The following is a 56,069-nucleotide window of genomic DNA, read 5'->3' as shown; positions in this document are numbered from 1 at the left end:
GGTGTCGGTGTGCAGGTCGTCGGCGTACCGGCCGGTGAGGATCGGCTCGAGGAACACCCGGTTGAAGAAGCCGTCGAGCCGCCGGGCGGCCTCGACGTCGGCCGGGTCGGCCGGGTCGTAGGGGTCGGCGACCGTCATGTTGAGGGTGATCCCCAGGTGTCGGCCGTGGTCCGGGGCCGCGCCGCGGCTACGCAGCTCCCGGACCACGAGTCCGTGGGCGAGCATCAGGTGGTGCGCGGCGACGAGACCGGCGGCGCCCTCCTGACGTCCGGGCGCGTGGTGCCCGCCGGTGTAGCCGAGGAACGCGGAGCACCACGGCTCGTTCAGCGTCGTCCAGTACGGGACGCGGTCGCCGAGCGCGTCGTACATCGTGAGCGCGTACTCGACGAAGCGGTACGCCGTGTCGCGGTTCGTCCAGCCGCCGGCGTCCTCGAGGGTCTGCGGGAGGTCCCAGTGGTACAGGGTCAGCCACGGCACGATGTCGGCCTCGAGCAGCTCGTCGACGAGTCGCGCGTAGAAGTCCACGCCGCGCTGCTCGACCGCGCCACCGTCCGGGCGGACCCGCGGCCACGCGGTGGAGAACCGGTACGACGTCAGGCCCAGCCGCTTCATCAGCGCGACGTCCTCCGGCACGCGGTGGAAGTGGTCGCACGCGACGTCGCCGGTGTCGCCGCCGAGCACGGCGCCGGGGGTCCGGGCGAACGTGTCCCAGATCGACGGGGATCTCCCGTCGACGTCGTGGGCGCCCTCGATCTGGTACGACGCGGTCGCCGCGCCCCAGAGGAACCCGGGCGGGAACGACAGGACGTCCGCTCGGTGCGGTGCAGTCGTGGGCTGGGCGGTGGACGTCATCCCTTCACGGCTCCTTGCATGATCCCGGTGACCAGGTGTCGCCCGGTCGCGATGAACAGCAACAGCAGCGGCACCGTGGCGAGGATCGTGCCCGCCTGCAGCAGTGCCATGTCGGTGAGCGTCTGACCGGGTGCGATCTTCAGCTGGTCGAGTGCTGTCTGCAGCGTCTGAACGTCGGAGCCCTGGAGCACCAGGAGCGGCCACATGAAGTCGGTCCAGACCTGCATGAACGTGAACAGGCCGAGGATCGCCATCGCCGGGCGGGCGGCCGGGACCGCGACGGTCCAGAACGTCCGGATCATCGAGCACCCGTCCACGCGGGCGGCGTCGATGAGCTCGTCGGGGATGGCGTCGACCAGGTACTGCCGCATGAAGAACACGCCGAACGCGGTCACCAGCCACGGCAGCGCGACGGCGAAGTGGGTGCCGGTGAGGCCGAGGTTGCTGAACTCCTTGAGCAGGGGGATCAGCGCGAGCTGCGGCGGGATCGCCATCGTCATGACGACGAACACCATGGCGGCGTTGCTCCCGCGGAACCGCAGCTTGGCGAACGAGTACCCGGCGAGCGTCGAGAACAGCACGACGGAGAGCGCGGAGAACCCGGAGATGAGGATCGAGTTCAGCAGCGCCGACCAGAAGTCGATGCGGTCGAAGACCTGCGACGCGTTGTCGAGGAAGTGGCCGCCGGGCAGCAGCGGGGGCGGGTTCTGCGACGCCCGCTGGCGCGTGACGGAGCCGATGATGAAGGACCAGTAGAGCGGGAACGCCGAGCCGAGCACGAACGCCGCGAGCAGCGCGTAGACCAACGGGCGGGGACGTCGGGTCATGCCAGCGACCTCCTCTGCAGCGCGCGGGTGAGGACGAAGTTGAGCAGGGCGAACCCGATGATCAGCAGGAACAGCAGCCAGGCGGCGGCCGCGGCACGCGGATACGGGTCGACCGCGCTGTTCGCGGTGTTGAACACGTACATCGCAAGGGTCTGGTACTGGTAGTCGGCGCCGCCCTGGTGCTGCAGGTTCGTGTCGAACAGCCGGGGCTCGGTGAAGATCTGCAGACCGCCGATCGTCGACGTGATGATGACGAACATCATCGTCGTGCGGATCGACGGCAGCGTGACGCTGACGAACTGGCGCACGCGGCTCGCGCCGTCCATCGCCGCGGCCTCGTACAGGTCGCGCGGCACGGCCTGCATGGCGGCCAGCAGGATCAGCGCGTTGTAGCCGGTCCAGCGCCAGTTCACCATCGTGGCGATCGCGGTCCAGCTGGCGAACCGGTCGCCGTGCCAGTGGACGGGCGACAGCCCGAGACCGCCGAGCACGTCGTTGACGAGACCGGACTTGTCGGCGAAGAGCGACCCGAAGATCAGGGCTGTCGCGGCCGGGGCGACGACGAACGGCAGCAGCACGCTCATCCGCCACCACGAGCGACCGCGCAGGTTCATGTCGAGGAGCGCGGCGACGAGCGTGGCCACGATGATCTGCGGCACCGACGAGAGCAGGAAGATCCCGATCGTGTTGACCAGGGCCTTGCGGAAGACCGGGTCCTGAAGGACGTGCGCGTAGTTGGCCCAGCCGACGGCGTCGCCGTGCGCGGTGCCGAACCGCGGCCAGGAGAAGAAGGAGAGGTAGCCGGTGTAGAGCATCGGGTAGAGCCCGATGACGGCGAAGACACCGAAGAACGGCAGCACGTAGAGGTACGGCGAGACCTTCAGGTCCCAGCGGCTGAGCCGGTGCCGCCAGCTCGGGGTCGACGCCGGCCCCGGGTCACGGGGCCGGCGTGGGGGACCTCCCCGGTCGAGGACGGCGCTGCCGCCGTGTCCCCGCCCGGGGAGGTCGTGGTGGTCGGTCATCGGTCAGCTGAGTCGTGCGACTGCCTGGGTGAACGTCTTCCAGGAGGAGTCCGCAGACTTGCCCTCGTCGACGCGCTGGATCGCGGTCTGGAGGAGGCCGAGGATGTCGGAGTACTTGTCACCCTTGTAGGGAACACCCGGCGGCACGGCCTTGGCCCGGTTCGCGAGGATCTGCGCGGTCGGCGCGTCGTTGAAGTACGGATCCGGCTTCCCGGTGGTGGTCAGCTGCTCCTCCGCCGCGAGGTTGGCCGGGTACGCGCCGGCCTTCTCGAACGCGCCGATCTGCTGCTCGGTGTCGGTGAGCCAGCTGGCGACCTGCTTGGCCTCCTTCTGGTGCTTCGACGTCTTCGGCACGGCGAGGAACGAGCCGCCCCAGTTGCCGCCGCCACCCGGGAACGCGTCCACGATGTCCCAGCCCTTGACCTTGGGGGCCGAGCTCTTCACGTTGGCGAACATCCAGCCGGGGCACGGCAGCGTGGCGAACCCGTCGTTGGTGAAGTTCGCGGTCCAGTCGTCGCTCCACTGGACGGCGCGGGTCGAGAGCGTCTTCGCGTTGTCGGTGACCGTCTTGTAGACGTTCTTGAGGCCGTCGTTCTCGACGTCGATCTTGTTGTCGGCGGTCTGGAACGGGAACTCGACCTGGTTCAGCATCGCCTGCGCGATCGAGCCGCTCGCGTCGTACCACGCGGTCTTCGGCATGGCCTTCACGAAGTCGCGGCCGGCGGCGAAGTAGCTGTCCCACGTGGCGAAGATCTTCGCCACGTCGTCGCGGTCGCTCGGCAGCCCGGCCTTCTTGAACAGGTCGGCGCGGTAGCAGAACGCCTCGGGCCCGGCGTCGGTCGGATAGCCGATCTGCTTGCCGTCGGCGGTCTGGCCGGCCTTGTACTTGTACTCGACCCAGCGCTTGTCGAGGGAGGAGTCGGTCAGGTCGACGAACTGGTCGGACGCGCCCTCGGAGAGGAACTGCGGCATCGCGTCGCCCTCGATGGCGACGACGTCGGTCAGTCCGTGCCCGGCCTGGAGGTCGGAGGTGAGGGTCTGCTTCCAGGTGTCCCACTCCGCGACGCGGGTCTCCTTGATCTTGAAGGGACGGTCGGGGTCGTCGTTCCACTTCTTGATCACGTCGGCGTACCCGAAGTCGCCGAAGGTCGTGATCGTGAGGGTGTCGTTCTTGCCCAAGGAGCTCGACGAGCCGTCGTCGCTCCCGCAGGCGGAGGCGAGGCCACCGACCAGCGTTGCGGCGGCTCCGAGGGCCAGCGTCCTGCGCCAGCGTCGAGTGGAGTTGTTCTGCACCGTTACTGCTCCTGCCGTGAGTCAAACGGGGCCGCGGCCGTCTCAGTCGCAGCCTGAGAGCGCTTCCACTCTCATTGGCAGGTCACTATGGTCCTGGTCACACTGAGTGTCAAGACCTCAGTCTTTTTCCGCTGGTGAGACGTGAAAGCGCTTTCAGCGGGCGAGGCTCACGCAGCCTTCGCCGCGCGCGCCTCGGCGATCGTCTGGTCGATCACCCGCGTGACCAGCTCCGGGTCGTCGGCGATCGGGACGTGCCCGCAGCGGGGCAGGTCGACGTGGTGCGCCTCGGGCAGCCGCTCGCTCGCGATGAGGGACTGGCTGTGGATGAGGATGCGGTCGTGCGTGCCCCACGCGACGGTCGTGGGCACCGGAGTCGGGCCGTGGAACGCGTAGGTGACGCCGTGCAGAGCGGTGCGCTCGAACCCCTTGCAGCGCTTGAGACCCATCGCGTCGCCGTACGTCGACTCCGCGCTGTGGCGCTGCGGGTGGACGTACAGCGTCGAGCCGGCCAGCCACTTGCCGACCCGGGTGCGCGAGAGCCGACGCAGCAGGAACGCCGGGGTGAGGAACGCCGAGAGCCGCAGGAACAGGAGCACCGCGAGGGCCTGGAAGCGGCTGAACGTGCCGAAGAACCCGGCCGGGCTGAGGGCGGTGACCGACGAGACGAGGTTGCGGGCGCCGAGCTCGAGCGCGATGGCTCCGCCGAGCGAGTTGCCGACGACGTGGGGCTTCTCGATGCCCCACTTCGCGAACTGGTTGCTCAGGTGGTCGCACGCGTTCGACATCGAGTAGGCGTGTCCCTTGGGGAACGGCTCGGACTGGCCGAAGCCCGCGAGGTCGAGCGTGATGACCTCGTAGCGGGTGGCGAGGTCGTCGACGATCGGGTCCCAGATCTGCCGGCGGTGGCCGATCCCGTGGATGAGGACGAGGGGCTCACCGGATCCGCGGCGGTCGTGGACGAGGTCGGGCAGCTCGGGCATGGAGGACCTTTCGGGACGAATGCGCCACTGATGATGTCACATACCGACGGTACGGGCGAGCCCACGTGACGACCCCCACGTGACCCCCGCGCGTGACACCGTGACAGCGTTACTGTCATGATGCTGCGGTGACGAGATCAGGACCCCTGAGCGGAGTGCGCGTCGTCGAGATCGTCGGCATCGGGCCCGGCCCCTTCGCCGCGATGATGCTGGCGGACCTCGGTGCCGACGTGATCCGCATCGACCGAGCCAACGGCCAGGCGATCGCCGTGTCCCAGCCCGACAAGGACGTGCTCGCGCGCGGCCGGCCGAACGTCGCCCTCGACCTGAAGTCCGAGCGCGGTGTCGACGTCGTGCTCCAGCTCGTCGAGAAGGCCGACATCCTCATCGAGGGCTTCCGGCCCGGCGTGATGGAGCGGCTCGGGCTCGGCCCGGAGGTCTGCCTCGCCCGGAACCCGCAGCTGATCTTCGGGCGGATGACCGGCTGGGGCCAGGACGGCCCGCTGGCGCACACCGCCGGGCACGACATCAACTACATCTCCGTGGCCGGCGCGCTCGACGGGCTCGGCCACGCCGGCGACGCCCCCGCGTTCCCGCAGAACCTGCTGGGCGACTTCGGCGGCGGCGCGCTCTACCTCGTGAGCGGCGTGCTCGCGGCGCTCACCCACGCCCGGGCCACCGGCGAGGGCCAGGTCGTCGACTGCGCCATCACCGACGGCGTCGCGCACCTGCTGGCCATGTCGCTCACCATCCAGCAGACCGGCGCGTGGGACGGCTCGCGCGGTACCGGCCTGCTCAGCGGCGGCGCCCCGTTCTACGACGTGTACGAGACGTCGGACGGACGCTGGATGTCCGTCGGTGGTCTCGAGCCGCAGTTCTACGCGGCGATGGAGAAGCTGCTCGACGTCGAGCTGCCCGACCGCAACGACCTCACCCAGTGGCCCGCGCTGCGCGAGACGCTTCGCGCGACGTTCGCGCAGCGGACGCAGGCCGAGTGGACCGAGATCTTCGACGGCAGCGACGCATGCGTCGCCCCCGTCGTGCCACTCACCGAGGCGTACGAGCAGCCGCACAACAAGGCGCGGGGCACGTACGTCGAGCACCACGGGCTCGTGCAGCCCGCGCCCGCTCCCCGGTTCTCCGCCACCCCGGCGGCCCTGACCACCCCGCCGTCTCGCCCCGGCGCCGACACCCGCGAGGCACTCGCTGCCTGGGGCGTCGACGACGTCGAGACGCTGATCGAGGACGGCGTCGCCGTTCAATCTTGACGGCTGCCGCCGTCGGGCCAAGAAAGGACTGACATGGACCGCAACATCTTCGAGGCCGACCACGACGCCTTCCGCGACACCGTCCGCGCGTTCCTCGAGAAGGAGGTCGCGCCGCACCACGAGCAGTGGGAGAAGGACTCGATCGTCCCCCGCGAGGTCTGGACGAAGGCGGGCGAGCTGGGCCTGCTCGGCTTCATGATGCCGGAGGAGCTCGGCGGCGGCGGGATCGACGACTTCCGCTTCAACGTCGTGCTCGGTGAGGAGATCACCAAGATCGGCGCGAGCGGCCTCGGCTTCGTCATCCAGACCGACCTCGTCTCCGGCTACCTGCAGAAGTACGCCACCGACGAGCAGAAGCAGCGCTGGTACCCGACGTTCTGCAGCGGCGAGATGATCACCGCGATCGCGATGACCGAGCCCGGCACCGGCTCCGACCTGCAGGGCATCAAGACCACGGCCAAGCGTGAGGGCGACGAGTACGTCATCAACGGCGCGAAGACGTTCATCACCAACGGCATCAACGCCGACTTCGTCATCGTCGTCTGCCAGACCGACCCCGAGGCCGGCGCGATGGGCTTCTCGCTGATCGTCGTCGAGCGCGGGGCCGAGGGCTTCGAGCGCGGCCGCAACCTGGAGAAGATCGGCTTGAAGGCGCAGGACACGGCCGAGCTGTTCTTCGACAACGTCCACGTCCCCGTCGACAACCTGATCGGCGAGGAGGGCAAGGGATTCATCTACCTGATGGAGAACCTGCCGCAGGAGCGCCTGAGCATCACGTACATCGCCGCCGCTGCGACGCGCCGGATCATCGACATGACGGTCGACTACGTGAAGGAGCGCAAGGCGTTCGGCAAGCCGATCGGCTCGTTCCAGAACTCCCGGTTCGCGCTCGCCGAGCTGGAGACCGAGCAGCAGATCGCCCAGGTGTTCGTCGACCGCTCCATCACCGAGCACAACGCCGGCAACCTGTCCGTCTCCGACGCGGCCATGGGCAAGTGGTGGACGACGGAGCTGCAGAAGCGCGCCGTCGACACCTGCCTCCAGCTGCACGGCGGCTACGGCTACATGAGCGAGTACCCGATCTCCAAGGCGTACCTCGACACCCGCATCCAGACCATCTACGGCGGCACGACCGAGATCATGAAGGAGATCGTCGGCCGCACGATGGGGCTGTAGGCGAAGCGACGTAGGGGGTCAGCCGAAGAGCGGGAAGGCGCGCTTGCGGGCGAGGGCGTCCATGCCGGCCTGGATGCTGTCCTCGACCTCGCGGTACTTCTGCTCGACGTAGTCGTCGTCCTCGGCGCGGTCGGGGTCGTGGTCGAGCTCGACGGCGGGCATGAGCCGGGTGCGGATCTTCGCCGGCAGCGGGAACTGCGGCAGGGCCGCCGGGGCGATGCCCCAGGGCAGCGAGACGGCGATCGGGAAGACCTTGAGCCGGAGCGCCTTGTCGAGGCGCAGGGCCTTCGACAGCTTGTCGCCGCGGATCAGCACCGGCATCGCGTCGGCCCCGCCGACCGTGGCGATGGGGACGATCGGCACGCCGGCGCGGATCGCCATCTTCACGAAGCCGGTGCGGCCGGCGAGCGTCGCCTGGTCGCGCTCGCTCCACGGGCGCAGCGAGTCCACCTCGCCACCCGGCCACAGGGCGACGTCCTTGCCCTCGGCGAGCGCCGTCGCGATCGAGTCCGGCGCCGCGGGCAGCACGCCCATCGCGCGGAAGTACTTCCCGATGAGCGGCGCGGCCATCAGCACGTCGTGCGCGGTGCCGAGCAGCGGGCGCTCCATCCCGTAGTGCCGCCACCACTGCACGCCGACGGTCCAGGCGTCCCAGACGAACGGCGCGCCGGAGTGGATGCCGACGAGCAGGACGGGCGTGTCGGGCACGTTGTCCCAGCCGTCCATCTCCATCCGGAAGTAGTGGTCGACGAGCGTGTTCCAGAGGAACTTCTGGCGCTGCATGACGGTCTCGTCGGGGCCGTCGGTGCTCCACTCGCCGGCACGCTGGGTGATCCATCCGGCCACGCCGTCGTCGGTCTTGGCGCGCCGCTCGTCCATCTTCTGCTGCGCGCGCTCGGCGTGCTCCTCGGCCTGCCGGCGCACCTGGGGGCTCCGCTGGTCGCTCATGCTCGCGACGCTAATCCGGATGCTCGGGCCTCGCGATCCGACGAGCCTCCTATGATCGCCGCGTGACGAACGAGACGACCGGTGCCGACTACCGCGTCAGCCCGGTGCGACGGGTGGCCCAGCGCGTGCTCAGCCCGGAGCTGCGTCGCCGGCTGTGGCTCCGCCTCACCCGCGGCAAGCGGCTCACGGACCTCTACCTGTGGGCCGACCCGCGCTTCCGGCCGCAGCGCCCGACGCGGCACACCGACCTGGTGATCGACGGCATCGCCCGTTCCGCGAACTCCTACTCCTACGTCGCGCTGCTGCACACGCAGCCCGGCCTCTCGATCGCGCACCACCTGCACACGCCGCGGGCCATCGAGCGCGGCGTCGAGCTCGGCCGCCCGACGATCGCCCTGGTGCGCGAGCCGCGCGCCGTGACCGCGTCGGTCATGCAGTACGACGACACCGGCACCGCGGCCGAGTTCCTCGACGCCTACCTCTCCTACTACCGCCGGGTGCTGCCGCTCGTCGACCGGATCGTCCTGGCCGACTTCACCGAGGTGATCTCCGACTTCGGCGCCGTCATCGAGCGGTGCAACGAGAAGTTCGGCACGAGCTTCGTCCGCTACGTGAAGACCGACGCGGACGAGGCGGCGATCGCGGCGAAGATCGACGAGATCATGGCCGCCACCACGCCGGAGGACCAGATCGAGGCGAAGGCCCCGAGGCCGTCGGCGAAGCGGCGCACCGCCGACGAGATGCTCGCCGACCTCGACCCGGAGTCGCAGCAGCTGCTGGCCGAGGCCGAAGAGCTCTACGCGAGGCTCAGCGCCGCCTGATCACGTCGCGCTTGGCCTCGTCGACCGCTTCCTCGTAGGCCGTCACGAGCGCCTGCACCGTCAACGGCTTGAACCGCTCGATCATCGACGTGATGGCCTCGGTGGGGCGGCCGGAGTCCTTGAGCAGCGGCCACACCTGGGTGCGGAAGACCTCGGTGAGCTCGTTCGCGATGGCCTGGCCGTGCTCGGTGAAGATCCGGCGCGCGGCGAGGGCCGCGTCGACGGGGAAGCCGAGCTCGAGGAATGCGATGCCGACGGCGAGGTGCGCCGGCGCGAGCTGGAAGACGTCCTCGGTGGGCGTCGGCTCGACGACGCCGATGGCGACGAGCAGCTCGATGTCGTCGTCGGCGAGCGGCCGGCCGGCGCGGGTCTCGAGCTCGGCACGGGTGATGGTCTCCGGCAGCCCCGGAGCCCAGGGTGCGAGCAGCGTGCGGTGGACGGCGACGTCCTCGGGGGAGGCGTCGGCCGGGATCCGCTCGAGGTATCCCTCGATCGCCGAGAGCGTGAAGCCGTGCCCCTGCAGCTCGCGGACGAGCTCGAGCCGGGCGATGTGGTCCGGCCCGTAGTAGCCGTTGCGGCCCTCGCGCCGCGGCGGCGGGATCAGCCCGCGGCCGGCGTAGAAGCGGACGGTGCGCACGGTCATGCCGACGCGCGACGCCAGTTGCTCGACGCTCAGCGTCTCCACCGGATCGGTGATCGTCATGCCTCGGTTCCCTCTCGATGACCGGGGTGCAGGCGTGATCCATTCCACGGGACCCGACCTACCACTCTGACAGTCATGGTGTCACAATCGTTGGCAACTCTACTTCTGTGAGGACTCATCCATGACCGAGGCATTCGTCTACGACGCCATCCGGACGCCGCGTGGTCGCGGCAAGAAGACCGGCTCCCTCCACGAGGTGAAGCCGATCTCGCTGGTCACCGGCCTGATCGACGAGATCCAGAAGCGCAATCCGTCGCTCGATCCCGCCGGCATCGAGGACCTTGTCCTCGGCTGCGTGTCGCCGGTCGGCGACCAGGGCGCGGACATCGCGAAGACCGCCGCGCTCGCCGCGGGGCTGCCCGACACCGTCGCCGGCGTCCAGCTGAACCGCTTCTGTGCCTCCGGCCTCGAGGCCGTCAACCAGGCCGCGCAGCGCGTCCGCTCCGGCTGGGAGGACCTGATCCTCGCCGGTGGCGTCGAGTCCATGAGCCGCGTGCCCATGGCCTCCGACGGCGGCGCCTGGGCCATGGACCCGCGCACCGCGTTCGACACGGACTTCGTGCCGCAGGGCATCGGCGCCGACCTGATCGCCACGATCGAGGGCTACAGCCGCGAGGACGTCGACACGTTCGCCGCCGAGTCGCAGGCGCGCGCCGCGAAGGCCATCGCCAACGGCTACTTCAGCAAGTCCGTCATCCCGGTCGTCGACGCCAACGGCCTGACGATCCTCGATCACGACGAGTTCGTGCGTGAGGGCACCACCGTGGAGAGCCTGTCCGGCCTCGCCCCGTCCTTCGAGGGCATCGGCGACTTCGGCGGCTTCGACGCCGTCGCGCTGGAGAAGTACCACCAGGTCGAGAAGATCAACCACGTCCACCACGCCGGCAACAGCTCCGGCATCGTCGACGGCGCCGCCCTCGTGCTCGTGGGCTCCGAGGCCGCCGGCGAGCGTCACGGCCTCACCCCGCGCGCCCGGGTCCTCGCCACCGCGGTGAGCGGCTCCGAGCCGACGATCATGCTCACCGGCCCCGCCCCGGCCAGCCGCAAGGCGCTGGAGAAGGCCGGCCTGTCGGTCGAGGACCTCGACCTGATCGAGATCAACGAGGCGTTCGCCGCCGTCGCCATGAAGCTGATGAGCGACCTCGGCGACTACCCGCACGACCAGACCAACGTCAACGGCGGCGCCATCGCCATGGGTCACCCCCTCGGCGCCACCGGCGCGATGATCCTCGGCACGCTGATCGACGAGCTCGAGCGTCGCGACAAGAAGTACGGCCTCGCCACGCTGTGCGTCGGCGGCGGCATGGGCATCGCCACCGTCGTCGAGCGCCTCTGACAGTGCTCGATCTGCCGCCCACGGCCCGGCACCCCCGCCGGGCGCCCTTGCTCTTCACGACCACCAGAAGGAACCACCGTGACTGAATCAGCCGTGCGCTACGAGAAGGCCGACGGGATCGTCAACCTCGTCATCGACGACCCCTCGCAGAGCGCCAACACGATGAACCAGGCGTACCGCGACTCGATGGAGAAGGCCGTCAACCAGCTGGTCGACGAGATCGCGTCCGACGGCGACTCCATCAAGGGCGTCATCGTCTCGTCGGGCAAGAAGATGTTCTTCGCCGGCGGCGACCTCAAGCTGATGACGCAGGCGACGCCCGCCGACGCCGACGACATCTTCGAGAACATCGAGTCGATCAAGGCGACGCTGCGCAAGCTCGAGACGTGTGGCAAGCCGGTCGTGGCGGCCATCAACGGCGCCGCGCTCGGCGGCGGCCTGGAGATCGCGCTGTCCTGCCACCACCGCGTGGCGGCCGAGGGCGGCTACGAGATCGGCCTCCCCGAGGCGACGCTCGGCCTGCTCCCCGGCGGCGGCGGCGTCACCCGCACCGTGCGCATGTTCGGCCTGCAGGACGCCCTGATGGGCATCCTGCTGCAGGGCCCGCGCATGAAGCCGGCCCAGGCGCTGGAGAAGGGCCTGGTCGACGAGGTCGTCGCGCCCGACGCGCTGCTCGACGCCGCCAAGGCGTGGATCGAGTCGGTGCAGGGCGACGAGGAGGCGGCCACGCAGCCGTGGGACCGCAAGGGCTACAAGATCCCCGGCGGCGCGCCGTCGAGCCCGAAGCTCGCGCAGTTCCTGCCGGCGTTCCCGTCCAACCTGCGCAAGCAGGTCAAGGGCGCCGACTTCCGCGCGCCGAAGAACATCATGGCCGCCGCGGTCGAGGGCGCCCAGGTCGACTTCGACACCGCGAGCCGGATCGAGTCGCGCTACCTGGTCGAGCTCGTCGTCGGCCAGCAGTTCAAGAACATGACGCAGGCGTTCTTCTTCGACCTCGGGTCGATCAACGCCGGTGGCTCCCGCCCCGAAGGCATCGAGCCGCGGAAGTTCACCAAGGTCGCCGTGCTCGGCGCCGGCATGATGGGCGCGGGCATCGCCTACGTCTCGGCGAAGGCCGGCATGGAGGTCGTCCTCAAGGACGTCAGCCTCGAGGCCGCCGAGAAGGGCAAGGCGTACAGCGAGAAGCTCCTCGCCAAGCAGCTCGAGAAGGGCCGCACCACGCAGGAGAAGGTCGACGAGTTCCTCGGTCGCATCAAGCCCACCGACGACTACGCCGACCTCGAAGGCTGCGACCTCGTCGTCGAGGCGGTGTTCGAGTCCGTCGAGCTGAAGCACCAGGTCTTCGGCGAGCTGGAGCCGATCGTCAACGCCGACGCGCTCCTCGGCTCCAACACGTCGACGCTGCCGATCACCGAGCTGGCCGAGGGCGTCAAGCGTCCCGAGGACTTCATCGGCATCCACTTCTTCAGCCCGGTCGACAAGATGCCGCTGGTCGAGATCATCGCCGGTGAGAAGACGAACGACGCCACCATCGCCGGCGCGCTCGACTACGTGCAGGCGATCAAGAAGACGCCGATCGTCGTCAACGACAGCCGCGGCTTCTTCACCAGCCGCGTCATCGGCCAGTTCGTCAACGAGGGCCTGTCGATGCTGACCGAGGGCGTCGCCCCCACGTCGATCGACCGCGCCGCCACGCAGGCGGGCTTCCCGACCGGCGTGCTGCAGCTCAGCGACGAGCTCAACCTCGAGCTGATGAAGAAGATCCGCATCGCGTCCAAGACGGCGGTCGAGGCCGAGGGTGGCACCTGGGTGCCCGTCCCGGCCGAGGACGTCATCGACGCGATGATCGACGAGGGCCGCAGCGGCCGTCTCGCCGGCAAGGGCTTCTTCGACTACGACGAGAACGGCAAGCGCGCCGGGCTCTGGGAGGGCCTCGCCGAGAAGTTCCCGGTGGCCGACGAGCAGCCGGACTTCCGTGACCTGAAGGACCGCCTGATCTTCTCGATGTCGCTCGACACCGTGCGCTGCCTCGAGGAGGGCGTCCTGCGCACCGTGCCGGACGCGAACATCGGCTCGATCTTCGGCATCGGCTTCCCGCCCATGCTCGGCGGTGCGATCCAGGCCATCAACGGCTGGGAGACCCCCGACGGCCGCATCGGCGTCGAGGCGTTCACCGAGCGCGCGCAGGAGCTCGCCCAGAAGTACGGCGAGCGGTTCGAGCCCCCGGCGCTCCTGCTGGAGAAGGCCAAGAACGGCGAGAAGTTCGCCTGAGCGGACTCACCCCGCAGCGGCCAGGCCCGGGAGGGCCTGGACGTTGCGGATGAGCCCTTGCGTGGGGATCGTCCCGTCGCACACCAGCACGTTGCAGGACGGCGAGGCCAGGAGGCTCCGGAGCAGGACCTTGGGGCTCAGGAAGTTCATGGGGTTCAGGTCGAGCTGCAAGCGGTCACCCCGGAACGGTCCGGGGTCGGGCACGTCGACGTCCCGGAAGGCCTTGAGGAGGCTGCGGAAGAAGGTGTACTGCATCTCGTCCGACGGGCCTGCGCCGAGCAGCGTCTGCGGGTTGAGGGCGATGTTGCCGAAGTAGCCGGTGGTCACGACGGTGAGACCGAGACTCGGCACCATGATCGCCAGCTGTCCGCCGGTGCCGTTCATCTCGTACGTGTCGACGGGTGCGCTGGGCACCATCCGATGGTCGACGGTCTGCGCGCTCGGGATGTCGGCGCCGGTGCAGGGGGTGCCGCGGTTGGTCCAGAAGAGGAACCCGTAGCACCCGTTCGTCGGCGACGGCTGGCTGACGGCCTTGACGTAGTCCGCCGGCACGACCCGGGTGCCGCGCCACGTGCCGCCGTTGCTCATCAGCAGGGCTAGCCTCGCCAGCTGCTTCGGCTTCATGAACAGGTTGCTGTAGCCGTAGACCAGGCCGGACCGGTCCCGCAGCCAGAAGTAGGACCCGTCCCGGATGCCGATCGGCCCGAACAGCCGACGCTGTGCGTACTCCTGGAGGTCCTCGCCGACGGCCCGCTGCACGACGAACCCGAGCAGCGAGATGTTCAGCTGCGAGTACTGGAACGTCGTGCCCGGCTCGTGCACGAACGGCTGCGCGAGGGCCTGGCGTGGCTGGCTCGGGTCGAGACCGAGGGTGAGGGCCTCGGCGAGGATCGCCTGGTCGAGCCCGCTGCTCTGGGTCAACAGCTGGCGGACGGTGAGGGCGCGATGCTTCGGGGAGCCCCAGGACGGACCCTCGGGGAGGTACCTGCCGATGGGGTCGTCGAGGGAGAGCTTCCCGTCGCCGATCGCGATGCCGGTGAGCAGCGACGTGACCGACTTGGTGACGCTCCACAGGTTGTTCGACACGTTGTCGGTGATCGGCGTCAGGGCCGACTGGGCCACGAGACAGTTGTTGCGGAACACGCGGACCGACAACCGGCTCCGCAGGCTGAGCTGGTTGACCGCACGGCGGAGCTGCGTGACGTCGAGGTCCTGCTGCTCGGGGGTGGCGGTGCGGAAGGGCTCGCCGGCTGCCGGGAGCTCGCACCGCGCTGCGGGCGCTGCGGCGGCCGGGTGGGCGACCAACAGGCTCGCGACGAGGAGCAGCGCAACCACCGCGATGCGCTCGGAACGGCGCAGCTCGACTCGCGTACGGCCCACGGGTGTCATCTTGGCACAGCCGCACCGCGCGTCCGGTGCTCTAGTCTCGGCTCGACCACTACAAGGATGAGGTGATCGGCATGACCTCCACGCGTCGGTTCGAGGGCCAGCGGGTCGTCGTCACGGGGGCGGCCGCCGGTGTCGGGCGTGCCGTGGCGGAGCTGTTCACCGCCGAGGGCGCGTCGGTGGTGGGGCTCGACCTCAATGCCACCGACGGTGTCCTCGCCTGTGACGTCAGCGACGCCGAGTCGGTGAGCTCGGCCGTCACCGAGGCCGCCGAGCGGCTGGGCGGCATCGACGTCGTGGTCAACGTCGCCGGCATCGACCAGTTCCGGAAGTTCGACGAGCTCGACCTCGCGACCTGGCACCGCCATCTCGGCGTGAACCTCACCGGGCCGATGCTCGTCAGCCAGGCCGCGCTGCCGCACCTGCGGGAGAGCCACGGAAATGTCGTCACCATCGCGTCGGTGGCCGGGCTCCGGGCGCAGCCATACCAAGCCGCGTACTGCTCGTCGAAGGCCGGCGTGATCGCGCTGATGAAGTCGCTGGCGCTCGAGCTCGCCGCCGACGGCATCCGGGTCAACACCGTCTGTCCGGGTGGGGTCGAGACCGAGCTGCCGGTCAAGGCCGCGGCCGAGCACGTCGACTCCGACCTCGACTGGGGACTGCTGATGGAGACCGCCGGCGCGCGGTACGGCTCGATGCCGCCGAGCGACGTCGCGGACGTCGTCGCCTACCTGGCCTCCGACGCCGCCGCGTCCGTCACGGGCGCGGTGCTCACGGTCGACCGGGGCTTCAGCGCCTGACGCGCCTCTATTCCTATTCGGAACAGTGGGCTAAAGTGTCCGAGGTGAACGGGAGCATGCAGTCATGACGTCACCTGCGGTCGAGGCGATCGACCTGGTCAAGCGCTTCGGCGAGAACACGGCCGTCGACGGCGTGAGCTTCGTCGTGCCCGAGGGCACGGTGCTCGGCCTGCTCGGACCCAACGGCGCCGGCAAGACCACCACCACCCGCATGCTCACCACGCTGAGCGTCCCCACCAGCGGCACGGCCCGCGTGGCCGGGCACGACGTCGTGAAGGAGGCGGACGCCGTCCGCCGCAGCATGGGCCTGGCCGGTCAGGCCGCCACGGTCGACGAGCTGCTGACCGCTCGCGAGAACCTCAAGCTCATCGGCCGGCTGTACGGGCTCCCCAAGACGTACGTCCGCTCCAGCATCGGCGAGCTGCTCGAGCGGTTCGACCTCGTCCAGGCGGCCGACCGCCCGGTCAAGACGTACTCCGGCGGCATGCGGCGCCGCCTCGATCTCGCCGTCAGCCTGATGGCCGCACCGCCGGTGCTGTTCCTCGACGAGCCCACCACGGGCCTCGACCCGCGCAGCCGCACCGAGCTGTGGGAGGTCCTGCGCGAGCTCGTCCGCGAGGGCACCACGCTCGTGCTCACCACGCAGTACCTGGAGGAGGCCGACCACCTCGCCGACGACATCATCGTCATCGACAAGGGACGCGTCATCGCGGCCGGCACCCCGACGCAGCTGAAGGACCAGGCCGGCGCGGCCAGCGTGGTCGTCACCCTCACGCACGCCGCCGACCTCGAGCGCGCCGAGGGTCTCGTCCGCGACCACTCGCCCGAGGTCCACGTCGACGTCACGGCGCGCCGGATCACCGCCCAGGCCGACGGGCTCGGCGACATGTCCCGCATCGGCGCGGCGTTCCAGGAGGCCGGCATCGAGGTCGACGACCTCGGCCTCAAGCGCCCGAGTCTCGACGACGTGTTCCTGCACCTCACCGGCCACCGTGCTGATCATGATGGGGCCGAGGGCGAGCCGTCCGAGACCGACGAGCTCGAGGAGGCCTTGCGATGACCAGCATGCTCACCGCCCAGCGTCCGCCGATCAACCCGCCGTCGATGCTGCGCGCGTCGGCCACGATCGTCTGGCGCAACCTCATCCACATCAAGCGGATGCCGGAGATGCTGCTCGACGTCACCGTGCAGTCGGTGATGTTCGTGCTGCTGTTCGCGTATGTCTTCGGCGGGTCCATCAACCCGCCCGGTGACGTCTCCTACAAGGAGTTCCTGCTCCCCGGGATCATGGTGCAGACGATGATCTTCACGTCCGCCATCGCGGCCATGGGTCTCACCAACGACCTGCAGAAGGGCATCGTCGACCGGCTCAAGTCGCTGCCGATCTCGCGCTCGTCCGTGCTGGTCGGCCGCAGCATCTCCAGCCTCATCCACTCCAGCATCGGCATCGCCGTCATGGCCGTCACCGGCCTGCTGATCGGCTGGCGCGTCCGGGAGAGCGTCGGCGAGACGGTGCTCGGCTTCGGCCTGATCCTGCTGTTCGGGTTCGCGATGATCTGGCTCGGCATCTACGTCGGGTCGCTGATGCGCACCGTCGAGGCCGTGCAGGGCTTCATGTTCACCGTGATGTTCCCGCTGACGTTCGTGGCCAACACGTTCGCGCCCACCGAGCAGATGCCGTCGTGGCTGGCGGCGGTCGCCGAGTGGAACCCGGTGTCCGCGCTGACGCAGGCCTGCCGCGAGCTGTGGGGCAACGGCGTCACCGCGCCGTCCGACGCCGCGTGGCAGCTCCAGCACCCGGTGCTGATGTCCGTGGCGTGGTCGCTGCTGCTGACGGCGATCTTCGCGCCGCTGGCCCTGGGCGCCTACCGCCGCCGCTCGCGCGACTGATCCGCCTGCTCGGCGGCGCGCGCGATGTTGCGCTGCATCCCGCCGAACACGATCCCGTGGAACGGCAGGATCGCCCACCAGTAGAGGTGGCCGAGGAGGCCGCGCGGGTGGAACAGCGCGCGGTGGTGGAACGTCGTGGTCCCGCCGTCCGTCGAGCCCACCTGGAGCTCGAGCCACGCCAGCCCGGGCAGCTTCATCTCCGCGCGGAGCCGCAGGAACGACCGGTCGTCGGTGGCCTCCACGCGCCAGAAGTCGAGGGCGTCGCCGACGACGAGGTCGCGTGAGTCGCGCCGGCCGCGCCGCAGGCCCGGCCCGCCGACCATGCGGTCGAGCAGGCCGCGGATCGTCCAGGCGAGGTTCCAGGAGTACCAGCCGTTGTGCCCGCCGATGCCCTCGATGACCGACCACAGCGCCTCCGGCGAGGCGTCGACCTCCCGCGTGCGCTCGTCCTTGTAGAGCGAGCCGCCCGACCAGTCCGGGTCCGACGGCAGCGGCTCCGAGGGCGCGCCGGGGGTGGACGCCGACGACCACCGCGTCGGGACGTCGAGGTCCTGGATCTTGGTCAGCGCGAGCTGGACGGAGCGCTCGTAGCCGATCAGTCCGTCGGGCGGGTCGGGGACGTGCTGGGCGATGTCGTGGTCCTGCGCGACGACGGTGTTGCGGAGCGACTCGACGAGCGGCCGCGCCAGTGACGCGGGGACCGGCGTGATCAGTCCGACCCAGTGCGACGACAGCCAGGGCGACAGCACGGGCACGGGCAGCACCCGGCGGCGCGGCAGCCCGGCGACTTTCGCGTAGCGCTGCATCATGTCGAAGTAGGTGAGCACGTCCGGCCCCCCGATGTCGAAGCGCCGGTTCACGTCGGCGGGCATCGAGGCGCTGCCGACGAGGTAGCGGAGCACGTCGCGGATGGCGATCGGCTGGATCCGCGAGCGCACCCAGCGTGGCGTCACCATCACCGGCAGCCGCTCGGTCAGGTAGCGGAGCATCTCGAACGACGCCGACCCCGACCCGATGACGACGCCGGCCTGCAGCACCGTGGCCGGCACCGCCGACTCCAGCAGCACGTCGCCGACCTGAGCGCGTGACTTCAGGTGTTCGGACAGCTCCTCGTCCTGTGGGATCATCCCGCCGAGATAGACGATCCGCGTGACGCCCGCCTTCTCGCTCGCCTCCGCGAAGAGCGCGGCCGTCTCCTGCTCGGTGTCGGCGAACCCGGCGCCCGTCCCGATCGAGTGCAGCAGGTAGTACACGACGTCCACGTCGGCCACGGCCTTGGCGACGTCGTCCGGCTTCCCCGCATCGCCGACGGCGATCTCGACGTCGTCCGCCCAGGCGTGCGCCCGCGCCTTGCCCTCGTCGCGGACGAGGACGCGGACGTCGTGCCCGGCGTCGAGCAGCTCCGGGACGAGCCGCCCGCCGATGTAGCCGGTCGCACCGGTGACGAGGCTGCGGGTCATCCCGACAGTCTGGTTCAGCTCTCGCGAGCGCGCTCCTCGTACGCGGCACGGGCCGCGGAGTCGGCGTTCACGAACACGGAGTCGGCCTTCATGCTCTTGGCGATCGCGAGCTGGAGGCGCTTGGGCAGCATGCCGGTCATCTTCATCATCGACTGGCTGTACCGGGGCACCCACTGCTCGGCCTTGGGCTTGCGGATCGTGGCCTCGACGACCTTGGCGACGTCGTCGGCCGTCACCGGCTTGACGCCGCGCGAGTCCGGAACGCCCGCCGAGAGCTCCGTCTTCACGATGCTCGGGAGCACGAGGCTCACGTCGATGCCCTGCGGAGCCAGCTCGGCCCGCAGCGACTCGCTCAGGCCGACGACGGCGAACTTCGACGCCGTGTACGAGGCGCCGTTCGCCACCGCGTAGCGGCCGACGACCGACGCGATGTTCACGATGTGCCCGCTGCCGCGCTCGATCATGCCGGGCGCGACGGCCTTCGTGCCGTTGATGACGCCGTGCAGGTTGATGTCGACGATGCGGCGGGTGACCTCCTCCGGCTCCTTGAGCAGCGAGCCGATCGGCATGATGCCGGCGTTGTTGACCAGGACGTCGAACGGGCCGACGCTCTCGACCTCGCTCAGGAAGCTCGCCCAGGACGCGGCGTCGGTGACGTCGAGGTGGGCCGCGACGACGCCGTGGCCGATCTCCTCGGCGGTGGCCTTCGCGACCGCGTCGTCGCGGTCGCCGATGGCGACGCGGGCACCCTGAGCGACGAGGCGCTCGACGATCGCGCGGCCGATGCCGCGGGCACCTCCGGTGACGATGACGGACAGGGTCGAGATGTCTCGACGGCTCATGCTCGGACTCCAAGGGGGTAAAGGTCGACGGGAAGTCCGTCGGACGGGAAGGGGAGGGAGTGGTAGTTCATCGGGGCGACGTAGTCAGGGTCGACCGTCCAGGAGAACCGGCGCAAGAGCTGGTGGATGATCATCTTCACCTCGGTCTCGCCGAAGTACATGCCGATGCACTTGTGCACGCCGCCGCCGAACGGCTGCCACGCGAACCGGTGCACCTTGTCCTCGCGACGGTCCTCGGCGAAGCGTTCCGGGTCGAACCGGTGCGGGTCGGGCCAGTACTCCTCGAGGTAGTGCGAGAGGTGCACGCCGACGGACACGTACCGGTTGGCCGGGATGGTCTGGCCGCACACCTCGGTCTCCTTGACCGTGTAGCGGGCCTGGCCGGGGACCGGCGTGACGAGCCGCAGCGACTCCTTCATCACCAGGTCCAAGGAGGTGAGCTTCTCGATCTCGTCGTACGTCGGGAACTCGCCGAGCGCCATGGACTCCTCGCGGCAGCGCTCCTGCCACTCGGGGTTCTGGCCGAGGCGCTGGAGGATCGTCGTGGTGGTGATGGTCGACGTGTCGTGCGCGGCCATCATCAGGAAGATCATGTGGTTGACGACATCGTCGTCGCTGAAGCGGTGGCCGTCGTCGGTCTCGACGTGGCACAGGATCGAGAACATGTCCTTGCCCTCGGACTCCCGGCGCGACGGGATGTGGCGGCGGAAGAACTCCTCGAGGAGCTTGCGGCCCTTGACCCCGCGGTTCCAGCGCGTGCCGGGCACGGGGTAGCGGACGAAGCCCATGGCGGCCTGGACGCAGTCGATGAACGCGTCGTTCACGCGGCGGAGCTCGCCCGATTCAATCCAGCCTTGTCCTGAGCCTGTCGAAGGGTCGGCGCCGCCCATGAAGACCTGGGCGGCGACGTCGAGGGTGAGGTCCTTCAGCGGGCGGTAGACCGGGAACTGCTGCTGCGGCGTCCAGGCGTCGAGGCCCTTCGCGACGGCCGGACCCATCGCCGTCGTGTAGTCGATCAGGCGGTCGCGGGTGAACGCCTCCTGCATGATGCGGCGGTGGTGCAGGTGCTCCTCGAAGTCGAGCAGCATCAGGCCGCGGTCGAAGAACGGGCCGATCAGGTAGCCCCAGCCGGGGCCGTTCGCGAACGCCTTGTCGACGTTGCGGAGCGCGGCCTCGCAGGCGTCGGGTCCGAGCAGCATCGTCCACTTCCGGCCGACGAAGTTCATCTCCGAGACGGGCCCCTGCGTGCGGTACCGGTGCGCCATCGTCGCCAAGGGGTCGTGGAAGTAGGCGAGCGTCGCGCCCACGAACGGGATGAACCGGCGGAGCGGTGCGCGGGGTGCTGGTCGGTCGGCGACAGCCATGGAGCCTCCATCTGACAGGATGCGCTGTCAGTTTGTCGAAGGTCCCTGTGCGCTGTCAAGATGTCGGCGTGAGCAGTCGTGAAGCGGTCACCGCGCGCAGCTATGGCGGTCGCACCGCCGACGAGCGCGTCGCCCAGCGGCGAGCCGCTCTCCTGCGCGCCACCACCGACCTCATGGCCTCCGAGGGCGAGGCCCGCACCACCATGACGGCCATCTGCGCACGAGCCGGGCTCACCGAGCGCTACTTCTACGAGAGCTTCTCCTCGCGCGACGAGGCGATGATGGCGGCGCTCGACGCGGTGTGCGACGAGATCGTCGCGGCCACCCTCCGGGCGATCGCCGAGACCGACGGCGCCCCGGAGCAGCGGGTGCACGCGGCCGTCGAGGCGTTCGTCGACATCGTGGCGGGCGACCAGGCCAAGGGGCGCGTCGTGGTGATCGAGTCCAACGCCAACGAGTCGCTCCGCGCCCGCCGGCACGAGCTGCTCGACGACTTCGCCACCCTTGTGGCCACCGAGGCCCGGCGCGTCTACGGTGACGACGCCTGGCCCGAGCCGCGCGACCACGTCCAGGGTCTGATGTTCATCGCCGGCCTGGCCGAGCTCGTCGCGGCGTGGCTCACCGGTGCGGTCGAGATGACCCGCACCGAGCTGACCGAGGCGGGCAGCGACTCCTTCGCCGCGCTCACCCGACGGCGGTGATCAGCCGCCGACCGGCGGCGCCCAGCCGGGCCGCCTGATCAGGCAGAACGGGTGCCCGGCGGGGTCGGCGTACGTGTCGCCCGCGAGGTGCCGGGCGCCGAGCCGCACCAAGTGGCCCCGAGCGGCCTCGAGGTCGTCGACCATGACGTCGAGGTGCAGCTGCTGCGGGATCTCCGGGTCCGGCCACGTCGACGGGGCGTTGTCCGGCGCGCGCTGGAACGCCAGACCCGACGACGTCGTGCTCGCCGAGACGACCACGAAGTCGCCGTCGTCGAACGTGATCGGCTGCCCCAGCACCTCGGACCAGAACTCGGCGCACGCCTGCGGGTCGCGGGCGTCCACGATCGTGTGGTGCAGTCGGCCGATCGCCATCAGTGCAGCCGCAGGTCCGGGTTGTGCGGGCCCTTGGGCTCGACCCAGAAGTCGAGGGCAAGGTCCTTCTCCTCGCCGCCGTTCAGGTAGACCGAGAAGTCGGTGACGCCGGCCTCCTCGAGCACGTCGTCGTCGATGTAGAAGTTGCCGGTGCACTCGCGCGCCGGACGGGTGAGGATCTCGTAGGCGGCGTCGGCCATGATCTCCGGCGTGCGTGAGTGCGACTCCAGGCCGCTGCCCACGACGTTCCGGACCGCCGCGGTGTCGATGGCGGTGCGCGGCCACAGCGAGTTGGCGGCGATGCCGTCCTCGCGGAGCTCCTCGCTCAGGCCGAGCGTCACGAGGCTCATGCCGAACTTCGCGATCGTGTAGCCGGTGTGCCGGCCGAACCACTTCGGGTCCGTGGAGATCGGCGGCGAGAGCGTGAGGATGTGCGGGTTGCGCGTGGACTGGCGGAGCCACGGGATCGACAGCTTGGCCAGCAGGAACGACCCGCGACAGTTGATGTCGTTCATCAGGTCGTACGCCTTCATCGGCAGCTCGTCGGTGTTCGTCAGGTTGATCGCGCTGGCGTTGTTGACGACGACGTCGATCCCGCCGAACTGGGCGGCGGTCTGCTCGACGGCCGCGGCGGCGAAGTCGTCGTCGCGGATGTCGCCGACGATCGGCAGCGCGTGGCCGCCGGCCTCCTCGATCGCGGCCGCCGCCGTGTAGATGGTGCCGGGAAGCTTCGGGTGGGGCTCGGTGGTCTTGGCGAGCAGGGCCACGTTGGCTCCGTCGCGCGCCGCCTTCACGGCGATGGCCTCTCCGATGCCCCGGCTGCCGCCGGACATGATGATCGTGCTGTCAGCCAGCGACATGGAGTTCTCCTGACGTCCGCCGGGCGATATCGTGCGGAGTGCGCACAAACAGTCAAGGGTGACTGTAACTGGAAGGGCACGGCATGGATACCCCCACGTGGTTCACCGACGCGGTCGACGCGCCCCGCGACGAGGCCGAGGTCGCGGTCGACGGCGCGCGCATCGTCTACCGCGCCTGGGGCAAGCCCGGCCTCCCGCCCGTCGTCCTCGTGCACGGCGGTGCGGCGCACGGCGGCTGGTGGGACCACATCGGCCCGCACCTGGTGGCCGAGAGCCGCGTGCTGTCGATCGACCTGTCCGGGCACGGCGACAGCGACCGCCGCGAGACGTACTCGCTGGAGACCTGGGCGGACGAGGTGCTCGCCGTCGCGCGGGCGGAGTCCGACGTCGAGCCGATCATCTTCGGCCACAGCATGGGCGGGTTCGTCGCGCTCACCGCGGCCCGCGACCACGGTGCGGAGCTCGCCGGCGCGGTCGCCATCGACTCGCCGGTGCGCGAGCTGTCGCCGGAGGTCAAGGAGTGGCTCGCGTCCGGGCGCGACGTCCCGCCGAACAAGATCCACCCCACCCGCGAGGAGACCGAAGCGCGCTTCCGGACCCTGCCGAAGGACGAGTCCTCCCTGGAGTACGTCCGTCGTCACATCGCCGCCGGCTCCGTGCGTAAGGTCGACGGCGGGGGTGCCGGGCCGCGGGCGGCAGGTGAGACCGGCGGGTGGACCTGGAAGTTCGACCCGCACATCTTCCTGCGCTCGCAGATGGAGCCGGAGGACCTTGCGACGACCGCGTGCCCCGTCGCCCTCGTGCGCGGCGAGCGGGGTATGGCCACCACCGACATCACCGAGGTGGTCAAGGGCCGGCTCGGCGGTCACGTGCCGGTGACCGTCGTCCCCGACGCGGGGCACCACATCATGCTCGACCAGCCGATCGCCCTCATCGCCCTGCTGCAGACCCTGCTGGGTCAGTGGCGCGCCTCTTGACCTGAGGAGTCAGCGGGTCACGGACTCCTCGAGGTCGCCGCTCGGCGGGGTGTCCCCGTGCCGGTGGACGACCTTCCAGACGCCGTCCTCGCGGCGGTAGACCTGCGTCGACCGCAGCGTGTACGTCCGCGGCTCGCCCCGGACCGACGCGCTGGTGTGCTCGTAGGTGACGGTGTAGGCGAGGTCGCCGCTGGCACCGGCCGCGACGAGCTCGATGTCGGCGTGCGTGCAGTCGGAGAACTCGTCCTCCAGGTGCCGGAAGACCGCCGACACGTCGTCCCAGCCGCTCGCCGAGAGCGCCGCGCCGAACAGCGTCACCGGGTCGTCGTGCGACCAGAGGTCGAAGCGCGGCGTGGCGTCGCCGTTGTGCAGCGCGACGTCGGCGGCGGACCAGCGCGGCATCACGTCGGCGAGGAAGGCCTCGGTGTCGGTAGTCATGGAACCTCCTGGGTCCAGCGTGAGTCCAGCGTCCACCCGTGCCGTGTCCCGTGGGATGGGTGCACGTTCCCAACCTGACCGGGAGCTCCGGGAACTTGGACCCATCCAAGCGGGCCGGGGCGCCGAACCACCCACATGCAGAGCAAGGGCCGGACCGCACCGTGGTGGACGGGAGTGCTCACGGGCGTCCTGTCGGCCGCCGCGGGAGTGGCTCTCGCGACCGGGCTGGCCGCTCTGCTGACCGGGGTGCCCTCCCCGATCGAGTCCGTGGGGAACCGGGCGATCGACTTGACGCCGCGGTCCCTCAAGGAGCTCGCCATCCGGCAGTTCGGCACGAACGACAAGCCGGTCCTGATCGCCGGCGTGGCCGTGACCCTTCTCGTCGCCGCGGGAGTAGCGGGCTGGATCGGGCTGCGCCGGCCCCGGGTCGCGTACGGCATCTTCGCCGCGCTCGGCCTGTTGGCCCTGACCACCGCGGCCCTCGACCGCACGGCGACCGCGTCCCGTACCCTCACGCTGGTCCCGGCGCTCGTGACGCTCGCCGTCAGCCTCGGTCTGCTCGCCGTCCTGCTGCGGACGCTCGAGCTCGCGCCGAGGGCCGGGGACGACGTCTCCGGCTCGTTCGATCGCCGCGCCTTCCTCCGCGCGGTGCTCGGAGCGAGCGCCGGGATCGTCCTCGGCGGTGTGGTCACGAAGTACCTCGGGAAGAACGCCGCAGCGGACTCCCGTCGTGCCGTCCGGCTGCCGGCCGCTGCCGAGGCGGCGTCGGCGGTGCCGGCCGGCGCCCAGGCCGACGTGGACGGCGTCAGCCGGTTCATCACGTCGAACCGCGACTTCTACCGGATCGACACGGCCCTGCGGGTCCCTCAGGTGCCGGTCGAGGGCTACTCGCTGCGCATCCACGGGATGGTCGACCGCGAGCTGAACCTCAGCTTCCGCGACCTGCTCAAGGAGCGTCTCGTCGAGCGCCGCATCACGCTGACCTGCGTCTCGAACGAGGTCGGCGGCCCCTATGTCGGCAACGCGACCTGGCTGGGCGTGCCCGTACGCGACCTCCTTGCCCGTGCGGGCGTCCAGTCCGGCGCGGACGCGGTCAAGACGACGAGCGCCGACGACATGACCATCGGCACCCCGCTCAGCGCACTCACCGACGAGAACCGGGACGCCCTGATCGCCGTCGGGATGAACGGCGAGCCGCTGCCGCTGGCCCACGGGTTCCCGGTACGCATGGTCGTTCCCGGCCTCTACGGCTACGTGTCCGCGACCAAGTGGCTCGTCGACCTCGAGGTCACCCGGTTCGCCGACTTCAAGGCCTACTGGACGAAGCGCGGCTACGACGCCGAGGCGCCGATCAAGATGTCGTCGCGCATCGACGTGCCGACGTCGTTCCAGACCTTCCCGCGAGACGCCGTCCGTGTCGGCGGCGTCGCCTGGGCGCAGAACACCGGCATCGAGCGCGTCGAGGTGAAGGTCGACGACGGCGCCTGGCAGGACGTGGACCTCGCCGACGAGGACAGCGTCGACACGTGGCGCCAGTGGTCGTGGCAGTGGGACGACGCCACCGAGGGCTCGCACCAGCTCACCGTCCGCGCCACCGACAAGAACGGAACGACCCAGACCTCCGACCGCGCACGCATCGCGCCGGACGGATCGACCGGCTGGCACAGCGTCCAGTTCCGCGTCGCCTGAGCACGACCCAACCGAAGGAGAAATCATGCGCACCACCAGGAGCAAGACCCTCGCCGTCGCGGCGGTGGCCCTCCTGTCGCTCTTCACCGCAGCCTGCGGCTCGGACAGCGACGGCGGCGACGCCAAGGCGTCGGACACCTCGACGACCGACACCGCGGCAGATGCGGGTGCTGACCTCGTCGGACCCGGCTGCGCCGACTACGCCAAGGCGGTTCCGTCCGGCGCCGGCTCGGTCGACGGCATGGCGCAGGACCCGGTCGCCACGGCCGCCAGCAACAACCCGCTGCTGAAGACCCTCGTCGCCGCCGTCAGTGGCCAGCTCAACCCGAAGGTCGATCTCGTCGACACGCTCAACGGCGGGGAGTTCACGGTGTTCGCCCCGGTCGACGACGCGTTCGCCAAGCTGCCGGCCGACACGGTCAAGACGCTCGGCACCGAGGCAGGCGCGAAGACGCTCGAGTCGGTGCTGACGTACCACGTGATCCCGGGCCAGATCGCTCCGGCCGACATCGACGGCACGCACAAGACCGTCAACGGCGCCGAGCTGAAGGTCACGGGCTCCGGCGACGACATCCGCGTCGGCGACCAGGCCGGCGTCATCTGTGGTGGCGTCAAGACGGCCAACGCGACGGTGTACCTCATCGACACCGTCCTGATGCCGCCTAGCTGAAACGGCTCCGAGCTGACCCTCGGAGGTGTTCTCATGGACGCGAGGTCCGGCCCAGTCTCCCGGGCCGGACCTCGTTCCATGTCCCAGTAGGGTGCCCGCGTGGGAGCCATCCATCTGATCCGGCACGGCCAGGCGTCCTGGGGTGCTGACGACTACGACCTCCTGTCCGAGCTCGGCACGAAGCAGGGCACGTGGCTCGGCCAGTCGTGGGAGGCCTCGGGCTTCCGGCCCGACTGGTCGGTGAGCGGGTCGATGCGCCGGCACACCCAGACCGCCGTCGCCGCGCTCGACGCCGTCGACGGCGACCAGTACGACATCGACCCCCGCTGGAACGAGTACGACCACCTCGCGCTCACCGGTCACCTGGAGGCGGCGGGTCGCCCCGCGGACGCCCGCGAGTTCCAGTCCCAGCTCGACGCCGCGCTGGAGGGCTGGGTCGGCGGCTCCGGCAGTGACGGCCACGAGACGTTCGCCGACTTCGGCGCGCGCGTGATCGGCGGGCTCGAGGACGCCGTCGCACACACCGGGTCCGGCCAGAGCGCTGCCGTCTTCACGTCGGGCGGGCCGATCGCACTGGTGACGTCGCACCTGCTCGCCGGTGACGCGTCGCTGTTCATCACCCTCAACCGGGTGATCGTGAACGCGTCGGTCACCACGGTCATTGTCGGCCGCGGCGGCACCCGGCTGCTGAGCTTCAACGAGCACACGCACGTGCCGCGGGACTCCCAGACGTTCCGCTGATGGGACGATGAGCCGGTGATCAGAGAAGCCACCGCCGCCGACGTTCCCGCCCTCGTCGAGGGCTACGAGTGGCTGTTCGCCGCGCCCGGGCGTCGCGTCGCCGACTGGGACGCCGGCACCGCCGCCGAGAGGTTGCACGCACTGCTCGACTCCGACCGCGGGACGGTGTTCGTCGCTGACGTCGACGGCGAGGTCCAGGGGTTCATCACCGTGTACCTCGACATCCTCTCCGTCCGGTACGGCCAGCGGGTATGGGTCGAGGACCTCGCCGTCGCGCCCGACGCCCGGTCCGGCGGCCTCGGCGGAGCGCTGCTCGACGCCGCGAAGGCGTGGGCGCGCGAGCACGGCGCCGCCCACCTCGAGCTCGACTCGGCGTTCACCCGCGTCGACGCCCACCGCTTCTACGAGCGCACCGAGCCGTCCTGGGACGCCCGCAGCTTCGGCTGGGTCCTCTAGGCGCCGGGCCGGACCAGCCCGCACTCGTACGCCAGCACCACCGCCTGCACGCGGTCGCGAAGGTCCAGCTTGGTGAGGATGCTGCCGACGTGCGTCTTGATCGTGGCCTCGCCGAGGAAGAGCTCTGCCGCGATCTCGGAGTTCGACCGGCCGCGGGCGAGCAGGCGGAACACGTCCAGCTCACGCTCGCTGAGCGCGGACACGGCATCCGGGACGCCGGCCGACGGCGGCGGCGTGCTGACGTACTGCTCGATGAGCCGGCTGGTGATCTTCGGGGCGGTGACCGCGTCGCCGCTCGCCACGAGTCGGATGGCCGCGACGAGCTGCTCGCGGGGGACGTCCTTGAGCATGAAGCCGCTCGCCCCCGCGTGCAGCGCCTCGTACACGTACTCGTCGAGGTCGAACGTGGTGAGGACGAGGATCTTCGCCGGCGTCGCGGCCGCCACCAGCCGTCGCGTCGCCTCGACGCCGTCCATCCGTGGCATGCGGATGTCCATCAGCACGACGTCCGGCCGGTGCGCGGCCACCTGCTCGATGCACGCGGCGCCGTCGGCGGCCTCGCCCACGACGTCCATGTCGTCCTCGAGATCGAGGATGAGCCGGAACCCGTCGCGCACGAGCTGCTGGTCGTCGCACAGCAGGACGCTGGTCATCGTTCCTCCTGACGGACCGGGAGGTGCGCGACGAGCTCGAACCCGCCGTCGTCGGTACGCCGGGCCTGAAGATCGCCGCCGGCGGCCTCCGCGCGCTCGCGGGCGCCGTGCAGGCCGTGCCCCGACGTCGGGGGAGGGATGGCCCGCCGACCGGTGGCGTTGCGCACGGTCACCTGGATCCCGTCGCCCGCCGACTCGACGACGAGCCGGGTCGGCACGGTCCCGGCGTGCTTCACGACGTTGGTGAGTCCTTCCTGGGCGATGCGGTAGACCGCCAGCTCGATGCCGGCGGGCACCGGCTCGCGCACCTGCACGTCCGCCTCGAGGGGCAAGCCGGCGTCGCGCAGCCCTGCGACCAAGGGCTCGAGGTCCGCGAGACCGCGGGCCGGGGCGCGCTCCGGGTTGTGCACGTCGCGGAGCACGTGCAGCAGCTGGCGCATGTCGTCGAGCGCCTCGCGCGCGCTGGCCCGGATCGCGTCGAGCGGCGCCGCCGCACGGGACGGGTCTTTCGCGAGCGCGGCCTCCGCGGCGTCGGCCTGCACGGCGATGACGCTGAGCCCGTGCGCCACGACGTCGTGCAGCTCGCGGGCGATGCGGGTGCGCTCGTCGGCGACGGCGAGCCGCGCCAGGTCGCGCTGGTGCTGCTCGGCGAACGTCGCCCGCTCGCGCAGGGTCCGGGTCGCACGACCAACCAGCCAGGCGCCGCCGAGCATGATGACGATGAAGGCGTAGTCCGAGCCGTGGTCCACCCACTCGCCGATGCAGAGGGCGGTGGCCAGGACGCCGATGCCGATCGCCGCCTGCCCCTCGTCGCACTCGGCGCCCACCGAGAACGCGAGCACGAGGACGATCACCAGGGACATGAGCGAGCCCGGTGCCGCGCCCGTGCCGAACGTCTGAACCAGCGTCGCGGCACTCGTGAGCACCACGGCGAGGAGCGGCGCGCGGGAACGACCAAGGACGCCGAGACTGCTGACGACCGCCACGGGGAGCGTCACCGTCAGTGGGGTCTCCTCGACCTCGCCGGTGACCAGGCCGCCGACGGATGCGACCAGGAGGATCGTCGCGAGCGCGACGTCGAGCACCGGCACGCCGCCGATGATTCGCACGCGCAACGATCTCACCGTTCGAGCGTAGGGCTGCGTGACGGCGCCGTGGTCCGCTTTCGGGCGGAGAGGGATCCACCTCCAGGGGGAGCAGGACCGGTGCTCAGGGGGAATCGGCGGACCACGTCGAGCGGCGACGGTGGCGGCATGAACTCCCAGAAGATGACCCGTGTGTGTGCCGTCGGACTCCTCGTCGGCCCGTTGATGTTCACGATCGGCGACGTGCTCCGGCGCGTCGTCGACCAGGACGCCGGTTCCTCCGCGACCGGCATCACCGATGCCGTCGCGGACAAGCCCGGCCTTTGGCTCGCGGCGGCGCTGCTCAGCGCGCTCGCCCCGGTCGCGTTCCTGCCCGGTGTGGCGGCGGTCGTCGCGACGGCTCGCGGCCGTGGCAGCACGACGACGCTCGTCGGCGGCTGCCTGCTCGGCCTCGGTCTGCTCGCGTCCGTCGGCCACGCCGTCGCGTTCTACGCCCCGTACGCGCTGTACGACCGCGCCGGCACGTCGGACGCCGCCCTCAAGGCGCTCGACAGCGAGTCGGAGTCCTACCCGCTGCTCGTCCTCCTCATCGTCCTGTTCATCGCCGGCCTGATCCTCGGCACGATCGTGCTGCTGATCGGCCTGCGCATGGCGGGCCGAGTCCCGGTGTGGGCGGTCGTGGCGGGCGTGGTGTTCGCGGTGGCTGGTGGTTCCGGCGGCGTCGCGCTCGGGATCGTCGGTGTGGCGGCTGCCCTCGTCGCGTTCGTGCCGGCGGCGCGGTCGCTGCGGGTGAGCGAACCCGTCCCCGTGCGGTGACGCGGCGAGGTGGCGGCTTGGCTAGTCTCCGGGGATGCGCAAGAACGTCCTCATCACCGGAGCGAGCTCCGGCCTCGGCGCCGGGATGGCCCGCATCTTCGCCGCCAAGGGCCACCACCTCGCGCTCACCGCGCGTCGCGTCGACCGCCTGGAGGCGCTCCGCGACGAGCTGCTGGCCGCGAACCCCGGCATCGAGGTGGTCGTGCACGCGCTCGACGTGAACGACCACGACCAGGTGTTCGAGGTCTTCAAGAAGGCCGCGGCCGACCTCGGCGGCCTCGACCGCGTGATCGTGAACGCCGGGCTCGGCAAGGGCGGCCGGATCGGCACCGGCAAGTTCTACGCCAACAAGCAGACGGCCGAGACGAACTTCATCGCGGCGCTCGCCCAGTGCGAGGCGGCCATGGAGCACTTCTACGAGCGGAAGTCCGGCCATCTCGTGATGGTGTCGTCGATGTCCGCGATGCGCGGCATGCCGTCGTCGATGACCACGTACGCCGCCACCAAGGCCGCCGTCGCCCACCTGGCGGAGGGCATCCGCTCCGACCTGATCACCCGCAAGGGCCACGACATCAAGGTCACGACGGTCTTCCCCGGCTACATCGCGTCGGAGATGAACGAGGGCGTCCAGCAGGAGGCGAAGATGATGGTCGACACCGAGACCGGCTGCAAGGCCCTGGTCAAGGTGATCGAGCGCGAGGTCGTCGACGCCGCCGTCCCCACCTGGCCCTGGGCCCCCCTCGGCCAGGTCATGAAGCACGCCCCCCTCGCCATCGTCCGTCGGATGGTCTAGCCCCCGGGTCTCCGAGATTTGGCCGGTTGTGCCCCAAAATCTCGGCTCGAGCCGCTCAAAAGGGTTGCCAAGCGGCCATATCTCGAGGACCGGCGGTCACAGCCGACGGGCGCGGAAGACGAGGTCGTGGCGGTGGGCGTCGCCGGCGGGGCGGGGGCGCATCTCGGCGACCTCGATCTCCCAGGTGCCGGTGAGGTATCCGGCCACCTCCTCGGTGGTGAAGTACACCTCCGGGCCCTGGTGACGTCCGGGTCCGTGGTGCACGTCCGCGACGTCGTGGGCGACGAGCAGGAGCGTGCCGCCGGGTCGTACGGCGGCGACGAGGCCGCGGAACATCCGCTCGCGCGGGGTGGGCGGCAGGTGCATGTAGTGCGCCGTGACGAGGTCGAAGGCCTCCGGCTCCGGCGGGTCCTCGACCAGGTCGGCCTGCTGCCAGGTGATCCGGCCGGCCATCTCCGGCGCATGCGACGCCGCGCGGTCCAGCGCCACCTGGGAGACGTCGACGCCGACGACCGTCCACCCGTGCTCGGCGAGCCAGATGGCGTCGGCGCCCTCGCCGCAACCGACGTCGAGCGCGCGGCCGGGCGTGAGGCCGGTGACCTCCTGGACGAGCTGCGGGTTGGGCCGGCCGCTCCAGATCCGGTCGGACGAGCGGTAGCGCTCGTCCCAGGTCTCCGCGGAGGTCATCTCACCCATGCTGGTCTGCAACGCGCGAGCCACGCGTCGTAGTCCCACCCGGCGAGGAACGTCTCGGCCGCGGCCCGCCCGCGGTCGATGAGCTCCTGCTGCTGCTCGGCGTCGATGGTGAAGTCGACGGTGCCGAACCCGTGGGTGTCGACGTAGACGCTCCGGGCGATGTTGCACGGGTCGAGCACGTGCTCGGCCTGGTTGGCCTCGATCGCCGTCTCGACGAGGGCCAGCCCCATCGTCACCACGTTGCGCACGGGCTTCGGGTCGGGCTCGGCAGCGATGCCGAGGGCGTCGAGCCGCACCCCGACCGTGGCCCAGCGCGGCGGCAGCTCGTCGAGCCGGTCGAACGCGGAGATCGGGTAGTTGGAGAGCAGGCCGCCGTCGACGAGGGTGGACGCCCCGTGCGCGCCCTCGAGCGTGACCGGCTCGAAGAAGTACGGGATGGAGGCCGACGCGCGCACCGCGTCGGCGACGTGCTGCTCGTCGGGGTCGAGGCCGTAGTCGGCGTAGTCCCACGGGAGGTACGCCAGCCGCTTGCGGGAGATGTCGCTGGCCGTGACCACCAGGCCGTACTCGTGGTGCACGTGGCCGTCGCCGTCCGGGTCGACGCGCTTCAGGTCGCCGAACGTCTTCACCCCGAGGTCGGCGAGGACCCCGCGCAGCCAGTCGTGCAGGTAGTCGCCCTCGTACACGCCCTGCTCGACGAGGACGGAGAACGGGTCGGTCAGCACCCCGAGCGGGCCGAGCACGTTGCCGGGGAACCCGCGGTCGCGGAACCGGCGGTAGTCGAGGGTCTTGGCGATCTCGACGACCTGCGACATCGGCTCGCCGCCGGTCTGCAGCGCGGCGAGCACCGAGCCGACGATCGCGCCGGCCGACGTGCCGGCGATGCGCGGGAACGACCAGCCCTGCTCGTCGAACGCGCCGATGGCACCGGTCAGCGCGATGCCCTTGACCCCGCCGCCCTCGAGCACGAGGTCGGCGACACGTGAACCCCCGGCGTCCATGGGGCCGACCCTACGGGCTCGCTCCGTCAGGCGGCCGCGTAGGCGAGGCGCAGGTGGTCGTGGTGCTCGCCCCAGCTGAGGTCCATCGACCAGCACCCGGCCTTGGGGAGGTCGACGGTGGAGGGGCCGGGCCCGCCTTCGATGGTGCGGTCGACCGTCTCGTCCGTGCCCTCGAGGGTCGCGCGGATGTGCAGGTCCTCACCCAGCTGCTGTGGTCCGCGGGCCGCCCAGAGGATCTTGTTGTTGCGGCCCTCCAGGGACGGGACCGTGAGCGGCGCGTGCTCCTCCCAGACGATGGCGGCGATCTGCTCCTCGTCGCCCATGACGAACGGGATGGTGGCGCCCTTCTGGAAGCCGGTGGCCGCCCAGGACGGCAGCTCACGCGCCGGGTAGTCGGTGCTGCACCCGGCGACCGACGCGGACGGGGTCGGCGTTGCCTTCGGCGCGTCGTCGGACGTGCAGCCGGCGAGCGCGGCGACGACCACCAAGGCCCAGGTCACGAGCCACCTCATGGGTCGATGCTACGCCCGGGACGTCAGTCCAGAAGGCGCTTCGCCAGCTCGCCGACCTGCTCGCTCTCGACCAGGAACCCGTCGTGGCCGTGCAGCGACGAGACGACGTCCAGCCCGTCCGCTCCGGCGATGCCGTCAGCCAGCACCTGCTGCTGCGCGAGCGGGTAGAGGCGGTCCGAGTCGATGCCCGCGACCACGGTCCGGGCCGTGATCCGCGCCAGGGCGGCCTCGACGCCGCCGCGACCCCGGCCGACGTCGTGGCTGTTCATCGCCTCGCTCAGCACGATGTAGGAGTTCGCGTCGAACCGGCGCACGAGCTTCGCACCGTGGTGCGCGAGGTAGGACTCGACGGCGAACCGCTCGTCGTCCTGACGGTCCCGGCCGAACCGCTCGTGGAGCTCGCGCTCGCTCCGGTACGAGATGTGCGCGATGCGCCGCGCCAGGTCGAGACCGGCGATCGGTCCCTCCGGTGCGTCGTAGTAGTCGCCGCCGTGGAAGTCCGGGTCGGCGCGGATCACGTCGCACTGGGTCGCCGACAGGGCGATCTGCTCGGCCGACGCCCAGGGCGACGACGCCAGGACGAAGAGTCGCTCGACGCGGGCCGGGTGCTCGATCGCCCACTCCAGCGCGCGCATGCCGCCGGCCGATCCGCCGATCACGGCGTGCCATCGGCCGATGCCGAGCGCGTCGGCGAGCCGGACCTCGGCCTGCACCTGGTCGCGCACCGTCAGCGACGGGAAGTCGCGGCCCCACGGGAGGCCGTCGGGATCCTCGGACGCCGGGCCGGTGGACCCCTGGCAGCCGCCGAGGATGTTCGGCGCGACGACGAAGAACCGGCCGGTGTCGATCGCCTTGCCCGGCCCGACCAGCGCGTCCCACCACCCGGGCGACGGGTGCGCGTCGTCCGCCGCGCCGGCCAAGTGGCTGTCGCCGGTCAGCGCGTGCAGGACGAGCACGCCGTTGTCGCCGCGGTGCTCGCCCCAGGTCTCGTACGCGAGGGTGACGTCGGGGAGGACGCGCCCGTTCTCGAGCGCCACCTCCCCGACGCCGGCGAACCGCCGGGGGCCGGGTGGGTCGCCGGCCCGCCACGCCCCCGTCACGTGGCGTGCCCCCGTCGTGACCGTCACGGCTTCGCCGCGCGGAACCCTGCGTCGAGGTCGGCGAGGATGTCGTCGATGCCCTCCAGGCCGACGGCGAGCCGCACGAGTCCGGGTGTCACGCCGGTCCCGGCCTGCTCCTCGGGCGTCAGCTGCGAGTGCGTCGTCGACGCCGGGTGGATCGCGAGGCTGCGGACGTCGCCGATGTTCGCGACGTGGCTGTGCAGCTCGAGCGCGTCGATGAACGCCTTGCCGGCCTCGAGACCGCCGGGCAGCTCGAACGTCAGCACCGCACCGGCGCCACGTGGCACGTACTTGTCGGCGAGCGACTTGTACGGGCTGGAGTCGAGGCTGGCCCAGGTCACCTTCGCGACGTCGTCGCGCGCCTCGAGCCACTCGGCGACGGCGCGGGCGTTCTGCACGTGCCGCTCGACCCGCAGGCTCAGCGTCTCCAGGCCCTGCGCCAGCAGGAACGCGGAGAACGGGCTGATCGCCGGTCCGACGTTGCGCAGGTACTGCACGCGCAGCTTCGCGATGTACGCCGCCGGGCCGAGGGCCTCGGCGAACACCAGGCCGTGGTAGCTCTCGTCGGGCGTGGTGAACCCGGGGAACTTGTCGCCGTGGGCGCCGTAGTCGAACGTGCCGCCGTCGATGACGACGCCGGCGATCGTGGTGCCGTGGCCGCCGATGTACTTCGTCGCCGAGTGCACGACGGTGTCGACGCCGTGGTTCAGCGGGTTGAGCAGGTACGGCGTCGCGATGGTGTTGTCGACGATGAAGGGCACGCCGACCTCGTGGGCGACGCCGGCGATGGCCTCGAGGTCGAGCACGTCGCCCTTCGGGTTGCCGACCGTCTCGCCGAAGAACGCCTTGGTGTTCTCCTGCGTGGCGGCGCGCCACTGGTTCGGGTCGTCGGGGTCGGCCACGAACGTCACCTGGATGCCCAGCTTCGGGAACGTGTGCCGCAGCAGGCTGTCAGTGCCGCCGTAGAGGCTGGACGACGCGACGATGTGGTCGCCGGCCTCGGCCACGTTCGTCAGCGCGCCCGTCGTCGCCGCCTGCCCGGAGGCGAACAGCAGCGCGCCCACGCCGCCCTCGAGCGCGGCGAGCCGCTGCTCGACGACGTCCTGGGTCGGGTTGATGATGCGGGTGTAGATGTTGCCCGGCTCCGCCAGGGAGAACAGTGCGGCCGCGTGGTCGGTGTCCCTGAACTGGAACGAGGTCGTCTGGTAGATCGGCAGGGCGCGGGCCCCGGTGGTGGGGTCCGGCACCTGGCCGGCGTGGATCTGCTTGGTCTCGAACGACCACTGATCGCTCATGGTGTGCTCCTCGGGGTGGACTCGTCGGAGCACCGACCGTGTCACTCATCCGAGGCGATGTGGACGCGTCTCAGCACGCGGGTGCCCGTCCCACGACGAGCCGTTCTGAGGTATGGAATCAGGTCAGCGCGTAGTCGCTGATCGGGAAGCGGGACGCCTCGCGGAGGGCGCCGAGCGTCGACGTCGGGCGCAGCAGCGTGGCCTCGCCGTGCTGGTTGTAGTAGTAGCTGCGGGCCGTCGCGCACGAGCCGAGCGCGAACACGGAGTCCTCGAGGTTGTGCCGCATCCGGGCGAGGAACCGGGCGTTCGCCTCCTCGGTGACCTCGAACTCGGTGGCCCCGCGCTTCTCCATCGCGGTCAGCAGCCGGGTCATGTGCTTCATCTGGCTCTCGATCGTCGTGAAGTACGAGAGGCCGGAGTACGAGTACGGGCTGTTCAGGCTGAAGTAGTTGGGGAACTTCGGCACCGCGACGCCCTCGTACGCCTGGAAGCGGTTCTCGCGCCACCACTTGCCGAGGTTGCGGCCCTCACGGCCGATGACCTCGATGGCGGGGAAGTTGACGTCCCAGAGGTTGAAGCCGGTGGCGAGCAGCAGCGTGTCGATCTCGTGGCGGGTGCCGTCCTCGGTGACGATCGCGTCCGGCTCGACGTGGGCGATCGGCGTGGTCTCCAGGTGCACGTGCGGCTGGTTGAACGTGGGGTAGTACGTGTTGGAGAACGTCGGACGCTTGCAGCCGAACGAGTAGTCGGGCGTCAGCTTGCGCCGAGTCTTCGGGTCCTTGACCTGACGCTCCATGTGCCGCGTCGCCCAGCGCTCGGCCATCCGGTTGAACGCCTTGAAGCGGCGGTAGTGCAGCACGCCCAGCACCATCAGTCCCTCCAGCGCAGTGGACCCGACGCCGCGCGCGACCCGCTGGGTCAGCGGCACGCGGGCGTACAGGCGCTGGATCGCCTTGGGCACCGGGCCGTCGGACTTCGGGGTCACCCAGATCGCGGTGCGCTGGAACACGGTGAGCTCGGCCAGCCTCGGCGCGATCTCCGGGATGAGCTGCACGGCGGTGGCGCCGGTGCCGATGACGGCGGCACGGCGGCCGGTGAGGTCGACGGAGTCGTCCCACTTCGTCGTGTGCATCACCGTGCCCTCGAACGTCTCGATGCCGGGGATCTCGGGCATCTTCGGCTGGGAGAGGAAGCCGGTGGCGGTCAGCAGGTACCGGCCGAGCACGACCTCGCCGTCGCGGGTCGTGACCGCCCAGTGCCGCGCCTCCTCGTCCCACCGGGCGCTCTCGACGGTGACGCCGAAGCGCATGTGGCGGCGCAGGTCGTACTTGGTGGCGACGTGGTCGCAATACTTCTTGAGCTCGGCGCCCGGGGCGTAGAGCCGCGACCAGTACGGGTTCGGCTCGAACGAGTACGAGTAGGTGGCCGACGGGATGTCGACGGCGAGGCCGGGGTAGCGGTTCACGTGCCAGGTGCCGCCGAGGTCGTCCTCGCGCTCGAGGATGACGAGGTCGTCGTGGCCGAGGCGGCGCAGGGCGATGGCGGCTCCCATGCCGCCGAAGCCGGCACCGATGATGACGGCGTCGTGGACCGTGGGTGTGCGGGACATCCCGACCTCCTGAGTTCAGATACCGACGGTATCCGAATCGCGGAGGTGGGCGCAAGGGCCGTACGGCAGGATGGACGCCATGACGCTGGAGATCACCGTTCGTGGGTCGGCCGAGCTGCGTTACCCGGCGGAGCGCGCGGTCGTCTCGATGGTCGCCGCGATCGAGGGGCCCGACAAGCAGCGGGCCTTCGACGACGCCGTCGCCATCCAGGAGCCGCTGACGCAGCAGCTCCGCGACCTCGCCGACCGCAACGCCGTCATCACGTGGAGCAGCGAGCAGGTCCGGGTGTTCAGCCACCGGCCGTGGCTCGGCGACGGCCAGCGCGGCGACCTCACGCACGTCGCCCGCCTCGACGTCTCGGCCGAGTTCACCGACTTCGAGCGGCTCAGCGGCTTCATCGACTACTGGGCCGGCCGCGACGGCGTCGAGATCGCGTCGGTCCACTGGGACGTCACGCCGCGGCACCGTCGCTCGTACGAGTCCGAGGCGCGCAAGGCGGCCGTCGACGACGCCGTGAGCAAGGCGCAGGCCTACGCCGACGCGGTCCGACGGGGCCGGGTGATCGCCGTGCAGCTGGCCGACCCGGGCATGCTCGACGGACCGGCCGAGCGACCGCCCGAGCCGATGGCCCGGATGGCGGCCACGTTCGAGGGCGCGGACGACAGAGCGGGCCTCGACCTGACCCCTGACGAGATCGTGATCCACGTCGCGGTCGATGCCCGCTTCACCGCTGAGTGACCTGGCCCGAGGCGTGCTGAACACCACACGTGCCGCCTGACCTGCGCAAACGTGATCAAGCGCGCTTGCCGCACTGGGATACCGCCGGTATGTTGGCTGGCATGTGGTCCCTGCTCCCGGCCCGTCTCCGACAGGTCGTCACCCGCAGCCGGCAGTCGTTCGCCCCGCGTCTGCTGACCGCGGCGCACGACCTCCGGCAGAGCCTCCGGGTGCTCACCTGGCGGCCGAGGCGGCCGGCGCTGCCCCGCCGGATCCGCGTGGTCAGTCATGGGCGGGGGCGCCGGGCCGTGGGCGGCAGATGGAGCAGGGCGCGCCCGATGCGGGTGGTCTACGAGCAGGCCGTCGTCCACGAACGCCCCAGCTTCCGCTCCCGGATCGTGGCTCGCGGCGCGCGGATGTTCGTCAAGCCGCTGTTCCTGCTGCTGCCGCTCAACGACACCACCCTGAAGGCCCTCCGCTCCATCGACCGGTGGTCCGCCCGCGGGCCGCGGTCGAAGTACGTCGAGCCGGTGCAGTTCGAGCTCGGCGGCGTGCGCGTCGAGTCGATGACGCACCGCTACGGACCGTCGAGCGACATGACGATCCTCTACCTGCACGGTGGCGCGTTCTTCTCCTGCGGCATCGAGACGCACCGCCGCGTCTGTGAGCGGCTCGCCCTCTACTCCGGCGCCCAGGTGGTCTCGGTCGACTACGTCCAGCTGCCAGAGGGCACCGTGGCCGACTCCGTCCAGGACGCCATCACCGCCTACGAGGCCCTGCTCGACACCGTCGCCCACCCGGACAAGGTCGTCGTGGCCGGCGACAGCGCCGGCGGCTACCTGACCATGAAGATCGCCGAGCTCGCGACGCGTCGCGGCCTCACGCCGCCCGCCGCCCTGCTGACCTTCTCGCCGATGCTCAGCCTCGACTTCGACCGCGAGGACAAGGGCATCGCCCGCGTCACCCGCATCCGCGACGCCTACCTGCCCATGAAGCGGGTCGGGGTCGCGCGCGAGCGCTGGGTGCCCGAGGGCTCGGCCATCGAGGGCTACGCGTCGCCGCTGTTCGCGACGGGCTACATCAGCTCCCCGGCGTTCTTCGTCGCGGCCGAGGACGAGATGCTCCGGCCCGAGGTCGAGGCGATGGCGCTCCAGCTCAGCGAGCGCGACGTCGACGTCGAGACCCACCTGTGGCGCGGCCAGGTGCACGCGTTCCCGGTGCTGGCCGACGCCATGCCGGAGAGCCGCGAGGCCCTGAAGCTGGCCGCCGACTTCGCCCGTCGCGCGGTCGGGGAGCCCGAGCAGCACCACGTGAAGGATCCGGACCAGCACGTCGAGACAGTGGTCGGCGAGCTCGTGCCCGACGACGTCAGCGAGGACGACGAGGTCATCGACGTCGAGCTCGAGACCGGGTCCGACGACCGGAAGCGCTGGTTCTTCCAGGCGTCCTAGGCTGCTAGCCCCGGAAGGTCAGCTTGACCTGTGCCCGGGTGATGTCGCCGTCGCGCTTCGTCGAGATGCCGACGGTGCCGAGGGGACGGGCCTGCTCGAGGTCGGCGACGACGTCCGGCGGCGGGTCCTCCTGCAGCAGCGCGTCGATCACGGTGCCGAGGTCGGCGAACAGCAGGGCGTTCGTGGCGTCGGGCAGGATCACGTCGGTGTACCGCTGGCTCTCGCTGAGCCTCGTGCCGGACGTCTGCAGCGCGTCGGGGTGGTTCGCGATCAGCGTGGCGCCGTCGGCGGTCGTCGCGTCGAAGCTGACCCCGGCGAGGTTGCGCAGGAGCCGCGCCAGGCGGTCGGCGGCGTCCTTGGCGTCCGGGTCCGCGACGCGCGCACCGATGTCGTAGGCGTCGATGTCGCTGACGTCCTCGATCTGCGCCACCGTGCCGATGTTGCGCTCGCCCACGGCGAGCGTCAGGCCGGGCGACAGGAGGGCCACGAGGTCGTCCGGCAGCTTCATGCCGAGGGCGTCGACGAAGCGGCCGACCTGGTCGGAGTCGACGCCGTCGGCCTCCATGTCGTCGATGAACTGGGTCCACTGCGAGCGGATCTGGTCCTCGGACCCCTGCAGCGCGACGGCCGCCACGGTCGACGCCGGGAGGGTCTCGATCTGCGTGTCCTCGGTGGTCGCGAACGGCAACCCGCGGGACACCACGTCCAGCTCCACCGACGACGACCCGGCGCGCAGGGCCGCGGCGGCGGTGCTGCTGTCGGGAAGCGCCGAGAGGAGCGGCTGCGGCAGCTCCTTCCTGACCGACGCGAGATTGGCGACGGCGTTGCCGTCGACCCAGAACGAGGCGACGCCCTGGTTGCCCAGGTCGTCCATGTCGCGGGAGAACGTCGAGTCGTCGGCCAGTGCGGACCGGTCGGCGTCGGCCACCGTCTCGTCGGCGATCGCCTGGGTCTCGGCCACGATCGCGTAGCCGTGGCTGAAGGCCAGGCCCGCGTTGTCGGCGTCGCCGCAGTCGGCGAGCTGCTTCAGCGTCTTGCGGGCCGCGGTCTCGTCGTCGACCTGCAGGGCGAAGACGACGTCCGGTGCGGTGCCCACGACGGCGACACCGGCGCGCTCACCGATCCACGGCTTGATGTCGTCGGCGAAGTCGAGACCGCAGCCGCTCGCGGCCTGGTCCACGATCAGGCGACGGAGGTCCTGGTCGGGGTCCTCGATGCCGAGCGACTTCGCGAGCTCCGGGAACTTCTTGACCAGCCGGAACGCGGCCACCTTCTGGCCTGCGGACGGGTCGAGGTCGATGCGCGCGTACGCGATCGTGTCGGCCGGCAGGACGTCGTGCGGCTGGGTGCCGCCGCCGGAGAGCTGGTAGCCGATGCCGGCGAGAGCGGATGCGGTGACGGCGACGGCGGCGAGGCCGAGCGTCGCGACCAGTCCACCGCGACCGGGTACCGACGACTTCTCCGCCGACGGGTCGTCGGCGATGTCCGTGCTGGTCATGTGCGTGCCCTTTGTTCCCGAGACGAGCTTGCGGGTCCAACGTAGACAGCGGCAGACACCGGTGTCCGTGAATTGGGGAACTCGGTCCGACACTTAAAAGCAGGCTTGACTGTTTGTTCTTTCTCGCCCATGATGGCCCGGTGACCGACGAGCCGACCACGCGCACGCCGCAGGGGGAGCGCACGCGCGCCATGCGGCTGCGGCTGATGGAGGCCACGGTCGAGTGCCTGGTCGAGCTCGGCTGGGCCGGCACGTCCACCACGGTGGTCAGCCAGCGCGCGGGCGTCTCCCGCGGCGCGCAGCTGCACCACTTCCCGAGCAAGCAGGATCTCGTCGTCGCCGCCGTCGGGCACCTGAGCGAGCGACGTCGCGAGGACATGGCCAAGTCGGCCGCTGACCTGCCGGAGCACGGACGCACCCGCGCCGTGCTCGACGTCCTCGCCGCCCAGTTCGTCTCGCCGGTCTTCTTCGCGGCCCTCGAGCTGTGGGTCGCCGCCCGCACCGACGCGGAGCTGCGCAAGGCCGTCGGGCCGCTGGAGCGCCGCGTCGGCCGCGAGACGCACGCGTTCGCGGTCGAGCTCCTCGGCATCGACGAGGCCAAGGGCGACAACCGCGCGCTCGTGCAGGCCACTCTCGACCTCGTGCGCGGCCTCGGCCTCGCCGCCTCCCTCAGTGACGACAGCAAGCGCCGCAGCGTCGTGCTCGACGCCTGGGCCACCGTCCTCGATGACCAGCTGGAGACCTCATGACCGACGTCCGCACGTCCGTGATCGCCGATCTCGAGGCCGAGGGGGCTCAGCTGGAGAGCTGGGTCGCCCCGCTCGACGCCGCCGCCTGGGACACCGTCACCACGCCCGAGGGCTGGACGATCCGGCACCAGGTCGGCCACCTCGCCTGGACCGACGAGGCGTCGCTGCTGGCCATCCACGACCCGGAGGCGTTCGGCGAGAGCCTGAAGCTCGCGGCCGCCAACCCCGAGCACTACGTCGACGAGGGCGCCGAGGAGTGGGCGAAGCTCGAGCCCGCCGAGATCCTCGAGCGCTGGCGCGAGGGCCGGACCCGGCTCGCGACGTCGCTGGCCGAGGTGCCCGACGGCGAGAAGATCGGCTGGTACGGCCCGCCGATGGCGCCGACGTCGATGGCCACCGCGCGGATCATGGAGACCTGGGCGCACTCGCACGACGTCGCCGAGTCGCTCGGCATCACGCCGCCGCAGACCGACCGGTGCAAGCACGTCTGCCACCTCGGCGTCCGCACCCGCGGCTTCGCGTACCTGATGCGCGGCGAGCAGGCGCCCGACGTGGAGATCCACGTCGCGCTCACCGGCCCGTCCGGCGACCTGTGGACCTGGGGCTCCGTCGAGGCCGAGCAGCGGGTCACCGGCTCCGGCTACGACTTCGCCCTGCTGGCCACGCGCCGCCGGCACGTCGAGGACGTCGACGTCCATGCCGAGGGCGACGACGCCGCGCACTGGCTGACGATCATCCAGGCGTTCGCCGGCCTGCCCGGCAACGACCCGCAGCGGCTGGCGGACCGATGACGGCGGGCATGCCCGGCGGGGGTGCCGGGCCGGGGGCGGCGGATGGCTCCGTGCGCATCGGGAACTGCTCGGGCTACTACGGCGACCGCCTCTCCGCGATGAAGGAGCAGCTCGAGGGCGGGGCGCTCGACTACCTCACCGGCGACTACCTGGCCGAGCTCACCATGCTCATCCTGGGCCGCGACCGGATGAAGGACGCCGACCTCGGCTACGCCAAGACGTTCGTCCGCCAGCTGACCGAGTGCCTCCTGCTCGCGAAGGAGCGCGGCGTGCGGATCGTCGCGAACGCCGGCGGGCTCAACCCGGCCGGGCTCGCGGAGACGCTGCGCAAGGTCGCGGCCGACCAGGGCGCCGACGTCGTGATCGCCCACGTCGAGGGCGACGACCTCCTGCCGCGGGCCGAGGAGCTCGGCTTCGGCAGCGTGCTGACCGCCAACGCCTACCTCGGCGCGTTCGGCATCGCCGAGGCCCTGAACCGCGGCGCCGACGTCGTGGTCACCGGACGGGTCACCGACGCGTCCGTCGTCGTCGGCCCGGCGATCGCGCACCACGGCTGGGGCCGTGACGACCTCGATGCCCTGGCGGGCGCCGTCGTCGCGGGCCACGTCATCGAGTGCGGCACGCAAGCCACCGGCGGCAACTTCTCCGGGTTCCGCTCCATCGACCGGTCGAAGCCGCTGGGCTTCCCGATCGCCGAGGTGGCGGCCGACGGCTCGTCGGTCATCACCAAGCACCCCGGCACGGGCGGCGCGGTCACCGTCGACACCGTCACGGCGCAGCTGATGTACGAGATCGGCGGCCCGGTCTACCTCGGCCCCGACGTCTCCACGCGCCTCGACACCATGACCGTCACGCAGGAAGCCACCGATCGCGTGGCCATCACCGGGGTGACGGGGGAGGCGCCGCCCGAGACCGCGAAGGTCTGCCTCAACACCGTCGGCGGCTTCCGCAACAGCGTCGAGTTCCTGCTCACCGGCCTCGACATCGACGAGAAGGCCGCCTGGATCCGCGAGCAGATGGAGGCCGCGTTCGAGGCCGGCACGCGGCCCGAGGTCGTGGAGTGGGTGCTCGACCGCACCGACGTCGTCGACCCGCCCACGGAGGCCGCCGCGACGTCGCTGCTCGGCCTGCACGTGAAGGACCCGCAGGCCGACCCGGTCGGCCGCGCGTTCAGCAGCGCCGCCATCGAGCTGGCCCTCGCGTCGTACCCCGGCTTCAGCGTCACCCGCCCCCCGGCCGCGGGCACCCCGTTCGGTGTCTACCGCCCGGCGTTCGTCCCGCAGACCGAGGTCCCGCACGTCGTCGTCATGCCCGACGGGGAGCGGATCGAGATCGCGCCGCCTGCCGACGTCGCTTCGGTCGCAGAGCTCCCTCCCGCCCCTTCGGGGCTAGCGACCGCACACGAATCGGTCGCTAGCGGCGGAGCCGCGGGAGGGAGCGCCAGCGACCGAAGCGTGAAGCGCGTCCCCCTCGGCAAGCTGGTGCACGCCCGGTCGGGCGACAAGGGCGGCGACGCGAACCTCGGCGTCTGGGTGCCCGCCGACCACCCGCGCCGCGACGACGCCTACGCCTGGCTGGCCGGCTTCCTCGACGAGGACGCCGTGCGCGCGCTGCTGCCGGAGGCCGCCGAGCTCGAGCTGGAGATCCACCCGTTGCCGAACCTGGCCGCGGTCAACGTCGTCGTGCACGGACTGCTGGGCGAGGGTGTCTCCTCGTCCACCCGGCTCGACCCGCAGGCGAAGGGGCTCGGCGAGTGGTTCCGGGCCCGCGACGCCGACATCCCGGAGGAGTTCCTGTGACCGTCTTCGACACCCCCGAGCGGCTGGCGCTGCGTGAGAGCGCGCGCCGGTTCACCGAGCGGGAGATCGCGCCGAACATCGCCCAGTGGGAGGACGACGGCCAGCTGCCGCGCGAGCTGCACCTGGCCGCGGCCAAAGCCGGGCTGATGGGCGTCTCGTTCCCGGAGGAGGTCGGCGGCCAGGGCGGTGACGTCATCGACTCCGCGGTCGTGTCCGAGGGCGTGCTCGACGGCGGCGGCTCCACGGGCGTCATGGCGTCGCTGTTCACCCACGGCATCGCGCTGCCGCACATCGTGCAGAGCGGCAACGCCGACCTGATCGACCGCTACGTCCGGCCCACGCTCGCCGGCGAGCTGATCGGCTCGCTCGGCATCACCGAGCCGGGCGGCGGGTCCGACGTGGCCGGCCTGAAGACCAGAGCGGTCCGCGACGGCGACCACTACGTCGTCAACGGCGCCAAGACGTTCATCACCTCCGGCGTGCGGGCCGACTTCGTCACCACCGCGGTGCGCACCGGCGGCGACGGCTACGCCGGCATCAGCCTGCTGGTCATCGACAAGAACACGCCGGGCTTCACCGTCGCGCGGCCGCTGCGCAAGATGGGCTGGCACTGCTCCGACACCGCCGAGCTGACCTTCGAGGACGTCCGGGTGCCGGCCGAGAACCTGGTCGGCGAGGAGAACGGCGGATTCGTGCTGGTCATGCAGCAGTTCGTCAACGAGCGCCTGAGCCTCGCCGCGCAGGGCGTCGCCACGGCCCAGCGCGCCATCGCCCTCGCCTCGGACTACGCCAAGCAGCGCGTGACGTTCGGCCAGCCGCTCTCGTCGCGCCAGGTGATCCGGCACAAGCTCGTCGACATGCACCGCCGCACGGCCGCCGCACGGGCCTACACAGCCGAGGCGTACGCGCAGGCCGCGGCGAGCTCCACCACCGATCCGAAGGTCATCGCCGACGCGGTGCTCGCCAAGCGCCAGGCCGTCGACGCGGTCGAGTTCGTCGTGAACGAGGCCGTGCAGATCTTCGGCGGCATGGGCTACATGCGGGAGTCCGAGATCGACCGCCACTACCGCGACGCCCGCCTCCTCGGCATCGGCGGCGGCGCGAACGAGGTCCTGAACGACCTGGCCGCCAAGCTTCTGGGGTATTCATGAGCACCGCGATCGACACGTCCAGCGAGACGTTCAAGCAGAACCACGAGGCGATGCTCGAGCGCGTCGCCGACCTCGCCGAGCAGCACGCCAAGGCGCTGGAGGGTGGTGGCGAGCGGTACGTCACCCGCCACCACGAGCGCGGCAAGCTGACGGCCCGCGAGCGCATCGAGCTGCTCGTCGACCCGGACTCGCCGTTCCTCGAGCTGTCGACGCTGGCCGCGTGGGGCACCGACTTCACCGTCGGCGCGTCCGTGGTCTGCGGCATCGGCGTCGTCGAGGGCGTCGAGTGCATGATCGTCGCCAACGACCCGACGGTGAAGGGCGGCACGTCCAACCCGTCGACGCTGAAGAAGGGCCACCGCGCCGCGCAGATCGCCGCCGAGAACGGGCTGCCGAGCATCCAGCTCGTCGAGTCCGGCGGCGCCGACCTGCCGACGCAGAAGGACATCTTCATCCCGGGTGGCGCGTCGTTCCGCAACATCACCCGGGCCAGCGCGGCGAAGCGCCCCACCGTCGCCCTCGTGTTCGGCAACTCCACCGCCGGCGGCGCCTACATCCCGGGCATGAGCGACTACGTCGTCATGGTGAAGGAGGGCGCCAAGGTGTTCCTCGGCGGCCCGCCGCTGGTGAAGATGGCCACCGGCGAGGAGTCCGACGACGAGTCGCTCGGCGGCGCGGAGATGCACGCGCGCCAGTCCGGCCTGGCGGACTACCTCGCCGTCGACGAGCACGACGCGATCCGGCTCGGCCGCCAGATCGTCCGGCGCCTCAACTGGGAGAAGAAGGGTCGCGCGCCGGCCGCCGACTACGCCGAGCCGCTGTACGACGCCGACGAGCTGCTCGGCATCGTGTCCACCGACCTGAAGGTGCCGTTCGACCCGCGCGAGGTGATCGCCCGAATCGTCGACGGCAGCGAGTTCGACGAGTTCAAGCCGTTGTACGGCACCAGCCTCGTCACCGGGTTCGCGCAGCTGCACGGCTACCCGATCGGCATCCTCGCCAACGCGCAGGGCGTGCTGTTCAGCGAGGACTCGCAGAAGGCGGCGCAGTTCATCCAGCTCGCCAACCAGATCGACACCCCGCTGCTGTTCCTGCACAACACCACGGGCTACATGGTGGGCGCGGAGTACGAGCAGAAGGGCATCATCAAGCACGGCGCGCAGATGGTGAATGCGGTCTCCAACTCCAAGGTGCCGCACATCTCCGTCGTGATCGGCGGCTCGTACGGCGCCGGCAACTACGGCATGAGCGGCCGCGCGTACGACCCGCGGTTCATGTTCAGCTGGCCGAACGCGAAGTCGGCGGTGATGGGCCCGGCGCAGCTGGCCGGCGTCATCTCGATCGTCGCCCGCGGCGCGGCCGAGGCCAAGGGGCTGCCGTACGACGAGGAGGGCGACGCCCAGATGCGCGCCCTCGTCGAGCAGCAGATCGAGGAGCAGTCGCTGGCGTACTTCACGTCGGGGATGGTCTACGACGACGGCGTCATCGACCCGCGCGACACCCGCTCGATCCTCGGGATGTGCCTCTCGGCCATCCACACCGTGCCCGTCGAGGGCGTCAAGGAAGGCGGATTCGGGGTGTTCCGACTGTGAACCCGAACGACGTGGTCTCGATACGCTCCGGCCGCGGGCGGCCTCCGCTACTCGACCACCGGTGGTCGAGTGCGCCCGCGAGCGCCAGCGAGCTGGGCGTGTATCGAGACCACCAGGAGGTCCGATGATCACGTCAGTCCTGGTGGCGAACCGCGGAGAGATCGCGCGGCGGGTGTTCCGCACCTGCCGCGACCTCGGCATCCGCACCGTCGCCGTGCACTCCGACGCCGACGCCGACGCGCCGTTCGTCCGCGAGGCCGACCGAGCCGTTCACCTGCCGGGCAATGCGCCGTCCGAGACGTACCTGCGTGGCGACCTCGTCATCGAGGCCGCCAAGAAGGCCGGGGCCGACGCGATCCACCCGGGCTACGGGTTCCTGTCCGAGAACGCGGACTTCGCCCGTCAGGTCGTCGAGGCCGGGCTGGTCTGGATCGGCCCGGCGGCCGAGACGATCGAGGCGATGGGCTCGAAGATCCGCGCCAAGGAGCTGATGGCGAAGGCGGGCGTGCCGATCCTCTCGGTCGACCCGGACTCCGCGAAGGCCGAGGACTTCCCGCTGCTCGTGAAGGCCTCCGCCGGTGGCGGCGGCCGCGGCATGCGCGTCGTCGAGAAGCCCGAGGACCTGGCCGGCGAGATGGCGAAGGCCGGCGCCGAGGCGGCGTCCGCGTTCGGCGACGACACCGTGTTCGTCGAGCCGTACCTGCCGCGCGCTCGCCACGTCGAGGTCCAGGTCATGGCCGACACGCACGGCACCGTGTGGGTCGTCGGTGACCGCGACTGCTCGATCCAGCGTCGCCACCAGAAGGTGGTGGAGGAGGCGCCCGCGCCGAACCTCACCGACGCCACGCGCAAGACGCTGCACGACGCGGCCCGCGCCGCGGCCGAGGCGGTCTCGTACGTCGGCGCCGGCACGGTCGAGTTCCTGGTCGACGGCGAGCGGGTCTTCTTCCTGGAGATGAACACGCGCCTGCAGGTCGAGCACCCGGTCACGGAAGAGGTGTTCGGCGTCGACCTCGTCGCGCACCAGGTCGCCGTGGCCGAGGGCCGCGAGCTGGGCGAGCCGCCGGCCGGCCCGACCGGACACGCCGTCGAGGTCCGCCTCTACGCTGAGGACCCGGCCGACGACTGGGCGCCGAGCACCGGCACGATCCGCCGGTTCGAGGTGCCGGGGACGGCAGGCATCCGCGTCGACTCCGCGGTGGAGTCCGGCTCCACGGTCGGCATCCACTACGACGCGATGATCGCGAAGATCGTCGCGTACGGGGCCGACCGCACCGAGGCGCTGCGCAAGCTGGATGGCGCGCTCCGCGGGACTCGAGTGCACGGACTCGTCACCAACGTCGACCTGCTGCGCTCGATCATCACCGACGACGACTTCGTCGCCGAGCGGCTCAGCACCGCGCTGCTCGACGACCGGCTGGCCGACTGGACCGCACCGCGTCACGACGAGCGGTCGGTGCGGAAGGCCGCGCTGGCGGCAGCGCTGGCCGAGGCGGAGCACGCGCGAGAGGGAGCTCGCGTCCTCCACCGCATTCCGGCGGCGTTCAGGAACGTGCCGTCGCAGCCGCGCACCCGGACCTACCTCTCGACAAGCTCAAGGAGCGAGGACTCGCTCACGGTCAGCTACGCGGGCGGACGCGCGGGCCTCACGCAGGACGAGATCGAGGGCGTCACCGTCGTCTCCGCCTCGTCCGGTCGCGTGGTGCTCGAGGACGGCGGCGTCACGGACACCTACGTCGTGGCGGTCGCCCCGGGCAGCGTCGACGTCGACGGTCCGGACGGGTCGTGGTCGTTCACGCCGGTGCCGCAGTTCGTCGACCCGGCCGACGTCGTCGCGGAGGGATCGCTGCTGGCGCCGATGCCGGCGTCGGTCATCAGCGTCGCCGTCGAGGCCGGGCAGCAGGTCAGCAAGGGCGACGTCGTCGTCGTCCTCGAGGCCATGAAGATGCAGCACACCATCACCGCGCCGACCGACGGCGTGGTCAGCGAGCTCGACGTGAGCCCCGGCCAGCAGGTCGAGTCGGGGGCCGTCCTGGCCGTCATCGAGGAAGAGAGCAAGGACCAATGAGCACGTTCACCGAGACCGACGAGCGCAAGGCGCTCCGCAAGGCCGTCGCCGAGCTCGGCGCCAAGTACGGCCGCGACTACTTCGAGCAGGCCGCCAAGGAGGGTCGCAAGACCACCGAGCTGTGGCAGGAGGCCGGAAAGCTCGGCTACCTCGGCGTCGCCGTGCCCGAGGAGTACGGCGGAGGCGGCGGCGACATCGGCGACCTCGCGGCCGTCTGCGAGGAGCTCGCCGCGGCCGGCAGCCCGCTGCTGCTGATGGTGGTCTCCCCGGCGATCGTCGGCACGATCATCGCCCAGTACGGCACCGACGAGCAGAAGCAGCGCTGGCTGCCCGGCCTGGCCGACGGCACGTCGACGTTCGCGTTCTCGATCACCGAGCCCGACGCCGGCTCCAACTCGCACCGCATCACCACCACGGCGACGCGCGACGGCGAGGAGTGGCTGCTCAAGGGCCAGAAGACGTACATCTCCGGCGTCGACGAGGCGAGCCACGTGCTCGTCGTCTCGCGCACGGCGGACGCGAAGACCGGCAACCTCAAGCCGGCGCTGTTCCTGGTGCCGACGGACGCCGAGGGCTTCACGTACACCGAGATCGACATGGGCATCACGTCGCCGGAGAAGCAGTTCACGCTGTTCTTCGACGACGTCCGCCTGCCGGGCGACGCGCTGATCGGCAGCGAGGACGCCGGCATCGAGCAGCTCTTCGCCGGCCTGAACCCCGAGCGCATCATGGGCGCCTCGTTCGCCTGCGGCACCGCGCGGCTCGCGCTGACGAAGGCCTGCGAGTACGCGAAGGATCGGCAGGTCTGGAAGGCGCCGATCGGCTCGCACCAGGCGATCGCCCACCCGCTCGCCCAGTCGTACATCGAGATCGAGATGGCGCGGCTGATGACCCAGCGCGCCGCCGCGCTCTACGCCGCCGGCGACCACATGGGTGCCGGCGAGGCCGCGAACATGGCCAAGTACGCCGCCGGCGAGGCCGTCTGCAACACCGTCGACCGCGCCATCCAGACGCACGGCGGCAACGGCCTGGCCAACGAGTACGGTCTCGTGCAGATGCTGGCCGGCTCGCGCCTGTCCCGCATCGCCCCGGTGAGCCGCGAGATGGTGCTCAACTTCATCGCCCAGTTCTCCCTGGGCCTGCCCAAGTCGTACTGATTCGTTCGCGCTGAGAGTGACGTTTTCGCCCGGAAATTCGGGAAAAGAGGTCGAAAACGTCACGCTCACGGGGAAAGGAAGGCCATGACCGACGAGCTGGTGCACCTGGAGGTCGCGGCCGCGATCGCCACGATCACGCTGGACAGCGAGCACAACCGCAACGCGCTGAGCCGGCAGCTGGTCACCGAGCTGGGTGAGCACCTGGCGACGGCGGAGGCCGACGACGCCGTGCGTGTCATCCTCGTCCGCTCGGCCGGCCGGGTGTTCTGCTCCGGCGCCGACCTCAGCGAGGCGGCGTCGGGCGGGATGGAGCAGGGCGCTCAGGCGATCGTCGCCCTGCAGCGGCAGATCCTCGCGGGCGGCACCCCGGTCGTGGTCGAGCTCGGCGGACCGGTGCGCGCCGGCGGTCTCGGCATCGTCGGCGCGGCCGACGTCGTGGTGGCCGCCGAGTCGGTGACGTTCGCGCTCACCGAGGTGCGGCTCGCGCTCGCCCCGGCGGTCATCTCGCTCAGCCTGCTGCCGCGGCTGTCGCCTCGCGCGGCGTCCGACGTCTTCCTCACCGGCCGCACGTTCGACGCGGCCGAGGCGGCGAGCCTCGGGCTCGTCACCCGCACGGTGCCGGACGACGACCTCACCTCCGCGGTCCAGTCCGTCCTCGACGACCTCGCGAAGGGCTACCCGCAGGGACTCCGCGAGACCAAGGCGCTGCTCAACCACGACGTCATCGAGCGGCTCGACGCGCTCGGCGGGGACGTGGCGGCTCAGTCGACGCGACTGTTCGGCAGCGACGAGGCGAGGGAAGCGATGACGGCCTTCCTCAACCGTAAGAAGGGCTGAGCCGGAAGGACGTGGTGGCGGCCTCCGTGCGGGCGTCGCCGAAGTAGTTGACCCACGCCTTGCGGCCGACGACGGGTGAGCCGCCGGCGCCGCGGCCGGTGAGCAGGAACGTCGCTCGTCCGTCGACCAGCGGGAGCACGATCTCCAGGTCGCGGGTCACCAGCTCGACCTCGCCGGTGGCGGGATCGCCGCCGCCCTGGCGCTCCACCGCGATGACCACGTGGGCCGTCCGCCGCTCGACCATGACGTCGACCTCGATCGCCGCGGCGCCGTCGTCGGCAGCGCTCGCGATCCGTCGATGCCGGCCCGGCGCGGGAGCGAACTCCGCCTGGGGCAACGGCACGACGCCGCTGCGGGACACCGCACCCCCCATGAAGTCCTCCTGACGTCCCCGCAAGTATGCCGTTCCTCCCTGGCATTGCAGGGGATGCGGGCGGCGTGTCCAACGGTTGGCCGAGTCGCTGCGGAATAGCTCGCGGACCCAATAGACTTGACAGTTCGGTAAACCAGGAAGAGGAGTCCGGTGGCATCCACCAGCGCCGAGGATCGTGAGATCGCCGCGGAGCAGGCGTACGTCGACACGGTGCACGAGCGGCTCGACGAGTCCGCGAAGGTGGCCCAGTCCCTCGTCGCCGAGGGCATCGCGCGAGGTCACGTCGGCAACGAGGGCGCGCTCGTCGAGCGCGACGCGATGGTCTACCAGGCCTCGCGGCGGCTCTCCGCGCTCAACGCCGCCCACGACGGGCTGGTGTTCGGCCGGCTCAACCTCGCCGACGGCGAGTCGCGCTACATCGGCCGCATCGGCGTCCGAGACGAGGACCGCGAGATCCTCCTCGTCGACTGGCGCGCCCCCGCGGCAGCTGTCTTCTACCAGGCCACCGCCCAGGACCCGGCCGGCGTCGTGCGCCGCCGCGTGCTGCGCTGCGCCGGCAGCACGGTCATCGGCATCGAGGACGACCTCCTCGACGCCGCCGCGGCCCCCGACGACATGGTCGTCGTCGGCGAGGGTGCGCTGCTCGCCAGCCTGAGCCGCGCCCGCGACTCGTCGATGCACTCGGTCGTCGCCACCATCCAGAAGGAGCAGGACGAGGCGATCCGCGCCCCCGCCCGCGGCGCCACGATCATCAGCGGCGGTCCCGGCACCGGCAAGACCGTCGTCGCGCTGCACCGGGCCGCATATCTCCTCTACACCGACCGCCGGCGCTTCGAGTCCGGCGGCGTGCTGGTGATCGGCCCGTCCACCGTCTTCATGAAGTACATCGAGCGGGTGCTGCCCAGCCTCGGCGAGACGAGCGTGACGCTGCGCTCGGTCGGCGAGGTCGTCGACGGCATCCGTGCCTCGCGCCACGACGAGTCGGTCGCCGCCGCGGCCAAGGGCTCGTCGCGCATGCTCCCGGTGCTGCGCCGGCTCGCCTCCGCGCCGCAGCCGGGCGAGCCCACCGAGCTCCGCTACTTCTACAAGGACGACGTCCTCCGCCTCGACGCCCGGCAGCTCGCCGGCATCCGTCGCCAGCTCCTGTCCGGCATGAAGCGGAACCGCGCGTACACGCGCGCGCCGGCCGCGATCGCCGACGCGCTGTGGCGCCAGGTCAGCGGCGAGCGCGCGCTGGAGAAGGGCGAGTCCGGCTTCCTCGACGTCATCACGTCCGACGACGCGTTCATCGACTTCGTCGAGGCCTGGTGGCCGCCGGTCGACGCCGTCGAGCTGTGGCAGACCCTGCCGGACCGCATCGGTGAGCTCGCCAACGGCGTGTTCAACGAGGCCGAGCTCGCGGCCCTCAAGGAGTCGTGGGCCGACGGAGAGCCGCGCATCGAGGACGTTCCGCTCATCGACGAGCTCCGCTACCTCCTCGGCGAGCTGCCGGAGAAGGACGACGACGATGACGACGTCCCGCGCCAGCTGATGAGCTTCGAGCGGCGCGAGCGCGAGGAGCGCGACGACCGCGTGCGTGCCACCCGGAGCATCGAGGACGACGGTTACGCCCACGTGCTGGTCGACGAGGCGCAGGACCTCTCGCCGATGCAGTGGCGGATGCTCGGCCGCCGTGGCCGGTTCGCCAGCTGGACGATCGTCGGCGACCAGGCGCAGGCGTCGTGGCCGCACCCGGAGGAGTCGCGCGAGGCGCGGGCGAAGGCGCTCGACGGCAAGCCCGAGCACGTCTTCCGGCTGTCCACCAACTACCGCAACTCCGCCGAGATCTACGACCTCGCCGCGCTGGTGGCCCGGCACGCCGTGCCCGACCCGGACCTCGCCGAGGCCGTCCGCCGCACCGGCGAGCACCCCGAGCACGCCGTCGTCGACGGCGCGCAGGTCGTGGCCGAGGCGCTGGAGCGCACCCGGTCGATGCTCGACCGTGTGGAGGGCACGGTGGCCGTCGTGGCCGGCCGCGCCCGCCTGGCCGAGGTCGACGCCGCTTTCGCCGGCCTCGTCGCGGAGCACCCGGACCGGCTGCGCGTGCTCGACGGTCTCGACACCAAGGGCCTGGAGTTCGACGCCGTCGTGGTCGTCGAGCCCGACGACGTCGTGGAGGAGTCGGAGTCCGGGTGGCGCACGCTGTACGTCGTCCTGACGCGCGCCACGCAGCTGCTGGCCACCGTCGGCAGCACCGAGCGGTGGCGCGCCGCCGTCTCGTGACCCGGCACCGCTTCCTCGTGCGCACGCTCCAGGGCGTCGCGCTGCTGGCCGTCGCCCTCGTGGTCGCGGTGCCCACCGCGCTCAGCACGTTCGTGCACAGCGAGCGGCACATCACGATCGGCGCGCACGAGGCCACGGTCGTCCCGTCGTTCGACGGCTACGCCACCATCGACTTCGGCCCGCTGCTGCCGCACGTCCGCCTGCCGGCCGAGGCGCCGGCCAACCTCGGCGTCGACATCTCCCTCGGCAACGCCCAGGTGGACTCGCTCGACCAGCTGGTCGCCCGCGACGCCGTGATCGCCAGCCAGCCGCAAGGTGAGATCGCGGCCGTGCGCTCGGAAATCATCGACATGGGCGTCGCGGCGATGCTGCGCGGCGTGGGCGTCGGGCTGCTGGCGGCGCTCACCGTCGGGCTCGCGTGGCGCGCCGTCGGTCCACAACGACGCAGGGAGATCGGGCTGCTCCTCCGGCACGCGACGCTGCGGCGTGCGGCGCTGGCCACGGCCACCGGTGCGGCCGTCGTCGTCGCGGGTGTGCTGATCGCCGTGCCCGAGCGCGGGCAGTCGCGCCCGGAGAACGCGTGGGTGCCGCTGGCGCAGGTCTTCCCGGAGGTTCCGAGCGACCCGGTGCTCGACCGGGTGGAGCTGGTCGCCGGTTCCGCCACCCGCAGCAGCCGGGCCCTGGTGGAGGGCGCGCTCGAGACGTACCGCGCGTCGGTGCGGTTCTACGGCGCGCTCGCCGTCCGGGCCGCCACGGCCGACGTCCGCCGCCCTGAGCCGGGGGAGACCACAGCCATCGTGGTCACCGACCGGCACGACAACGTGGGCATGGACCCGGTGGCGCGCGCCATCGGCGACCGCGCCCGCGCGTCGATCCTGATCGACCTCGGCGACGACACGTCCAACGGCGGCAGCTGGGAGAAGTTCAGCATCAACTCCCTCGCGCGCGAGTTCGAGGGCTACGACGTCGTCTCGGTGGCCGGCAACCACGACCAGGGCTCCACGGTGGTGAACGCCATGAAGGAGCGCGGCTTCCGTGTGCTCAGCGGCGAGCCGGTCGACGTCGAGGGCATCAGGTTCCTCGGCTCCAGTGACCCGCGCAGCTCCGGCTTCACTGCCGGCTACGACGGCAACGAGAGCGACAACATCACCGCCGTCCGCGACCAGAGCGAGGCGCTCGCCAAGGTCGCCTGCGACGACGGCGAGGTCGACGTCCTGATCACGCACAGCCCGACGTCGGCGAAGAAGACCGTCGCCGACGGCTGCGTCGACCTCGCGCTCTCCGGGCACCTGCATCGCCAGGTCGGCCCGAGCCTCGTCACCGGCGCCAACGGCCGGTCGGTCACCACCATGACCACGGCGTCCACCGGTGGTGCGGTCTACGCGTTCGCGCTGGGCAGCAAGCTGCGCCGGCAGGCCCAGGTCACCGTCGTGACGTTCCGCGACGGCGCCCCCGTCGGCCTCCAGCCCGTCAGCTTCCAGCCCGGCGGCATCATCGAGGTCGCCGACTACACCCCGATCACGCCGTCGCCGCGCTAGACCTCAGCCGCAGCGCGTGAGGAGGAGGTGGGCGTAGGCCTCGGCGCAGCGGACGACCTCGTCGATGGGGACGCTCTCGTCGACGGCGTGGGCCTGGTCGATCACGCCGGGTCCGAGCTGGAGCGTCGGGACGCCGGCGCCGGCGTACTGACGGAGGTCCGAGCCGTAGGGCGCGCCGACGAGCGTCGGGCGGTCGAACCCGGCCTCGATCGCGGCCGCGACGGTCTCGTCGCCGAACGGATGGCCGGACGGCAGGGAACCGGCGGCGAACCGGCCGCCGGGCCACGTGACCTCGACCGGGTGCTCGCGGAACCACGGCTCGTCGACGGCGGCGATCGCCGCCTCGAACGCGGCGGTGGCC

Annotated in this window: 53 protein-coding genes (2 of these 53 running past the window's edge); 28 read left to right on the top strand and 25 right to left on the bottom strand. The window is 71.0% G+C overall.

The genetic code is table 11. The features are described from left to right. The 5 genes from FHP06_RS13365 to FHP06_RS13345 all read right to left on the bottom strand — a co-directional run. Positions 1 to 852: the 5' portion of a glycoside hydrolase family 1 protein gene (locus FHP06_RS13365; RefSeq protein WP_147687279.1), read on the bottom strand. It extends 633 nt beyond the left edge of the window; the window shows 852 of its 1,485 coding nt (coding positions 1-852); it begins with the start codon at positions 850 to 852; its stop codon lies off the left edge, out of view. Further along, complete coding sequence (locus FHP06_RS13360; protein WP_147687278.1) at positions 849 to 1,679, bottom strand: carbohydrate ABC transporter permease; 831 nt, start codon at positions 1,677 to 1,679, stop codon at positions 849 to 851. The genes FHP06_RS13365 and FHP06_RS13360 overlap by 4 nt, the downstream gene beginning before the upstream one ends. Next, positions 1,676 to 2,701 (bottom strand): carbohydrate ABC transporter permease, encoded by a 1,026-nt coding sequence (locus FHP06_RS13355; protein ID WP_147687277.1) that lies wholly within the window; start codon positions 2,699 to 2,701, stop codon positions 1,676 to 1,678. The genes FHP06_RS13360 and FHP06_RS13355 overlap by 4 nt, the downstream gene beginning before the upstream one ends. Positions 2,702 to 2,704: 3 nt before the next feature. Continuing rightward, positions 2,705 to 3,994, bottom strand: coding sequence for an ABC transporter substrate-binding protein (locus tag FHP06_RS13350; RefSeq protein ID WP_147687276.1), 1,290 nt, complete (start codon positions 3,992 to 3,994; stop codon positions 2,705 to 2,707). A 167-nt stretch (positions 3,995 to 4,161) separates the two neighbouring features. Further along, entirely contained in the window at positions 4,162 to 4,974 is an 813-nt protein-coding gene (locus FHP06_RS13345) for an alpha/beta fold hydrolase (protein ID WP_147687275.1), read from the bottom strand. Between the two features lie 128 nt (positions 4,975 to 5,102). Between FHP06_RS13345 and FHP06_RS13340 the strand changes: the two genes are divergently transcribed. Together FHP06_RS13340 and FHP06_RS13335 are read left to right on the top strand one after the other, a co-directional pair. Next, a complete protein-coding gene (locus tag FHP06_RS13340) occupies positions 5,103 to 6,242 on the top strand; it encodes a CaiB/BaiF CoA transferase family protein (protein WP_187271931.1) in 1,140 nt (379 codons plus the stop codon). A gap of 33 nt (positions 6,243 to 6,275) precedes the next feature. Next, the gene (locus tag FHP06_RS13335; protein ID WP_147687274.1) at positions 6,276 to 7,418 is read left to right on the top strand and encodes an acyl-CoA dehydrogenase family protein; all 1,143 of its coding nucleotides are present in this window, start codon (positions 6,276 to 6,278) and stop codon (positions 7,416 to 7,418) included. An 18-nt stretch (positions 7,419 to 7,436) separates the two neighbouring features. On the opposite strand, the gene FHP06_RS13330 is transcribed toward FHP06_RS13335, so the two are convergent. Then, positions 7,437 to 8,366, bottom strand: a complete 930-nt coding sequence (locus FHP06_RS13330; RefSeq protein WP_147687273.1) for a lysophospholipid acyltransferase family protein — start codon at positions 8,364 to 8,366, stop codon at positions 7,437 to 7,439. A 62-nt stretch (positions 8,367 to 8,428) separates the two neighbouring features. Here FHP06_RS13330 and FHP06_RS13325 point away from each other — a divergent pair, with 62 nt between their 5' ends. Then, complete coding sequence (locus FHP06_RS13325; protein ID WP_147687272.1) at positions 8,429 to 9,187, top strand: hypothetical protein; 759 nt, start codon at positions 8,429 to 8,431, stop codon at positions 9,185 to 9,187. Here FHP06_RS13325 and FHP06_RS13320 read toward each other — a convergent pair. Beyond that, positions 9,174 to 9,890, bottom strand: a complete 717-nt coding sequence (locus FHP06_RS13320; protein WP_147687271.1) for a MerR family transcriptional regulator — start codon at positions 9,888 to 9,890, stop codon at positions 9,174 to 9,176. The two genes, FHP06_RS13325 and FHP06_RS13320, sit on opposite strands and share 14 nt — an antisense overlap. Before the next feature lie 121 nt (positions 9,891 to 10,011). Between FHP06_RS13320 and FHP06_RS13315 the strand changes: the two genes are divergently transcribed. Further along, positions 10,012 to 11,226, top strand: coding sequence for an acetyl-CoA C-acetyltransferase (locus FHP06_RS13315; protein ID WP_147687270.1), 1,215 nt, complete (start codon positions 10,012 to 10,014; stop codon positions 11,224 to 11,226). Between the two features lie 78 nt (positions 11,227 to 11,304). Continuing rightward, positions 11,305 to 13,497: a 3-hydroxyacyl-CoA dehydrogenase NAD-binding domain-containing protein gene (locus tag FHP06_RS13310; protein WP_147687269.1), complete on the top strand. Its 2,193-nt coding sequence runs from the start codon at positions 11,305 to 11,307 to the stop codon at positions 13,495 to 13,497. Positions 13,498 to 13,503: 6 nt separating this feature from the next. Here FHP06_RS13310 and FHP06_RS13305 read toward each other — a convergent pair whose 3' ends face one another. Beyond that, positions 13,504 to 14,877: a serine hydrolase domain-containing protein gene (locus FHP06_RS13305; RefSeq protein ID WP_222706483.1), complete on the bottom strand. Its 1,374-nt coding sequence runs from the start codon at positions 14,875 to 14,877 to the stop codon at positions 13,504 to 13,506. 80 nt (positions 14,878 to 14,957) lie between these two features. On the opposite strand from FHP06_RS13305, the gene FHP06_RS13300 reads away from it, so the two are divergent. The 3 genes from FHP06_RS13300 (at position 14,958) to FHP06_RS13290 (ending at position 17,573) form a co-directional block, all read left to right on the top strand. After that, positions 14,958 to 15,683 (top strand): SDR family NAD(P)-dependent oxidoreductase, encoded by a 726-nt coding sequence (locus FHP06_RS13300; RefSeq protein WP_147687267.1) that lies wholly within the window; start codon positions 14,958 to 14,960, stop codon positions 15,681 to 15,683. Between the two features lie 64 nt (positions 15,684 to 15,747). Beyond that, positions 15,748 to 16,743 (top strand): ATP-binding cassette domain-containing protein, encoded by a 996-nt coding sequence (locus FHP06_RS13295; RefSeq protein WP_147687266.1) that lies wholly within the window; start codon positions 15,748 to 15,750, stop codon positions 16,741 to 16,743. Beyond that, a complete protein-coding gene (locus FHP06_RS13290) occupies positions 16,740 to 17,573 on the top strand; it encodes an ABC transporter permease (protein ID WP_147687265.1) in 834 nt (277 codons plus the stop codon). The genes FHP06_RS13295 and FHP06_RS13290 overlap by 4 nt, the downstream gene beginning before the upstream one ends. On the opposite strand, the gene FHP06_RS13285 is transcribed toward FHP06_RS13290, so the two are convergent. Genes FHP06_RS13285 through FHP06_RS13275 form a run of 3 tightly spaced genes read right to left on the bottom strand, consistent with a single transcriptional unit; the run spans position 17,549 to position 21,239 of the window. Beyond that, a complete protein-coding gene (locus FHP06_RS13285; protein WP_147687264.1) occupies positions 17,549 to 19,033 on the bottom strand; it encodes an SDR family oxidoreductase in 1,485 nt (494 codons plus the stop codon). The genes FHP06_RS13290 and FHP06_RS13285 overlap by 25 nt on opposite strands. A 14-nt stretch (positions 19,034 to 19,047) precedes the next feature. Beyond that, a complete protein-coding gene (locus tag FHP06_RS13280) occupies positions 19,048 to 19,875 on the bottom strand; it encodes an SDR family oxidoreductase (protein ID WP_147687263.1) in 828 nt (275 codons plus the stop codon). Continuing rightward, positions 19,872 to 21,239 (bottom strand): cytochrome P450, encoded by a 1,368-nt coding sequence (locus FHP06_RS13275; protein ID WP_147687262.1) that lies wholly within the window; start codon positions 21,237 to 21,239, stop codon positions 19,872 to 19,874. Before FHP06_RS13275 ends, FHP06_RS13280 begins: the two co-directional genes overlap by 4 nt. Positions 21,240 to 21,307: 68 nt before the next feature. On the opposite strand from FHP06_RS13275, the gene FHP06_RS13270 reads away from it, so the two are divergent. Beyond that, a complete protein-coding gene (locus FHP06_RS13270; protein ID WP_187271930.1) occupies positions 21,308 to 21,940 on the top strand; it encodes a TetR/AcrR family transcriptional regulator in 633 nt (210 codons plus the stop codon). On the opposite strand, the gene FHP06_RS13265 is transcribed toward FHP06_RS13270, so the two are convergent. Next, positions 21,941 to 22,312, bottom strand: a complete 372-nt coding sequence (locus tag FHP06_RS13265) for a VOC family protein (RefSeq protein ID WP_147687261.1) — start codon at positions 22,310 to 22,312, stop codon at positions 21,941 to 21,943. Next, on the bottom strand, positions 22,312 to 23,172 hold the full coding sequence (locus FHP06_RS13260; protein WP_147687260.1) for an SDR family oxidoreductase: 861 nt from the start codon (positions 23,170 to 23,172) through the stop codon (positions 22,312 to 22,314). The genes FHP06_RS13265 and FHP06_RS13260 overlap by 1 nt, the downstream gene beginning before the upstream one ends. Positions 23,173 to 23,255: 83 nt before the next feature. Here FHP06_RS13260 and FHP06_RS13255 point away from each other — a divergent pair, with 83 nt between their 5' ends. Further along, the gene (locus FHP06_RS13255) at positions 23,256 to 24,149 is read left to right on the top strand and encodes an alpha/beta fold hydrolase (protein ID WP_147687259.1); all 894 of its coding nucleotides are present in this window, start codon (positions 23,256 to 23,258) and stop codon (positions 24,147 to 24,149) included. Positions 24,150 to 24,158: 9 nt separating this feature from the next. On the opposite strand, the gene FHP06_RS13250 is transcribed toward FHP06_RS13255, so the two are convergent. Further along, positions 24,159 to 24,587: a YybH family protein gene (locus FHP06_RS13250; protein ID WP_147687258.1), complete on the bottom strand. Its 429-nt coding sequence runs from the start codon at positions 24,585 to 24,587 to the stop codon at positions 24,159 to 24,161. Between the two features lie 135 nt (positions 24,588 to 24,722). On the opposite strand from FHP06_RS13250, the gene FHP06_RS13245 reads away from it, so the two are divergent. The 4 genes from FHP06_RS13245 to FHP06_RS13230 all read left to right on the top strand — a co-directional run bounded on the left by FHP06_RS13245 (position 24,723) and on the right by FHP06_RS13230 (position 28,143). Then, positions 24,723 to 26,276, top strand: coding sequence for a molybdopterin-dependent oxidoreductase (locus tag FHP06_RS13245; RefSeq protein ID WP_147687257.1), 1,554 nt, complete (start codon positions 24,723 to 24,725; stop codon positions 26,274 to 26,276). Positions 26,277 to 26,301: 25 nt separating this feature from the next. Continuing rightward, positions 26,302 to 26,946 (top strand): fasciclin domain-containing protein, encoded by a 645-nt coding sequence (locus FHP06_RS13240; protein WP_147687256.1) that lies wholly within the window; start codon positions 26,302 to 26,304, stop codon positions 26,944 to 26,946. Positions 26,947 to 27,045: 99 nt separating this feature from the next. After that, positions 27,046 to 27,687, top strand: coding sequence for a histidine phosphatase family protein (locus FHP06_RS13235; RefSeq protein ID WP_147687255.1), 642 nt, complete (start codon positions 27,046 to 27,048; stop codon positions 27,685 to 27,687). A 15-nt stretch (positions 27,688 to 27,702) separates the two neighbouring features. Continuing rightward, positions 27,703 to 28,143 carry a GNAT family N-acetyltransferase gene (locus FHP06_RS13230; protein WP_230973518.1) on the top strand — a complete coding sequence of 147 codons (441 nt, stop codon included), beginning with the start codon at positions 27,703 to 27,705 and terminating at the stop codon, positions 28,141 to 28,143. On the opposite strand, the gene FHP06_RS13225 is transcribed toward FHP06_RS13230, so the two are convergent. After that, on the bottom strand, positions 28,140 to 28,796 hold the full coding sequence (locus FHP06_RS13225) for a response regulator (RefSeq protein ID WP_147687254.1): 657 nt from the start codon (positions 28,794 to 28,796) through the stop codon (positions 28,140 to 28,142). The two genes, FHP06_RS13230 and FHP06_RS13225, sit on opposite strands and share 4 nt — an antisense overlap. Then, positions 28,793 to 29,920 (bottom strand): sensor histidine kinase, encoded by a 1,128-nt coding sequence (locus tag FHP06_RS13220; RefSeq protein WP_147687253.1) that lies wholly within the window; start codon positions 29,918 to 29,920, stop codon positions 28,793 to 28,795. The genes FHP06_RS13225 and FHP06_RS13220 overlap by 4 nt, the downstream gene beginning before the upstream one ends. 129 nt (positions 29,921 to 30,049) lie before the next feature. On the opposite strand from FHP06_RS13220, the gene FHP06_RS13215 reads away from it, so the two are divergent. Both FHP06_RS13215 and FHP06_RS13210 read left to right on the top strand, forming a co-directional pair. Then, positions 30,050 to 30,697 carry a hypothetical protein gene (locus FHP06_RS13215; RefSeq protein WP_147687252.1) on the top strand — a complete coding sequence of 216 codons (648 nt, stop codon included), beginning with the start codon at positions 30,050 to 30,052 and terminating at the stop codon, positions 30,695 to 30,697. Between the two features lie 34 nt (positions 30,698 to 30,731). Then, positions 30,732 to 31,490 carry an SDR family oxidoreductase gene (locus FHP06_RS13210; RefSeq protein ID WP_147687251.1) on the top strand — a complete coding sequence of 253 codons (759 nt, stop codon included), beginning with the start codon at positions 30,732 to 30,734 and terminating at the stop codon, positions 31,488 to 31,490. Between the two features lie 96 nt (positions 31,491 to 31,586). Here FHP06_RS13210 and FHP06_RS13205 read toward each other — a convergent pair whose 3' ends face one another. The 6 genes from FHP06_RS13205 to FHP06_RS13180 all read right to left on the bottom strand — a co-directional run bounded on the left by FHP06_RS13205 (position 31,587) and on the right by FHP06_RS13180 (position 37,724). Next, the gene (locus FHP06_RS13205) at positions 31,587 to 32,177 is read right to left on the bottom strand and encodes a class I SAM-dependent methyltransferase (protein WP_222706482.1); all 591 of its coding nucleotides are present in this window, start codon (positions 32,175 to 32,177) and stop codon (positions 31,587 to 31,589) included. After that, positions 32,174 to 33,187 carry a patatin-like phospholipase family protein gene (locus FHP06_RS13200; protein WP_147687249.1) on the bottom strand — a complete coding sequence of 338 codons (1,014 nt, stop codon included), beginning with the start codon at positions 33,185 to 33,187 and terminating at the stop codon, positions 32,174 to 32,176. Before FHP06_RS13200 ends, FHP06_RS13205 begins: the two co-directional genes overlap by 4 nt. 26 nt (positions 33,188 to 33,213) lie before the next feature. Then, entirely contained in the window at positions 33,214 to 33,699 is a 486-nt protein-coding gene (locus FHP06_RS16135) for a hypothetical protein (RefSeq protein ID WP_222706481.1), read from the bottom strand. A gap of 23 nt (positions 33,700 to 33,722) precedes the next feature. Beyond that, entirely contained in the window at positions 33,723 to 34,826 is a 1,104-nt protein-coding gene (metX, locus tag FHP06_RS13190) for a homoserine O-acetyltransferase MetX (protein WP_222706480.1), read from the bottom strand. Next, positions 34,823 to 36,115, bottom strand: coding sequence for a bifunctional o-acetylhomoserine/o-acetylserine sulfhydrylase (locus FHP06_RS13185; protein ID WP_147687248.1), 1,293 nt, complete (start codon positions 36,113 to 36,115; stop codon positions 34,823 to 34,825). The genes metX and FHP06_RS13185 overlap by 4 nt, the downstream gene beginning before the upstream one ends. Positions 36,116 to 36,233: 118 nt before the next feature. After that, positions 36,234 to 37,724 carry a flavin-containing monooxygenase gene (locus FHP06_RS13180; protein WP_147687247.1) on the bottom strand — a complete coding sequence of 497 codons (1,491 nt, stop codon included), beginning with the start codon at positions 37,722 to 37,724 and terminating at the stop codon, positions 36,234 to 36,236. A gap of 79 nt (positions 37,725 to 37,803) precedes the next feature. Between FHP06_RS13180 and FHP06_RS13175 the strand changes: the two genes are divergently transcribed. Continuing rightward, positions 37,804 to 38,463: an SIMPL domain-containing protein gene (locus FHP06_RS13175; RefSeq protein ID WP_147687246.1), complete on the top strand. Its 660-nt coding sequence runs from the start codon at positions 37,804 to 37,806 to the stop codon at positions 38,461 to 38,463. A gap of 101 nt (positions 38,464 to 38,564) precedes the next feature. Continuing rightward, complete coding sequence (locus FHP06_RS13170; protein ID WP_187271929.1) at positions 38,565 to 39,893, top strand: alpha/beta hydrolase; 1,329 nt, start codon at positions 38,565 to 38,567, stop codon at positions 39,891 to 39,893. A 4-nt stretch (positions 39,894 to 39,897) separates the two neighbouring features. Here the strand turns inward: FHP06_RS13170 and FHP06_RS13165 are convergent, their stop codons facing one another. Then, entirely contained in the window at positions 39,898 to 41,391 is a 1,494-nt protein-coding gene (locus FHP06_RS13165) for a DUF3352 domain-containing protein (protein WP_147687244.1), read from the bottom strand. A gap of 140 nt (positions 41,392 to 41,531) precedes the next feature. Here FHP06_RS13165 and FHP06_RS13160 point away from each other — a divergent pair, with 140 nt between their 5' ends. From FHP06_RS13160 to FHP06_RS13125, 8 genes are all read left to right on the top strand, one after another. Continuing rightward, positions 41,532 to 42,140 (top strand): TetR/AcrR family transcriptional regulator, encoded by a 609-nt coding sequence (locus FHP06_RS13160; RefSeq protein ID WP_230973517.1) that lies wholly within the window; start codon positions 41,532 to 41,534, stop codon positions 42,138 to 42,140. Continuing rightward, positions 42,137 to 42,931 carry a TIGR03084 family metal-binding protein gene (locus FHP06_RS13155; protein WP_147687243.1) on the top strand — a complete coding sequence of 265 codons (795 nt, stop codon included), beginning with the start codon at positions 42,137 to 42,139 and terminating at the stop codon, positions 42,929 to 42,931. Before FHP06_RS13160 ends, FHP06_RS13155 begins: the two co-directional genes overlap by 4 nt. 50 nt (positions 42,932 to 42,981) lie before the next feature. Next, positions 42,982 to 44,730, top strand: a complete 1,749-nt coding sequence (locus FHP06_RS13150; protein WP_230973516.1) for an acyclic terpene utilization AtuA family protein — start codon at positions 42,982 to 42,984, stop codon at positions 44,728 to 44,730. Then, the gene (locus tag FHP06_RS13145; protein ID WP_147687242.1) at positions 44,727 to 45,881 is read left to right on the top strand and encodes an acyl-CoA dehydrogenase family protein; all 1,155 of its coding nucleotides are present in this window, start codon (positions 44,727 to 44,729) and stop codon (positions 45,879 to 45,881) included. The genes FHP06_RS13150 and FHP06_RS13145 overlap by 4 nt, the downstream gene beginning before the upstream one ends. Then, complete coding sequence (locus FHP06_RS13140) at positions 45,878 to 47,473, top strand: acyl-CoA carboxylase subunit beta (RefSeq protein ID WP_187271928.1); 1,596 nt, start codon at positions 45,878 to 45,880, stop codon at positions 47,471 to 47,473. Before FHP06_RS13145 ends, FHP06_RS13140 begins: the two co-directional genes overlap by 4 nt. A gap of 124 nt (positions 47,474 to 47,597) precedes the next feature. Beyond that, on the top strand, positions 47,598 to 49,541 hold the full coding sequence (locus FHP06_RS13135; protein ID WP_147687241.1) for an ATP-binding protein: 1,944 nt from the start codon (positions 47,598 to 47,600) through the stop codon (positions 49,539 to 49,541). Beyond that, the gene (locus FHP06_RS13130; RefSeq protein ID WP_147687240.1) at positions 49,538 to 50,698 is read left to right on the top strand and encodes an acyl-CoA dehydrogenase family protein; all 1,161 of its coding nucleotides are present in this window, start codon (positions 49,538 to 49,540) and stop codon (positions 50,696 to 50,698) included. Before FHP06_RS13135 ends, FHP06_RS13130 begins: the two co-directional genes overlap by 4 nt. 84 nt (positions 50,699 to 50,782) lie before the next feature. Then, positions 50,783 to 51,535 carry an enoyl-CoA hydratase-related protein gene (locus tag FHP06_RS13125; RefSeq protein ID WP_147687239.1) on the top strand — a complete coding sequence of 251 codons (753 nt, stop codon included), beginning with the start codon at positions 50,783 to 50,785 and terminating at the stop codon, positions 51,533 to 51,535. On the opposite strand, the gene FHP06_RS13120 is transcribed toward FHP06_RS13125, so the two are convergent. Beyond that, positions 51,516 to 51,908, bottom strand: a complete 393-nt coding sequence (locus tag FHP06_RS13120) for a hypothetical protein (RefSeq protein ID WP_147687238.1) — start codon at positions 51,906 to 51,908, stop codon at positions 51,516 to 51,518. The genes FHP06_RS13125 and FHP06_RS13120 overlap by 20 nt on opposite strands. A 150-nt stretch (positions 51,909 to 52,058) precedes the next feature. Here FHP06_RS13120 and FHP06_RS13115 point away from each other — a divergent pair, with 150 nt between their 5' ends. Further along, positions 52,059 to 54,170, top strand: a complete 2,112-nt coding sequence (locus tag FHP06_RS13115; protein ID WP_147687237.1) for a HelD family protein — start codon at positions 52,059 to 52,061, stop codon at positions 54,168 to 54,170. Beyond that, a complete protein-coding gene (locus FHP06_RS13110; protein ID WP_147687236.1) occupies positions 54,149 to 55,708 on the top strand; it encodes a metallophosphoesterase family protein in 1,560 nt (519 codons plus the stop codon). Before FHP06_RS13115 ends, FHP06_RS13110 begins: the two co-directional genes overlap by 22 nt. A 3-nt stretch (positions 55,709 to 55,711) precedes the next feature. Here FHP06_RS13110 and FHP06_RS13105 read toward each other — a convergent pair whose 3' ends face one another. Further along, positions 55,712 to 56,069, bottom strand: the 3' end of a protein-coding gene (locus tag FHP06_RS13105; protein ID WP_187271927.1) for an ArgE/DapE family deacylase. Its footprint extends 851 nt past the window's final position; 358 of the gene's 1,209 nt are visible here — the last part of the coding sequence; the start codon falls outside the window, past its right edge; its stop codon occupies positions 55,712 to 55,714.

The sequence above is a fragment of the Aeromicrobium terrae genome, assembly GCF_008039565.1.
Classification (GTDB): Bacteria; Actinomycetota; Actinomycetes; order Propionibacteriales; family Nocardioidaceae; genus Aeromicrobium; species Aeromicrobium terrae.
The sequence above is the reverse complement of the archived record's forward strand: the minus strand, read 5'-3'. Positions and strand labels throughout refer to the sequence as shown.

Bases quoted from the DNA above. Each gene is read 5' to 3' on its own strand.
- FHP06_RS13360 (WP_147687278.1), bottom strand. From the start codon at position 1,679: ATGACCCGACGTCCCCGCCCGTTGGTCTACGCGCTGCTCGCGGCGTTC.
- FHP06_RS13355 (WP_147687277.1), bottom strand. From the start codon at position 2,701: ATGACCGACCACCACGACCTCCCCGGGCGGGGACACGGCGGCAGCGCC.
- FHP06_RS13345 (WP_147687275.1), bottom strand. From the start codon at position 4,974: ATGCCCGAGCTGCCCGACCTCGTCCACGACCGCCGCGGATCCGGTGAG.
- FHP06_RS13335 (WP_147687274.1), top strand. From the start codon at position 6,276: ATGGACCGCAACATCTTCGAGGCCGACCACGACGCCTTCCGCGACACC.
- FHP06_RS13330 (WP_147687273.1), bottom strand. From the start codon at position 8,366: ATGAGCGACCAGCGGAGCCCCCAGGTGCGCCGGCAGGCCGAGGAGCAC.
- FHP06_RS13320 (WP_147687271.1), bottom strand. From the start codon at position 9,890: ATGACGATCACCGATCCGGTGGAGACGCTGAGCGTCGAGCAACTGGCG.
- FHP06_RS13315 (WP_147687270.1), top strand. From the start codon at position 10,012: ATGACCGAGGCATTCGTCTACGACGCCATCCGGACGCCGCGTGGTCGC.
- FHP06_RS13300 (WP_147687267.1), top strand. From the start codon at position 14,958: ATGACCTCCACGCGTCGGTTCGAGGGCCAGCGGGTCGTCGTCACGGGG.
- FHP06_RS13295 (WP_147687266.1), top strand. From the start codon at position 15,748: ATGACGTCACCTGCGGTCGAGGCGATCGACCTGGTCAAGCGCTTCGGC.
- FHP06_RS13290 (WP_147687265.1), top strand. From the start codon at position 16,740: ATGACCAGCATGCTCACCGCCCAGCGTCCGCCGATCAACCCGCCGTCG.
- FHP06_RS13285 (WP_147687264.1), bottom strand. From the start codon at position 19,033: ATGACCCGCAGCCTCGTCACCGGTGCGACCGGCTACATCGGCGGGCGG.
- FHP06_RS13280 (WP_147687263.1), bottom strand. From the start codon at position 19,875: ATGAGCCGTCGAGACATCTCGACCCTGTCCGTCATCGTCACCGGAGGT.
- FHP06_RS13275 (WP_147687262.1), bottom strand. From the start codon at position 21,239: ATGGCTGTCGCCGACCGACCAGCACCCCGCGCACCGCTCCGCCGGTTC.
- FHP06_RS13265 (WP_147687261.1), bottom strand. From the start codon at position 22,312: ATGGCGATCGGCCGACTGCACCACACGATCGTGGACGCCCGCGACCCG.
- FHP06_RS13260 (WP_147687260.1), bottom strand. From the start codon at position 23,172: ATGTCGCTGGCTGACAGCACGATCATCATGTCCGGCGGCAGCCGGGGC.
- FHP06_RS13255 (WP_147687259.1), top strand. From the start codon at position 23,256: ATGGATACCCCCACGTGGTTCACCGACGCGGTCGACGCGCCCCGCGAC.
- FHP06_RS13250 (WP_147687258.1), bottom strand. From the start codon at position 24,587: ATGACTACCGACACCGAGGCCTTCCTCGCCGACGTGATGCCGCGCTGG.
- FHP06_RS13245 (WP_147687257.1), top strand. From the start codon at position 24,723: ATGCAGAGCAAGGGCCGGACCGCACCGTGGTGGACGGGAGTGCTCACG.
- FHP06_RS13240 (WP_147687256.1), top strand. From the start codon at position 26,302: ATGCGCACCACCAGGAGCAAGACCCTCGCCGTCGCGGCGGTGGCCCTC.
- FHP06_RS13225 (WP_147687254.1), bottom strand. From the start codon at position 28,796: ATGACCAGCGTCCTGCTGTGCGACGACCAGCAGCTCGTGCGCGACGGG.
- FHP06_RS13215 (WP_147687252.1), top strand. From the start codon at position 30,050: ATGAACTCCCAGAAGATGACCCGTGTGTGTGCCGTCGGACTCCTCGTC.
- FHP06_RS13210 (WP_147687251.1), top strand. From the start codon at position 30,732: ATGCGCAAGAACGTCCTCATCACCGGAGCGAGCTCCGGCCTCGGCGCC.
- FHP06_RS13205 (WP_222706482.1), bottom strand. From the start codon at position 32,177: ATGACCTCCGCGGAGACCTGGGACGAGCGCTACCGCTCGTCCGACCGG.
- FHP06_RS13200 (WP_147687249.1), bottom strand. From the start codon at position 33,187: ATGGACGCCGGGGGTTCACGTGTCGCCGACCTCGTGCTCGAGGGCGGC.
- FHP06_RS16135 (WP_222706481.1), bottom strand. From the start codon at position 33,699: ATGAGGTGGCTCGTGACCTGGGCCTTGGTGGTCGTCGCCGCGCTCGCC.
- FHP06_RS13185 (WP_147687248.1), bottom strand. From the start codon at position 36,115: ATGAGCGATCAGTGGTCGTTCGAGACCAAGCAGATCCACGCCGGCCAG.
- FHP06_RS13180 (WP_147687247.1), bottom strand. From the start codon at position 37,724: ATGTCCCGCACACCCACGGTCCACGACGCCGTCATCATCGGTGCCGGC.
- FHP06_RS13175 (WP_147687246.1), top strand. From the start codon at position 37,804: ATGACGCTGGAGATCACCGTTCGTGGGTCGGCCGAGCTGCGTTACCCG.
- FHP06_RS13170 (WP_187271929.1), top strand. From the start codon at position 38,565: ATGTGGTCCCTGCTCCCGGCCCGTCTCCGACAGGTCGTCACCCGCAGC.
- FHP06_RS13165 (WP_147687244.1), bottom strand. From the start codon at position 41,391: ATGACCAGCACGGACATCGCCGACGACCCGTCGGCGGAGAAGTCGTCG.
- FHP06_RS13155 (WP_147687243.1), top strand. From the start codon at position 42,137: ATGACCGACGTCCGCACGTCCGTGATCGCCGATCTCGAGGCCGAGGGG.
- FHP06_RS13140 (WP_187271928.1), top strand. From the start codon at position 45,878: ATGAGCACCGCGATCGACACGTCCAGCGAGACGTTCAAGCAGAACCAC.
- FHP06_RS13135 (WP_147687241.1), top strand. From the start codon at position 47,598: ATGATCACGTCAGTCCTGGTGGCGAACCGCGGAGAGATCGCGCGGCGG.
- FHP06_RS13130 (WP_147687240.1), top strand. From the start codon at position 49,538: ATGAGCACGTTCACCGAGACCGACGAGCGCAAGGCGCTCCGCAAGGCC.
- FHP06_RS13125 (WP_147687239.1), top strand. From the start codon at position 50,783: ATGACCGACGAGCTGGTGCACCTGGAGGTCGCGGCCGCGATCGCCACG.
- FHP06_RS13120 (WP_147687238.1), bottom strand. From the start codon at position 51,908: ATGGGGGGTGCGGTGTCCCGCAGCGGCGTCGTGCCGTTGCCCCAGGCG.